The 56094-nt window shown below is 67.8% G+C and carries 53 protein-coding genes (1 of these 53 only partly in view); 12 read left to right on the top strand and 41 right to left on the bottom strand.

Annotated elements, in window-relative coordinates; translation table 11 throughout:
• From KPL59_RS11195 to KPL59_RS11170, 6 genes are all read right to left on the bottom strand, one after another.
• A protein-coding gene (locus KPL59_RS11195) for a helitron helicase-like domain-containing protein (protein ID WP_226360545.1) crosses the window boundary here: on the bottom strand, positions 1-932 show its 5' portion. The gene continues 682 nt to the left of window position 1, outside the view; only the first 932 of its 1614 coding nucleotides appear in the window; its start codon is at positions 930-932; its stop codon lies beyond the left edge, outside the window.
• 101 nt (positions 933-1033) lie between these two features.
• Entirely contained in the window at positions 1034-2623 is a 1590-nt protein-coding gene (locus tag KPL59_RS11190; RefSeq protein WP_226360296.1) for an FtsK/SpoIIIE domain-containing protein, read from the bottom strand.
• A 190-nt stretch (positions 2624-2813) separates the two neighbouring features.
• Positions 2814-3167 (bottom strand): WhiB family transcriptional regulator, encoded by a 354-nt coding sequence (locus tag KPL59_RS11185; RefSeq protein WP_226360741.1) that lies wholly within the window; start codon positions 3165-3167, stop codon positions 2814-2816.
• A gap of 140 nt (positions 3168-3307) precedes the next feature.
• On the bottom strand, positions 3308-3730 hold the full coding sequence (locus KPL59_RS11180) for a plasmid replication, integration and excision activator (RefSeq protein ID WP_226360740.1): 423 nt from the start codon (positions 3728-3730) through the stop codon (positions 3308-3310).
• 100 nt (positions 3731-3830) lie between these two features.
• On the bottom strand, positions 3831-5039 hold the full coding sequence (locus KPL59_RS11175; RefSeq protein ID WP_226360739.1) for a helix-turn-helix domain-containing protein: 1209 nt from the start codon (positions 5037-5039) through the stop codon (positions 3831-3833).
• Positions 5036-5344, bottom strand: a complete 309-nt coding sequence (locus KPL59_RS11170; protein ID WP_226360749.1) for a putative quinol monooxygenase — start codon at positions 5342-5344, stop codon at positions 5036-5038. Before KPL59_RS11170 ends, KPL59_RS11175 begins: the two co-directional genes overlap by 4 nt.
• A 941-nt stretch (positions 5345-6285) precedes the next feature.
• Here KPL59_RS11170 and KPL59_RS11165 point away from each other — a divergent pair.
• Entirely contained in the window at positions 6286-6696 is a 411-nt protein-coding gene (locus KPL59_RS11165; RefSeq protein WP_226360293.1) for a hypothetical protein, read from the top strand.
• 66 nt (positions 6697-6762) lie between these two features.
• On the opposite strand, the gene KPL59_RS11160 is transcribed toward KPL59_RS11165, so the two are convergent.
• From KPL59_RS11160 to KPL59_RS11135, 6 genes are all read right to left on the bottom strand, one after another.
• A complete protein-coding gene (locus tag KPL59_RS11160; RefSeq protein WP_226360294.1) occupies positions 6763-7923 on the bottom strand; it encodes a site-specific integrase in 1161 nt (386 codons plus the stop codon).
• Positions 7920-8135, bottom strand: coding sequence for a helix-turn-helix domain-containing protein (locus KPL59_RS11155; protein WP_226360295.1), 216 nt, complete (start codon positions 8133-8135; stop codon positions 7920-7922). The genes KPL59_RS11160 and KPL59_RS11155 overlap by 4 nt, the downstream gene beginning before the upstream one ends.
• 14 nt (positions 8136-8149) lie before the next feature.
• Positions 8150-9763 (bottom strand): helitron helicase-like domain-containing protein, encoded by a 1614-nt coding sequence (locus KPL59_RS11150; protein ID WP_226360545.1) that lies wholly within the window; start codon positions 9761-9763, stop codon positions 8150-8152.
• Positions 9764-9864: 101 nt separating this feature from the next.
• Positions 9865-11454 (bottom strand): FtsK/SpoIIIE domain-containing protein, encoded by a 1590-nt coding sequence (locus KPL59_RS11145; protein ID WP_226360748.1) that lies wholly within the window; start codon positions 11452-11454, stop codon positions 9865-9867.
• 188 nt (positions 11455-11642) lie between these two features.
• Positions 11643-11993 carry a WhiB family transcriptional regulator gene (locus KPL59_RS11140; protein WP_226360745.1) on the bottom strand — a complete coding sequence of 117 codons (351 nt, stop codon included), beginning with the start codon at positions 11991-11993 and terminating at the stop codon, positions 11643-11645.
• A gap of 140 nt (positions 11994-12133) precedes the next feature.
• Positions 12134-12556 (bottom strand): plasmid replication, integration and excision activator, encoded by a 423-nt coding sequence (locus KPL59_RS11135; RefSeq protein WP_226360747.1) that lies wholly within the window; start codon positions 12554-12556, stop codon positions 12134-12136.
• 231 nt (positions 12557-12787) lie between these two features.
• Between KPL59_RS11135 and KPL59_RS11130 the strand changes: the two genes are divergently transcribed.
• The 3 genes from KPL59_RS11130 to KPL59_RS11120 all read left to right on the top strand — a co-directional run bounded on the left by KPL59_RS11130 (position 12788) and on the right by KPL59_RS11120 (position 17346).
• On the top strand, positions 12788-13630 hold the full coding sequence (locus KPL59_RS11130; RefSeq protein ID WP_226360744.1) for an AAA family ATPase: 843 nt from the start codon (positions 12788-12790) through the stop codon (positions 13628-13630).
• Between the two features lie 1222 nt (positions 13631-14852).
• Complete coding sequence (locus KPL59_RS11125) at positions 14853-15536, top strand: ATP-binding protein (RefSeq protein ID WP_308187866.1); 684 nt, start codon at positions 14853-14855, stop codon at positions 15534-15536.
• 1399 nt (positions 15537-16935) lie between these two features.
• Positions 16936-17346 (top strand): hypothetical protein, encoded by a 411-nt coding sequence (locus KPL59_RS11120; RefSeq protein WP_226360293.1) that lies wholly within the window; start codon positions 16936-16938, stop codon positions 17344-17346.
• Between the two features lie 66 nt (positions 17347-17412).
• Here the strand turns inward: KPL59_RS11120 and KPL59_RS11115 are convergent, their stop codons facing one another.
• From KPL59_RS11115 to KPL59_RS11090, 6 genes are all read right to left on the bottom strand, one after another.
• Positions 17413-18573: a site-specific integrase gene (locus tag KPL59_RS11115; protein WP_226360294.1), complete on the bottom strand. Its 1161-nt coding sequence runs from the start codon at positions 18571-18573 to the stop codon at positions 17413-17415.
• On the bottom strand, positions 18570-18785 hold the full coding sequence (locus KPL59_RS11110) for a helix-turn-helix domain-containing protein (protein WP_226360295.1): 216 nt from the start codon (positions 18783-18785) through the stop codon (positions 18570-18572). Before KPL59_RS11110 ends, KPL59_RS11115 begins: the two co-directional genes overlap by 4 nt.
• A 14-nt stretch (positions 18786-18799) precedes the next feature.
• Complete coding sequence (locus KPL59_RS11105; protein ID WP_226360545.1) at positions 18800-20413, bottom strand: helitron helicase-like domain-containing protein; 1614 nt, start codon at positions 20411-20413, stop codon at positions 18800-18802.
• A gap of 101 nt (positions 20414-20514) precedes the next feature.
• Positions 20515-22104, bottom strand: coding sequence for an FtsK/SpoIIIE domain-containing protein (locus KPL59_RS11100; protein WP_226360746.1), 1590 nt, complete (start codon positions 22102-22104; stop codon positions 20515-20517).
• 190 nt (positions 22105-22294) lie between these two features.
• Positions 22295-22645 (bottom strand): WhiB family transcriptional regulator, encoded by a 351-nt coding sequence (locus KPL59_RS11095; protein WP_226360745.1) that lies wholly within the window; start codon positions 22643-22645, stop codon positions 22295-22297.
• Positions 22646-22785: 140 nt separating this feature from the next.
• On the bottom strand, positions 22786-23208 hold the full coding sequence (locus KPL59_RS11090) for a plasmid replication, integration and excision activator (protein WP_226360753.1): 423 nt from the start codon (positions 23206-23208) through the stop codon (positions 22786-22788).
• A gap of 231 nt (positions 23209-23439) precedes the next feature.
• Here KPL59_RS11090 and KPL59_RS11085 point away from each other — a divergent pair, with 231 nt between their 5' ends.
• Together KPL59_RS11085 and KPL59_RS11080 are read left to right on the top strand one after the other, a co-directional pair.
• A complete protein-coding gene (locus KPL59_RS11085) occupies positions 23440-24282 on the top strand; it encodes an AAA family ATPase (protein WP_226360744.1) in 843 nt (280 codons plus the stop codon).
• 1399 nt (positions 24283-25681) lie between these two features.
• Positions 25682-26092, top strand: a complete 411-nt coding sequence (locus tag KPL59_RS11080) for a hypothetical protein (protein ID WP_226360293.1) — start codon at positions 25682-25684, stop codon at positions 26090-26092.
• Positions 26093-26158: 66 nt separating this feature from the next.
• Here the strand turns inward: KPL59_RS11080 and KPL59_RS11075 are convergent, their stop codons facing one another.
• The 6 genes from KPL59_RS11075 to KPL59_RS11050 all read right to left on the bottom strand — a co-directional run bounded on the left by KPL59_RS11075 (position 26159) and on the right by KPL59_RS11050 (position 33355).
• Positions 26159-28717, bottom strand: a complete 2559-nt coding sequence (locus KPL59_RS11075) for a tyrosine-type recombinase/integrase (protein ID WP_226360743.1) — start codon at positions 28715-28717, stop codon at positions 26159-26161.
• Positions 28714-28929, bottom strand: coding sequence for a helix-turn-helix domain-containing protein (locus KPL59_RS11070; RefSeq protein ID WP_226360295.1), 216 nt, complete (start codon positions 28927-28929; stop codon positions 28714-28716). The genes KPL59_RS11075 and KPL59_RS11070 overlap by 4 nt, the downstream gene beginning before the upstream one ends.
• Positions 28930-28943: 14 nt before the next feature.
• A complete protein-coding gene (locus tag KPL59_RS11065) occupies positions 28944-30557 on the bottom strand; it encodes a helitron helicase-like domain-containing protein (RefSeq protein WP_226360545.1) in 1614 nt (537 codons plus the stop codon).
• Positions 30558-30658: 101 nt separating this feature from the next.
• Positions 30659-32248: an FtsK/SpoIIIE domain-containing protein gene (locus KPL59_RS11060; protein ID WP_226360296.1), complete on the bottom strand. Its 1590-nt coding sequence runs from the start codon at positions 32246-32248 to the stop codon at positions 30659-30661.
• A 190-nt stretch (positions 32249-32438) separates the two neighbouring features.
• The gene (locus KPL59_RS11055) at positions 32439-32792 is read right to left on the bottom strand and encodes a WhiB family transcriptional regulator (protein ID WP_226360297.1); all 354 of its coding nucleotides are present in this window, start codon (positions 32790-32792) and stop codon (positions 32439-32441) included.
• Positions 32793-32932: 140 nt separating this feature from the next.
• Positions 32933-33355: a plasmid replication, integration and excision activator gene (locus KPL59_RS11050; RefSeq protein WP_226360298.1), complete on the bottom strand. Its 423-nt coding sequence runs from the start codon at positions 33353-33355 to the stop codon at positions 32933-32935.
• A 169-nt stretch (positions 33356-33524) separates the two neighbouring features.
• On the opposite strand from KPL59_RS11050, the gene KPL59_RS11045 reads away from it, so the two are divergent.
• The 3 genes from KPL59_RS11045 to KPL59_RS11035 all read left to right on the top strand — a co-directional run bounded on the left by KPL59_RS11045 (position 33525) and on the right by KPL59_RS11035 (position 35687).
• The gene (locus KPL59_RS11045; RefSeq protein WP_226360299.1) at positions 33525-34130 is read left to right on the top strand and encodes a helix-turn-helix transcriptional regulator; all 606 of its coding nucleotides are present in this window, start codon (positions 33525-33527) and stop codon (positions 34128-34130) included.
• Positions 34127-34474, top strand: coding sequence for a divalent-cation tolerance protein CutA (gene cutA / locus KPL59_RS37540; protein ID WP_226360300.1), 348 nt, complete (start codon positions 34127-34129; stop codon positions 34472-34474). The genes KPL59_RS11045 and cutA (KPL59_RS37540) overlap by 4 nt, the downstream gene beginning before the upstream one ends.
• 802 nt (positions 34475-35276) lie before the next feature.
• Complete coding sequence (locus KPL59_RS11035) at positions 35277-35687, top strand: hypothetical protein (protein ID WP_226360293.1); 411 nt, start codon at positions 35277-35279, stop codon at positions 35685-35687.
• A gap of 66 nt (positions 35688-35753) precedes the next feature.
• On the opposite strand, the gene KPL59_RS11030 is transcribed toward KPL59_RS11035, so the two are convergent.
• The 10 genes from KPL59_RS11030 to KPL59_RS10985 form a co-directional block, all read right to left on the bottom strand.
• Positions 35754-36914, bottom strand: a complete 1161-nt coding sequence (locus KPL59_RS11030; protein WP_226360294.1) for a site-specific integrase — start codon at positions 36912-36914, stop codon at positions 35754-35756.
• Positions 36911-37126: a helix-turn-helix domain-containing protein gene (locus KPL59_RS11025; RefSeq protein WP_226360295.1), complete on the bottom strand. Its 216-nt coding sequence runs from the start codon at positions 37124-37126 to the stop codon at positions 36911-36913. The genes KPL59_RS11030 and KPL59_RS11025 overlap by 4 nt, the downstream gene beginning before the upstream one ends.
• A 14-nt stretch (positions 37127-37140) precedes the next feature.
• The gene (locus KPL59_RS11020) at positions 37141-38754 is read right to left on the bottom strand and encodes a helitron helicase-like domain-containing protein (protein ID WP_226360545.1); all 1614 of its coding nucleotides are present in this window, start codon (positions 38752-38754) and stop codon (positions 37141-37143) included.
• 101 nt (positions 38755-38855) lie between these two features.
• Positions 38856-40445, bottom strand: a complete 1590-nt coding sequence (locus KPL59_RS11015) for an FtsK/SpoIIIE domain-containing protein (protein WP_226360296.1) — start codon at positions 40443-40445, stop codon at positions 38856-38858.
• A gap of 190 nt (positions 40446-40635) precedes the next feature.
• Positions 40636-41832 carry a site-specific integrase gene (locus KPL59_RS11010; protein ID WP_226360742.1) on the bottom strand — a complete coding sequence of 399 codons (1197 nt, stop codon included), beginning with the start codon at positions 41830-41832 and terminating at the stop codon, positions 40636-40638.
• A complete protein-coding gene (locus KPL59_RS11005; protein ID WP_226360295.1) occupies positions 41829-42044 on the bottom strand; it encodes a helix-turn-helix domain-containing protein in 216 nt (71 codons plus the stop codon). The genes KPL59_RS11010 and KPL59_RS11005 overlap by 4 nt, the downstream gene beginning before the upstream one ends.
• Positions 42045-42058: 14 nt before the next feature.
• Complete coding sequence (locus KPL59_RS11000; RefSeq protein WP_226360545.1) at positions 42059-43672, bottom strand: helitron helicase-like domain-containing protein; 1614 nt, start codon at positions 43670-43672, stop codon at positions 42059-42061.
• Positions 43673-43773: 101 nt separating this feature from the next.
• Positions 43774-45363 (bottom strand): FtsK/SpoIIIE domain-containing protein, encoded by a 1590-nt coding sequence (locus tag KPL59_RS10995; RefSeq protein WP_226360296.1) that lies wholly within the window; start codon positions 45361-45363, stop codon positions 43774-43776.
• A 190-nt stretch (positions 45364-45553) separates the two neighbouring features.
• Entirely contained in the window at positions 45554-45907 is a 354-nt protein-coding gene (locus tag KPL59_RS10990) for a WhiB family transcriptional regulator (RefSeq protein WP_226360297.1), read from the bottom strand.
• 140 nt (positions 45908-46047) lie between these two features.
• Complete coding sequence (locus KPL59_RS10985) at positions 46048-46470, bottom strand: plasmid replication, integration and excision activator (protein WP_226360298.1); 423 nt, start codon at positions 46468-46470, stop codon at positions 46048-46050.
• A gap of 169 nt (positions 46471-46639) precedes the next feature.
• On the opposite strand from KPL59_RS10985, the gene KPL59_RS10980 reads away from it, so the two are divergent.
• The 3 genes from KPL59_RS10980 (at position 46640) to KPL59_RS10970 (ending at position 48802) form a co-directional block, all read left to right on the top strand.
• A complete protein-coding gene (locus KPL59_RS10980) occupies positions 46640-47245 on the top strand; it encodes a helix-turn-helix transcriptional regulator (protein ID WP_226360299.1) in 606 nt (201 codons plus the stop codon).
• Positions 47242-47589 (top strand): divalent-cation tolerance protein CutA, encoded by a 348-nt coding sequence (cutA, locus tag KPL59_RS37535; RefSeq protein WP_226360300.1) that lies wholly within the window; start codon positions 47242-47244, stop codon positions 47587-47589. Before KPL59_RS10980 ends, cutA (KPL59_RS37535) begins: the two co-directional genes overlap by 4 nt.
• Before the next feature lie 802 nt (positions 47590-48391).
• Entirely contained in the window at positions 48392-48802 is a 411-nt protein-coding gene (locus tag KPL59_RS10970) for a hypothetical protein (RefSeq protein ID WP_226360293.1), read from the top strand.
• A 66-nt stretch (positions 48803-48868) separates the two neighbouring features.
• On the opposite strand, the gene KPL59_RS10965 is transcribed toward KPL59_RS10970, so the two are convergent.
• The 7 genes from KPL59_RS10965 to KPL59_RS10935 form a co-directional block, all read right to left on the bottom strand.
• Positions 48869-50029: a site-specific integrase gene (locus KPL59_RS10965; protein WP_226360294.1), complete on the bottom strand. Its 1161-nt coding sequence runs from the start codon at positions 50027-50029 to the stop codon at positions 48869-48871.
• Entirely contained in the window at positions 50026-50241 is a 216-nt protein-coding gene (locus tag KPL59_RS10960; RefSeq protein WP_226360295.1) for a helix-turn-helix domain-containing protein, read from the bottom strand. Before KPL59_RS10960 ends, KPL59_RS10965 begins: the two co-directional genes overlap by 4 nt.
• Before the next feature lie 14 nt (positions 50242-50255).
• Positions 50256-51869, bottom strand: coding sequence for a helitron helicase-like domain-containing protein (locus tag KPL59_RS10955; protein ID WP_226360545.1), 1614 nt, complete (start codon positions 51867-51869; stop codon positions 50256-50258).
• Between the two features lie 101 nt (positions 51870-51970).
• Complete coding sequence (locus KPL59_RS10950; RefSeq protein WP_226360296.1) at positions 51971-53560, bottom strand: FtsK/SpoIIIE domain-containing protein; 1590 nt, start codon at positions 53558-53560, stop codon at positions 51971-51973.
• A gap of 190 nt (positions 53561-53750) precedes the next feature.
• Positions 53751-54104: a WhiB family transcriptional regulator gene (locus KPL59_RS10945; protein WP_226360741.1), complete on the bottom strand. Its 354-nt coding sequence runs from the start codon at positions 54102-54104 to the stop codon at positions 53751-53753.
• A 140-nt stretch (positions 54105-54244) separates the two neighbouring features.
• Positions 54245-54667: a plasmid replication, integration and excision activator gene (locus KPL59_RS10940; protein WP_226360740.1), complete on the bottom strand. Its 423-nt coding sequence runs from the start codon at positions 54665-54667 to the stop codon at positions 54245-54247.
• Between the two features lie 100 nt (positions 54668-54767).
• Positions 54768-55976 (bottom strand): helix-turn-helix domain-containing protein, encoded by a 1209-nt coding sequence (locus KPL59_RS10935; protein WP_226360739.1) that lies wholly within the window; start codon positions 55974-55976, stop codon positions 54768-54770.
• Positions 55977-56094: the final 118 nt, after the last annotated feature.

The raw sequence follows: 56094 nt of genomic DNA, 5'->3' as shown, positions 1-56094 counted from the left end.
GTGGGGAGCGGTGTGTGGGTGTCGGGGTCGACGAAGGCTTTCTGCCGGTGGTCCCAGCGGGGGAGCTTGTCCCCGGTGTAGACGATGTCGTCGTGGGCGGGCCACCAGACCTGGTGGTAGGTGGCGGCGGTGATCGCGCGCAACTCTGCGCGGGGGATGGTGCCGCGGATGGCGGCGTGGAAGTGCGGGGCACCGCGTTTCTGCGGTTCGACGGTCCCGAAGTACTGCACGTCCCAGCCGACACAGCGCCGCGTGTTCTGCCAGAACCTGTCCAGCAGCTTCGGGAAGTGGATCGCATCGCGGGCGGCGCGGCGGTAGTCGTAGGTATCGGGGTCGATCGCGGCGCCGTTGCCGTCGACGCGGCCGTAGGTGTCCAGGGTCAGGGTGAGGAAGGTCGAGGGCCGATATTTCCCGCCGAACACCCGTCCGATCGTGCGGTCCTCCACAGGCCGCCGGGGCAGGTTCGGGGCGTCCTGACGACGCCGGGTAGTCCGGCGGATGGCCTTCGGGCGGGGGTCGAGCGGGGCGAGGGGTCCGCGGACTCCGAGGGCGCGGAGTTCGGTGTCGATGTCCTCGACGATCTCGCGTATCTCATCACACTCGGCGTTGTCTCCGGCGGCGAGACAGTCAGTGTAGGCGGCGTGGAAGTCCGCGCGGGCGGCCATCAACTCTTTCTGCGCGGTCGTCGGGTCGGCAGGTGTGACGGCGGGTTCGTTCTCCAGGTGCCAGCCTTCGCGGCACTGGGTCATCCGCAGCCGTCGGGCCTTGTCTGAGCAGGGGCGGCACTGGTCTTCCCGTGTCGAACCGCACGGCACCGGCACGACATCGATCCGTCCGGTGGATTGGTCGATGCGGCGCATCGCCAGGGGGCGGACACACACGCCGTGGTCCTCGGCGAGCTGGACCGCGACCTCGTGCGACAGGGCCAGCATCGCCTTCTGCGCCCGGGTGAGCGTGTCCTGATCGACCGGCTCCCGCCCCGGCGCGCTGTCGGTCACGGTGTCGGCGCTGTCGGTGTGGGTGTCGGCGTTGGTCATGCTGCGTCTCCGATCTCGCGGTGGTGGACGGTCGGGTCGGGGAGGGTCAGGACCGGCGCCACTCCGGCGGTCGGGGAAGTGCGGGTGACGAAGGCTTCTAGGTCTTTGACCGCACCGTCAGACACCCACCCGGCCCGGATACGCAGGGGTTCACGGATGCCGTCGCCGAACAGATAGCCCACGCCGGGTTCGTCTTCACCGATCCGGTTGGCCCACGCACCACGGTCGTAGGCGTGATCGCCGAGGACCATCGACACATGGGACTTCGAGGCGACGCGTAGGCAGATGCGGCGGGGGAACAGCTCCCGCACCGGGACGGTGTCCTTGGTCGGTTCCTGCACATAGCCGCGCACGGTGTAGCCCAACGCGCGGCCCTGGGTGGTGAGCAGGGCGACGCGGTCGGTGATCGCCTCGCGGGTCTTGCGGTCCCCGCCGTAACGCAGCAGCGCACCGATCTCGTCGAACTCCACGATCTCCAACGGGGTGTCCCGGGTGACGGGGACCAGGCGGGTCGCCCCGGCGTACTCGCGTTTACGGGCCTCCATGCTCTCGACAAGATCATCGAGGAGGGCGAGGGCGTCTTTGCTGGTGACGGCGTAGCGGTGGAACACTCCCCGCCCGTAGGCCAGCTCCATACCTTTCGGGTCGATCCCGTTGACCCGGACCAGGCCGTCACCGATCGCGGGGGCGATCGCACACAACGGCGCCCACATCAACGACCCCTTCCCCGCCCCAGTCGCCCCCGCGACCAGGGTGTGACCACCGATCAACGACTGATGCCAGTCCGTGCCGTACTCGGTGTGCCCGGACCAGACCTTCTCCAGGTCGATCGCCGACCCGTCCAGGTCGGACAGGGTGTCCAGGCCCGGCGCCCGCACCACCCCGGACAGCAGGTTGCGGCGCTGGAAATCGATCGACACCACATTCGGGGACAACTCCCGCACCTGACAACGCCGCACCCTGCGCGCGACAGCGAGGGCGCGGGTGGCGGTGTCGAACTCTTCCGGGGTCTGCCCGGGAACGAGGCGGACCCGGACCTCGTCCCACGACGGCCCCGAGCGCACCCCCAGAATCCGAGGGAGCTGATCAGCCACCGGCCGCGACCTCGACAAGACCGGGGTGCGGCGCAATGGATTCACCACCGCGATCGGTGCTCCGCCCCGGTCCGGCACCGTCAGGTTGCAGGAGCGCAGCCAGCGCGGCATCCGAGGCGCATACAGCAGCCAGCGCAGCCACCACCCCCGCAGACGACGCCCGGCATAACGATCGAACGACACCACCGATGTCCACCGCCACACCCCCAGCGCGACAGCGACCGCAGCGATGGTGACCACCAGCGAGGGCCACCCGAGCAGCGAGCACCACACCACAGCGACCGCAGCGGTGATCGTGGTGCGCCAATGCCGAACCACCCACACCGTCACGATCACGACGACCTTGCAGGCCAACCAGACGGTGACGAACACGACCGCGACCGTCGCCACGCCCTCGGCGATCCGGCCGAGGAACTGCCCCACCCAATGCAGACCAGCGAGCACCACCACCGTCGCCAGACCGGCAACAACGAGAGAACCTGTCGTGCTCATCGACGCTCTCCGTCCTGTTCCGGGGAACGACGCGGAGCGCACACGGCAAGGAGGGGAACCAACGCGAGCTGGTCATGATGGTCGCTACACCGACGCCCGTCCCCCTGAGATACCGCGCTCAGCGGGGTCAGGCACACCTCGCACCGCACCGTGTCCTCCCCGGTAACGACATCGGTGGTCGTGTCGGTGTTCATGCCGCCGCGCTCCCCGGTGTGGGAACGGCAGCAGGGGCGGTGCTCCGGCGGGCGGCGACCCGAGCGGTGCGGTGCAGCCGCCGTCGATCCTGTGGGGTGGTGGCGCCGAGGACGCCGTAGCGGCGGGCCGGGTCTTCGACCAGCAGCGCCTCGACCAGGCACATGCTGCGGACCCGGCAACCACGACACACCTCCAACGCAGGCTCGGCGGCGTGCGGAGCGGTGTCGGTGGGGAAGAACGACTCGGTGTCCATCCCGCGACACGCCGCCGCTGCCCGCCAGCGATGACGTTCAGCACCGTGAAGCGCCCGGGGCAGGGCAGGAGGGGGTGAAGAAAGTCCGGTGTTCATCTAGGATCGGTGTCCTTCCACGCTGGTTCCGGGTTGATCAACTGCCTGCCACGGCAGCAACACACGGCAAGGAAGACTCGGTGGGGGAGCCCGCCACTAACGGGCTCTCCCACACATATCGCCTGGTCCGACAGTGCTTGTCAGGCGGCGTCCTGGTTCTTGGCCGTATGTCCACGCTGGGGGCCGGGGGCGCGCATCCCCGCCGCGCGAAAGCTGTAAGCCACACGCGGACGCCCGCCGGTCTCCTGCACGTACGGGGTCACCGTGAGCCCGTCGAACTCCACCGGACGAAACGGCAACCCCGCTGTGGCCTCCGGCGGCACCGGCTGATGCGCCGCAGCGATCTTCACCACCACCGTCTTCTCGCTCCGCCGTGCTTCCGGATCGGCATCCAGCACCGACACCGACCACACCGGCAACCCCGACTCCCGATCGACCTGCTGCACCGGACGCCCCGGCGCCGACTTCTCAAAATCCCGCACCGCCTCCACCTCCGACACCACGAACGCCCCCAGCGGGAACACATCACCCATCGCCACCACAAACCTGTTACTACGCGCCATGTCAGCTCCTCCGTGAGCGACAGGCATCTCCCGCCGCTATCCCGACAGTACTCGCACTGGTTGTGCTAGTCAATACTTTTAGTGCGGGTCTTGGCGGAGGTCAGTTGGAGGTGACCTGTCCGGCCAGCTCCTTCACGCGAGGGTCGTCGCCATGCGACCGCAGGAGGTCCGCAATGAGGGTGCGCGCTCGGCTGTGTGACCTAGCCTGTTGCGGCGAGACGGTGAAGCTGCGGCGGAGTGCATTGATCACGGCGTCGGTGCGGCGCAGCTGTGCGCTTGCGCTGGCGACATCGATCAAGAATCGGCCCTGCCGCTCGGCGGACAGACGGCCGTCGTCGATCTGTTCTGCTACGCGTAGGGCTCGGCCAGCGTCGCCAAGCTCAACTGCGACAGCAACCTCGTGCAGACTCACATTGGTCGGCCCAAATTCGGTGTTGTAGTCATTGCGGCCATCGTGAACGTGCTCAGCGGCCTCTCGCGCATCATTTAGGTAACGGTAGGCTGCATCTCCGTCTCCGCTGCGCGCTGAAGCTGTAGCAAGTTGAAGATGAAGTGCGCCAAGCAGTGCGTAGGTTGCGGGGTCTGAATCCCCCTGGGGGTAGGTTTGAGACAGAGCGTTGGCGGCATCGCCTGCGACTCGACGGGCCATGTCGAAGCGTCGGCTCGCTTGAAAGACAATCGCAAGACGAAATGCGCATTCGGCCAGTAAGTGCGCGTTCTTTAAGGTGTGAGCGGACGCCGTGGCGCGATCGATTGCCACCCAGGCTGCATCAAATTCCCCTAGCTTGGCTAGCATTGCAGATGCAGCGAGGTACATCCGAGCGCGCGATTGCCGGACTGCGGGGGGAGTCTCGTTGCCAGCCTGATCGCTGGCGGTTTCGACTTCTGTGATCAAATCACGCAAGAGAATTGCAAGCTCTTCATACTGAGCAGAGTGGGCCAGCTTCCATGCGTGACTGGTTCGCTCTTCAATGCCGGGGATATCTACCGGCTGGGGCGATTTCGGTAGCGCCTGGAGCGCGTGGTTCGACGCCAGGGTTAGTGCTAACTCAGTAGCGGCAGCAGGCTTCCCTGTCTGTGCGAGTGGCCAGGATTTTTCTGGTGTCAGCTCGCCGACCTCAGTGTCAAGGGCGTCGGCTACGCGTTCAAGCACTGACATGCGGTCGATTCGCCGAACTCCGCGCTCCACCTGACTTACCCAGGTTTCAGAGCGTCCGACCTTTTGTGCAAACTCCGCCTGCGAGTATCCAAGCTTCTTGCGCAGGAATGCTATTTTCCGACCGAAGTCTGTTGACGAATCGCTTCTCATCGGAGTGTCGGCTTGCCGTTCGTTGAGGCGATGAACTCGACTCGCAGGTTTGTGATGTACTGCTCGCGTTCTGCCAGGAAGTGCTTCACGTGCGCAGTGGATTCGTGGGCCTCGAAGGAGTCGCGGTCGATGTAAAGTTCGTAGAAAATTCGAGCCAGTGGCTCGGCGGATACAGTATTTACGAGGTAGAGCAGGGTGCCTGGCTCTGAGGATTTGATCTGCTCACACGTAGCTGAAGTTAAAGCGTCGAACCTCCGGGCCGCCTCTGCGTCCGCGAGGTCGAAGCGTGCAACTAAGCCGAACATCCTGCCTCCCGAGTGAGGGACTAGCCGTCAGGCACTGTGCACTTATCATACGGCCTGTCACTAAAAGTGCGGTACGGGCGTCGGTTCCCGAACGAAGTACCGCTGGTGCTCACGGAGGCGGTGGGCGAGGTCTGCTCAGGTCGTGTGTGTTGCCGAATTGTGCTTTAGGGGATCAAGGCGCCGCCTCCGGCGGCGCGGGGTCGGCCACGCCGCCCCCGCCGCTCGCTCACTACACCTCCGGCCCGTTCGCGGCGGCGGGCTCGGCTACCCGACCCCAAGCCACCAGGCAGCCGCCTGAACCCCAGAGACGCCGACGGCACGCCTGCACGATGGCCGCCGCTGCCCTTGCTCCGCGTCACGCCAGGCGTCGATGCGGACCGTCGTCAGTCCTGTAGGCCGGGCGTGCCGCCCGGGATGCCTCCGGCGGCCGGGCTCCGCCCGGACCCGACACCGCTCGGAGATCAGGGGGAGTGCGGCGGGGCTGGCGATCTCCTCACGGCGCGCCGAGACGGCAACCAGACCGAGGGGTGGGGTGCAAGGCTGAACCCCGTGCCTTGCACCCCACCCCTCGGTCTGGCAGGGGTGAACCCGCGCCGCGAGGAGATCACCAGCAGGCCGGGCGCGTGGGAAAAAAGACAACCCCACGGGGCCGGTCGTGCAACGAGCGTGCGAGTACTGGCGGGGAACCACGGTCACTCACGGCCACTCACGGTCAGTCGACCGGCTCAGATCGCGCAGGTGGGCAGGGCATTGACCGCAGTCTTCCAAACTGGCTACGCGGGTTCGATTCCCGTCGCCCGCTCACACCACGCGACCGGCCGAAACACCACCCCTTATCGATCTTGAACAGGGGGTGGTGCGGGACGTGCGACCGGTGTGCGAGAAGAGGGCGAGTGGCCGCCCCCGGACGCTTGAACATGAGACGGCAGGGAGGCGTGCGCATGCTCAACATCGTCTGGGCTGTGTGCACTGCGGCGGGCCTCGTGGTCATCCTCACCGTGTGGAACGGTGGATTCGACTGGCTCTTCGTGGTGACCGGGGTGCTGGTCGTCCTGTGTGCCCATGCTCTTGATCGGGCCGTGCGGCGGAGCCGGGGTGAACCGGGGTCGGGGCTGTACGGGCGGGGTCGTCGCGTGGTCACTCATGCCGCCGCGCCGTCGACGGTCTGGATCGTCCTCCAGGAGGAAGCTGACGACTGTCGAATCCTTGGAGTATTCCACGATAGTGCGACTGCCGATGAATTCATGATGCGAAAGGGGCGCGACTTTCCCGAGTCGACGTTCTCCTGCGGCGAGTATGAAATTGGGTGGACCGAAGACCGGGGGGCGCAGCGTTATCGCTCGCCCGATTGAGGTGGTCTCGGAGGGGTGGGGAATACGTGCCCGATGAGGGAAGCCGCCGGTGAACTCTCTGACGACTCAGCCGTCGTCGTCGGCCTCGATGTCCTGATCGGTGTGGGGTCGGCGTTCGCGGTCGACCAGTGCGGCGATCTGGGTGGCGATGCGGCGGTCGCGTTCGGTGGTGGCGTGTTGGTAGATCAGTGCGGCGCGCATGGTGCCGTGGCCCATGCGGTGCATGAGTTCGCGGGTGCTGGCCCCAGCAGTAGCAGCGAGATGGTTACCGGTGTGACGTAGGTCATGGAAATGGAAACCGGTGGGGAGCCCGGTCTTGACCACGGTGGTGGGCCAGTCGGTTGCGCGGCCGAAGTTCCCGCGTCGGAGCATGCCGCCGCGTTGTCCGCAGAAGATCAGTCCGTCCGGTGGCGGGCCGGAGTAGGCGGCGGTGTGGGTGGTGAGGACCTCGACGAGGAACGGGGGCAGGGAGAGGGTGCGGATACCGGCGGCGGATTTGGGTGGCCCGGGTCGGAGGCCGCCTCGGCTGAGTTGGGCCAGGCGTCGTCGGACGTGGAGGGTGGCGGTGTTCAGGTCGAGGTCGCAGTGGCGTAGCCCGGCGAGTTCTCCCCAGCGCAGTCCGGTGAACGCGGCGGACAGGATCAGGGCGTGGAAGCGGGGTGGCATCGCGGCGGCGAGGTCGAAGACCTGGCCGATGGTGGCGGTGGGGCGTTCGGGGGTGCGGTGTTCACCGGCGCCTTTGATGCGGCAGGGGTTGCGGGTGATCCGGCCGTCGTCGACGGCGGTGGTGCAGATGGCGCGGACGAGGCGGTAGGCCTTCGCGGTGCGGTCTTCGGAGCGTCCGGCAGCGAGCAGGGTGGTGCGCCAGGTGCGGATGACTGCGGTGGTCAGCTCGGCGAGGTCGATCGGGCCGAGGAACGGGTCGATGTGGTGGCGCCAGATGCTGCGGTACTCCTCGCGGGTGCGGGCGCTGACGCGGTGTTCGGTGATCCACTGCTCCCCGAAGTCATGGAAGGGTAGCTGGCCCAGGGCGGGGTCGAACCAGTCACCGCGCAGGATGTCGCTTTCGACGAGGGTGAGCCATTGGGCGGCGTCGCCTTTGCGGTCGAAGGTTCCCGGGGCGGTGCGGCGTTGCCCGCTGTTGGTGGGGTAGCTGGCCTGATACCGCCCGGAGGGCAGGCGGCGGATGGAGCCGAACCGGCGCCGACTCGTCTTGTTCGCCGTCATCGCGTTCCTCGCCGGGGGTGTGGGTGTGGTCGGTGGGGGAACGGTTCGACCCGGCCTTGGGCGAGCCAGGCGTCGAGGTCGGTCACGGCGAAGCGCACATGCCGTCCGATGCGGTAGAACGCGATCCGTCGGGCTGCGACCAGGCGCCGCACGAAACGCGGGGAGGTGTTCAGGTAGCGGGCGGTCTCGGCCACGGTCAGGTACTGCGTCATCGACGGCGTCCCTGCTACGCGGCCTGATCACGGGTAGCCGAACACCCGATTGCCGAACGGTCGTCCGGTGGTGGGCCGGTGGTGGTGAGGAGGGCGGCGTCGTAGTCGGCGCGCCATCGTTGGCGTTGATGGATCGCGTGCAGAAGCAGGACGGGGCGGGGTGGGACGTCGCTGTCGCCGGGTTGCACGGGTTCCCAGTTGAAGGGTCCGTCATCGATCGCGTAGGCGGGTGTCACTCCGGCGTGGTCGAGGAGTTGCCGAACGAACGCGCTCCGGTCCGCGCGGTGATCACCGAGGCTCTTGTTGGACCATTTGCGGGAGACCAGGACGCGGCGTCCGGCGATGCCGAGGTGTTCGGGCTTGTGCGCTGTGCCGGTGCAGTGCCCGGGGGTCATCTCCGGGCGGGCACCCTTGGGTGCGACGGCGTAGAGCAGCCAGATCGGGCAGCGCGGCGAACACGGGGTGATGGCGAGTTCGGCGGTGAGGCGTCGGGCGTGGTCGCGCTGGCGGGTGGTGGCGGTGTCGTCGAGTCCGGCGGCGTGGCCGACGGATTTGGTGAGGTATTTGGTGAGGTAGCCGATGTGGCGTCCGGCTTCTTCGGTGCCGCCGAGGATGCCTTTCACATGCACTTGGGGGCCGAAGACCACGGTGTGGGCCGGCGTGGTGAGGACCTCGGGGTCGGTGGCCTCGTCCCAGGTGGGGAGCGGTGTGTGGGTGTCGGGGTCGACGAAGGCTTTCTGCCGGTGGTCCCAGCGGGGGAGCTTGTCCCCGGTGTAGACGATGTCGTCGTGGGCGGGCCACCAGACCTGGTGGTAGGTGGCGGCGGTGATCGCGCGCAACTCTGCGCGGGGGATGGTGCCGCGGATGGCGGCGTGGAAGTGCGGGGCACCGCGTTTCTGCGGTTCGACGGTCCCGAAGTACTGCACGTCCCAGCCGACACAGCGCCGCGTGTTCTGCCAGAACCTGTCCAGCAGCTTCGGGAAGTGGATCGCATCGCGGGCGGCGCGGCGGTAGTCGTAGGTATCGGGGTCGATCGCGGCGCCGTTGCCGTCGACGCGGCCGTAGGTGTCCAGGGTCAGGGTGAGGAAGGTCGAGGGCCGATATTTCCCGCCGAACACCCGTCCGATCGTGCGGTCCTCCACAGGCCGCCGGGGCAGGTTCGGGGCGTCCTGACGACGCCGGGTAGTCCGGCGGATGGCCTTCGGGCGGGGGTCGAGCGGGGCGAGGGGTCCGCGGACTCCGAGGGCGCGGAGTTCGGTGTCGATGTCCTCGACGATCTCGCGTATCTCATCACACTCGGCGTTGTCTCCGGCGGCGAGACAGTCAGTGTAGGCGGCGTGGAAGTCCGCGCGGGCGGCCATCAACTCTTTCTGCGCGGTCGTCGGGTCGGCAGGTGTGACGGCGGGTTCGTTCTCCAGGTGCCAGCCTTCGCGGCACTGGGTCATCCGCAGCCGTCGGGCCTTGTCTGAGCAGGGGCGGCACTGGTCTTCCCGTGTCGAACCGCACGGCACCGGCACGACATCGATCCGTCCGGTGGATTGGTCGATGCGGCGCATCGCCAGGGGGCGGACACACACGCCGTGGTCCTCGGCGAGCTGGACCGCGACCTCGTGCGACAGGGCCAGCATCGCCTTCTGCGCCCGGGTGAGCGTGTCCTGATCGACCGGCTCCCGCCCCGGCGCGCTGTCGGTCACGGTGTCGGCGCTGTCGGTGTGGGTGTCGGCGTTGGTCATGCTGCGTCTCCGATCTCGCGGTGGTGGACGGTCGGGTCGGGGAGGGTCAGGACCGGCGCCACTCCGGCGGTCGGGGAAGTGCGGGTGACGAAGGCTTCTAGGTCTTTGACCGCACCGTCAGACACCCACCCGGCCCGGATACGCAGGGGTTCACGGATGCCGTCGCCGAACAGATAGCCCACGCCGGGTTCGTCTTCACCGATCCGGTTGGCCCACGCACCACGGTCGTAGGCGTGATCGCCGAGGACCATCGACACATGGGACTTCGAGGCGACGCGTAGGCAGATGCGGCGGGGGAACAGCTCCCGCACCGGGACGGTGTCCTTGGTCGGTTCCTGCACATAGCCGCGCACGGTGTAGCCCAACGCGCGGCCCTGGGTGGTGAGCAGGGCGACGCGGTCGGTGATCGCCTCGCGGGTCTTGCGGTCCCCGCCGTAACGCAGCAGCGCACCGATCTCGTCGAACTCCACGATCTCCAACGGGGTGTCCCGGGTGACGGGGACCAGGCGGGTCGCCCCGGCGTACTCGCGTTTACGGGCCTCCATGCTCTCGACAAGATCATCGAGGAGGGCGAGGGCGTCTTTGCTGGTGACGGCGTAGCGGTGGAACACTCCCCGCCCGTAGGCCAGCTCCATACCTTTCGGGTCGATCCCGTTGACCCGGACCAGGCCGTCACCGATCGCGGGGGCGATCGCACACAACGGCGCCCACATCAACGACCCCTTCCCCGCCCCAGTCGCCCCCGCGACCAGGGTGTGACCACCGATCAACGACTGATGCCAGTCCGTGCCGTACTCGGTGTGCCCGGACCAGACCTTCTCCAGGTCGATCGCCGACCCGTCCAGGTCGGACAGGGTGTCCAGGCCCGGCGCCCGCACCACCCCGGACAGCAGGTTGCGGCGCTGGAAATCGATCGACACCACATTCGGGGACAACTCCCGCACCTGACAACGCCGCACCCTGCGCGCGACAGCGAGGGCGCGGGTGGCGGTGTCGAACTCTTCCGGGGTCTGCCCGGGAACGAGGCGGACCCGGACCTCGTCCCACGACGGCCCCGAGCGCACCCCCAGAATCCGAGGGAGCTGATCAGCCACCGGCCGCGACCTCGACAAGACCGGGGTGCGGCGCAATGGATTCACCACCGCGATCGGTGCTCCGCCCCGGTCCGGCACCGTCAGGTTGCAGGAGCGCAGCCAGCGCGGCATCCGAGGCGCATACAGCAGCCAGCGCAGCCACCACCCCCGCAGACGACGCCCGGCATAACGATCGAACGACACCACCGATGTCCACCGCCACACCCCCAGCGCGACAGCGACCGCAGCGATGGTGACCACCAGCGAGGGCCACCCGAGCAGCGAGCACCACACCACAGCGACCGCAGCGGTGATCGTGGTGCGCCAATGCCGAACCACCCACACCGTCACGACCACCGCGACCTTGCAGGCCAACCACACGGTGACGAACACGACCGCGACCGTCGCCACGCCCTCGGCGATCCGGCCGAGGAACTGCCCCACCCAGTGCAGACCAGCGAGCACCACCACCGTCGCGAGACCGGCAAGGACCAGAGAACCCATCGTCGTCATCGCAGGCTCCCGCCCTGTTCCGGGGAACGACGCGGAGCGCACACGACCGGGATCGGGACCAACGCGAGCTGCCCGCGATGGTCACCACACCGCCGCACGCGCCCCCCGGAGACATCGCTCAGCGGGGTCAGGCACACCTCGCACCGCACCGCGCCCTCCCCGGTAACGACATCGGTGGTCGTGTCGGTTCATGCCGCCGCGCTCCCCGGTGCGACAGCAGCAGGGGCCGCGGTCCGGCGGGCGGCGACCCGAGCGGTGCGGTGCAGCCGCCGTCGATCCTGTGGGGTGGTGGCGCCGAGGACGCCGTAGCGGCGGGCCGGGTCTTCGACCAGCAGCGCCTCGACCAGACACATACTGCGGACCCGGCAACCACGACACACCTCCAACGCAGGCTCGGCGGCGTGCGGAGCGGTGTCGGTGGGGAAGAACGACTCGGTGTCCATCCCGCGACACGCCGCCCCGGCCCGCCAGCGATGACGTTCAGCACCGTGAAGCGCCCGGGGCAGGGCAGGAGGGGGTGAAGAAAGTCCGGTGTTCATCTAGGATCGGTGTCCTTCCACGCTGGTTCCGGGTTGATCAACTGCCTGCCACGGCAGCAACACACGGCAAGGAAGACTCGGTGGGGGAGCCCGCCACTAACGGGCTCTCCCACACATATCGCCTGGTCCGACAGTGCTTGTCAGGCGGCGTCCTGGTTCTTGGCCGTATGTCCACGCTGGGGGCCGGGGGCGCGCATCCCCGCCGCGCGAAAGCTGTAAGCCACACGCGGACGCCCGCCGGTCTCCTGCACGTACGGGGTCACCGTGAGCCCGTCGAACTCCACCGGACGAAACGGCAACCCCGCTGTGGCCTCCGGCGGCACCGGCTGATGCGCCGCAGCGATCTTCACCACCACCGTCTTCTCGCTCCGCCGTGCTTCCGGATCGGCATCCAGCACCGACACCGACCACACCGGCAACCCCGACTCCCGATCGACCTGCTGCACCGGACGCCCCGGCGCCGACTTCTCAAAATCCCGCACCGCCTCCACCTCCGACACCACGAACGCCCCCAGCGGGAACACATCACCCATCGCCACCGCGAACTTGTTACTGCGTGCCATGTCAGCTCCTCTGTCGTTCGCTCTCTGCGTCCAGCTGCAAGCTCTACGTGAGGCTAGCAGTTGATAGCTCAGCATGTCAACTGAATGGCTACGACTCCTTGAGGGGCCTCTGACCAGCGGCGACTTGCAGCGCGTTGGTAGGATTTCTGTGCCCCGCGCGAGCTGGGGTGCAAGTGGAGCGCCGAACGGCTAGCCAGGACGACCGAGTGGAACGACCAGGAAATCGAGATCATGGAGCCATCACGACGGGCACTGTCGCGGGGCGAGGCGCTGCATGCGCAGATTGCCCGCCACATCGCCAACGACATCTCAGCGGGACGCCTGGTCAACGGGGCGACTCTCCCCTCGACCAAGGCGCTCGCATCCGAATGGGGGGTTAGCCCCTTTACGATCTCTGAGGCGATGAAGCTCCTTGCTGGGGAAGGTCTGGTTGTAAACGAGGCGAGGTCTAGGCGGACTGTTCGTGCCCCGAGGCAGGGGCGGTCTGATCTTCTGCGCGACCGCCGCCCGCAGGTGATCTTGATAGGTGGCTACCCGGGTAGTGGAAAATCTGAATTGGCGCGCACGCTTGCCCGTGAGGTCGGCTGGACTGTGATTGACAAAGACACTGTGACTCGCCCGCTGGTGGAACAACTGCTGGAGGTCCTTGGACGGTCTCCCCATGACCGCGAATCTGAGGTTTACCTCAATCAGGTACGTCCTCGCGAATACGAGGCGGTCGCTGCTGTCGTGACTGAAAATCTTCAGTGTGGTAACAGTGTCATCGCTGATGCCCCTTTCTTGAGGGAGTTCACCGACCCGGCATGGCTGTGTCGTACGATTGACGCCCATGCCGCATTCAATGCCGACACCACTGTCGTTTGGGTTGCTTGTGACGCACAGACGATGCATAGCTATCTCCGTCGGCGCGGAGCGGCCCGGGACGCGACGAAGCTTGCAGATTGGACGGCTCATCTGGAGGGCCTCGATCTTAATTTCCGACCTCCGATCGCCCACGTTGTCGTGGAGAACTCCGCATCAAGTGAGCCGCTTCAGTCGCAGGCTCGCCGGATCATCGACAAGGTCGCAGCGTGACTCGCGGGGTTCTGCTCTATGGGCCGCCTGCAGCAGGTAAGGACACTGTCACGGCAGCGCTGACTGGCTATGATACGCACTTCCATTTGTTTCGTCGCATAAAGTGTGGTCCCGGTAGAACTGATGGCTATCGGATGGTCGATCGGCTGACGCGCGATAGACTGGCTCGTTCCGGTTGCGTCATCTGGCGAATGGCCGGTACGGTGCCACGTATATTGTCGATAGAGTCGGGCTTAGGAAGTCTCGCTAGCGGTTGGCCGGTTTTGCTCTAGGTCAGCCGGAAGCCGTTGACGCCGTTGTTGCTGCGACTCCAGAGACTCATTGGCTCGTTTTTGCTCTCTGGTGCCCCCGTGATGTGGCAAGCATTAGATTGCGGCAGCGAGGAGCGCCGACCTCCAGGCGCGGCTCGCTGCTTGGGACGCCACGCCACTCTTGCCTCCACCGACTACGACGTTGGATACCTCGACGGTCACGCCCGTCGCCGCTGCCCGCCACATCGCCGCTTCCTTCAGCCGCCATGATGCGTCCGGCGGCTGACCTCGTTGCTGGCGTCGTTCCGTACGGGCTCGCTTGCGTCACGTCGTCTGTCTAGGTCGTGTGTGTTGCCGAATTGTGCTTTAGGGGATCAAGGCGCCGCCTCCGGCGGCGCGGGGTCGGCCACGCCGCCCCCGCCGCTCGCTCACTACACCTCCGGCCCGTTCGCGGCGGCGGGCTCGGCTACCCGACCCCAAGCCACCAGGCAGCCGCCTGAACCCCAGAGACGCCGACGGCACGCCTGCACGATGGCCGCCGCTGCCCTTGCTCCGCGTCACGCCAGGCGTCGATGCGGACCGTCGTCAGTCCTGTAGGCCGGGCGTGCCGCCCGGGATGCCTCCGGCGGCCGGGCTCCGCCCGGACCCGACACCGCTCGGAGATCAGGGGGAGTGCGGCGGGGCTGGCGATCTCCTCACGGCGCGCCGAGACGGCAACCAGACCGAGGGGTGGGGTGCAAGGCTGAACCCCGTGCCTTGCACCCCACCCCTCGGTCTGGCAGGGGTGAACCCGCGCCGCGAGGAGATCACCAGCAGGCCGGGCGCGTGGGAAAAAAGACAACCCCACGGGGCCGGTCGTGCAACGAGCGTGCGAGTACTGGCGGGGAACCACGGTCACTCACGGCCACTCACGGTCAGTCGACCGGCTCAGATCGCGCAGGTGGGCAGGGCATTGACCGCAGTCTTCCAAACTGGCTACGCGGGTTCGATTCCCGTCGCCCGCTCACACCACGCGACTGGTTGTAAACGAGGCCACCCCTGTTCGTGCCCCGAGGCAGGGGCGGTCTGATCTTCTGCGCGACCGCCGCCCGCAGGTGATCTTGATAGGTGGCTACCCGGGTAGTGGAAAATCTGAATTGGCGCGCACGCTTGCCCGTGAGGTCGGCTGGACTGTGATTGACAAAGACACTGTGACTCGCCCGCTGGTGGAACAACTGCTGGAGGTCCTTGGACGGTCTCCCCATGACCGCGAATCTGAGGTTTACCTCAATCAGGTACGTCCTCGCGAATACGAGGCGGTCGCTGCTGTCGTGACTGAAAATCTTCAGTGTGGTAACAGTGTCATCGCTGATGCCCCTTTCTTGAGGGAGTTCACCGACCCGGCATGGCTGTGTCGTACGATTGACGCCCATGCCGCATTCAATGCCGACACCACTGTCGTTTGGGTTGCTTGTGACGCACAGACGATGCATAGCTATCTCCGTCGGCGCGGAGCGGCCCGGGACGCGACGAAGCTTGCAGATTGGACGGCTCATCTGGAGGGCCTCGATCTTAATTTCCGACCTCCGATCGCCCACGTTGTCGTGGAGAACTCCGCATCAAGTGAGCCGCTTCAGTCGCAGGCTCGCCGGATCATCGACAAGGTCGCAGCGTGACTCGCGGGGTTCTGCTCTATGGGCCGCCTGCAGCAGGTAAGGACACTGTCACGGCAGCGCTGACTGGCTATGATACGCACTTCCATTTGTTTCGTCGCATAAAGTGTGGTCCCGGTAGAACTGATGGCTATCGGATGGTCGATCGGCTGACGCGCGATAGACTGGCTCGTTCCGGTTGCGTCATCTGGCAGAATGGCCGGTACGGTGCCACGTATATTGTCGATAGAGTCGGGCTTAGGAAAAGTCTCGCTAGCGGTTGGCCGGTTTTGCATCTAGGTCAGCCGGAAGCCGTTGACGCCGTTGTTGCTGCGACTCCAGAGACTCATTGGCTCGTTTTTGCTCTCTGGTGCCCCCGTGATGTGGCAAGCATTAGATTGCGGCAGCGAGGAAGCGCCGACCTCCAGGCGCGGCTCGCTGCTTGGGACGCCACGCCACTCTTGCCTCCACCGACTACGACGTTGGATACCTCGACGGTCACGCCCGTCGCCGCTGCCCGCCACATCGCCGCTTCCTTCAGCCGCCATGATGCGTCCGGCGGCTGACCTCGTTGCTGGCGTCGTTCCGTACGGGCTCGCTTGCGTCACGTCGTCTGTCTAGGTCGTGTGTGTTGCCGAATTGTGCTTTAGGGGATCAAGGCGCCGCCTCCGGCGGCGCGGGGTCGGCCACGCCGCCCCCGCCGCTCGCTCACTACACCTCCGGCCCGTTCGCGGCGGCGGGCTCGGCTACCCGACCCCAAGCCACCAGGCAGCCGCCTGAACCCCAGAGACGCCGACGGCACGCCTGCACGATGGCCGCCGCTGCCCTTGCTCCGCGTCACGCCAGGCGTCGATGCGGACCGTCGTCAGTCCTGTAGGCCGGGCGTGCCGCCCGGGATGCCTCCGGCGGCCGGGCTCCGCCCGGACCCGACACCGCTCGGAGATCAGGGGGAGTGCGGCGGGGCTGGCGATCTCCTCACGGCGCGCCGAGACGGCAACCAGACCGAGGGGTGGGGTGCAAGGCTGAACCCCGTGCCTTGCACCCCACCCCTCGGTCTGGCAGGGGTGAACCCGCGCCGCGAGGAGATCACCAGCAGGCCGGGCGCGTGGGAAAAAAGACAACCCCACGGGGCCGGTCGTGCAACGAGCGTGCGAGTACTGGCGGGGAACCACGGTCACTCACGGCCACTCACGGTCAGTCGACCGGCTCAGATCGCGCAGGTGGGCAGGGCATTGACCGCAGTCTTCCAAACTGGCTACGCGGGTTCGATTCCCGTCGCCCGCTCACACCACGCGACCGGCCGAAACACCACCCCTTATCGATCTTGAACAGGGGGTGGTGCGGGACGTGCGACCGGTGTGCGAGAAGAGGGCGAGTGGCCGCCCCCGGACGCTTGAACATGAGACGGCAGGGAGGCGTGCGCATGCTCAACATCGTCTGGGCTGTGTGCACTGCGGCGGGCCTCGTGGTCATCCTCACCGTGTGGAACGGTGGATTCGACTGGCTCTTCGTGGTGACCGGGGTGCTGGTCGTCCTGTGTGCCCATGCTCTTGATCGGGCCGTGCGGCGGAGCCGGGGTGAACCGGGGTCGGGGCTGTACGGGCGGGGTCGTCGCGTGGTCACTCATGCCGCCGCGCCGTCGACGGTCTGGATCGTCCTCCAGGAGGAAGCTGACGACTGTCGAATCCTTGGAGTATTCCACGATAGTGCGACTGCCGATGAATTCATGATGCGAAAGGGGCGCGACTTTCCCGAGTCGACGTTCTCCTGCGGCGAGTATGAAATTGGGTGGACCGAAGACCGGGGGGCGCAGCGTTATCGCTCGCCCGATTGAGGTGGTCTCGGAGGGGTGGGGAATACGTGCCCGATGAGGGAAGCCGCCGGTGAACTCTCTGACGACTCAGCCGTCGTCGTCGGCCTCGATGTCCTGATCGGTGTGGGGTCGGCGTTCGCGGTCGACCAGTGCGGCGATCTGGGTGGCGATGCGGCGGTCGCGTTCGGTGGTGGCGTGTTGGTAGATCAGTGCGGCGCGCATGGTGCCGTGGCCCATGCGGTGCATGAGTTCGCGGGTGCTGGCCCCAGCAGTAGCAGCGAGATGGTTACCGGTGTGACGTAGGTCATGGAAATGGAAACCGGTGGGGAGCCCGGTCTTGACCACGGTGGTGGGCCAGTCGGTTGCGCGGCCGAAGTTCCCGCGTCGGAGCATGCCGCCGCGTTGTCCGCAGAAGATCAGTCCGTCCGGTGGCGGGCCGGAGTAGGCGGCGGTGTGGGTGGTGAGGACCTCGACGAGGAACGGGGGCAGGGAGAGGGTGCGGATACCGGCGGCGGATTTGGGTGGCCCGGGTCGGAGGCCGCCTCGGCTGAGTTGGGCCAGGCGTCGTCGGACGTGGAGGGTGGCGGTGTTCAGGTCGAGGTCGCAGTGGCGTAGCCCGGCGAGTTCTCCCCAGCGCAGTCCGGTGAACGCGGCGGACAGGATCAGGGCGTGGAAGCGGGGTGGCATCGCGGCGGCGAGGTCGAAGACCTGGCCGATGGTGGCGGTGGGGCGTTCGGGGGTGCGGTGTTCACCGGCGCCTTTGATGCGGCAGGGGTTGCGGGTGATCCGGCCGTCGTCGACGGCGGTGGTGCAGATGGCGCGGACGAGGCGGTAGGCCTTCGCGGTGCGGTCTTCGGAGCGTCCGGCAGCGAGCAGGGTGGTGCGCCAGGTGCGGATGACTGCGGTGGTCAGCTCGGCGAGGTCGATCGGGCCGAGGAACGGGTCGATGTGGTGGCGCCAGATGCTGCGGTACTCCTCGCGGGTGCGGGCGCTGACGCGGTGTTCGGTGATCCACTGCTCCCCGAAGTCATGGAAGGGTAGCTGGCCCAGGGCGGGGTCGAACCAGTCACCGCGCAGGATGTCGCTTTCGACGAGGGTGAGCCATTGGGCGGCGTCGCCTTTGCGGTCGAAGGTTCCCGGGGCGGTGCGGCGTTGCCCGCTGTTGGTGGGGTAGCTGGCCTGATACCGCCCGGAGGGCAGGCGGCGGATGGAGCCGAACCGGCGCCGACTCGTCTTGTTCGCCGTCATCGCGTTCCTCGCCGGGGGTGTGGGTGTGGTCGGTGGGGGAACGGTTCGACCCGGCCTTGGGCGAGCCAGGCGTCGAGGTCGGTCACGGCGAAGCGCACATGCCGTCCGATGCGGTAGAACGCGATCCGTCGGGCTGCGACCAGGCGCCGCACGAAACGCGGGGAGGTGTTCAGGTAGCGGGCGGTCTCGGCCACGGTCAGGTACTGCGTCATCGACGGCGTCCCTGCTACGCGGCCTGATCACGGGTAGCCGAACACCCGATTGCCGAACGGTCGTCCGGTGGTGGGCCGGTGGTGGTGAGGAGGGCGGCGTCGTAGTCGGCGCGCCATCGTTGGCGTTGATGGATCGCGTGCAGAAGCAGGACGGGGCGGGGTGGGACGTCGCTGTCGCCGGGTTGCACGGGTTCCCAGTTGAAGGGTCCGTCATCGATCGCGTAGGCGGGTGTCACTCCGGCGTGGTCGAGGAGTTGCCGAACGAACGCGCTCCGGTCCGCGCGGTGATCACCGAGGCTCTTGTTGGACCATTTGCGGGAGACCAGGACGCGGCGTCCGGCGATGCCGAGGTGTTCGGGCTTGTGCGCTGTGCCGGTGCAGTGCCCGGGGGTCATCTCCGGGCGGGCACCCTTGGGTGCGACGGCGTAGAGCAGCCAGATCGGGCAGCGCGGCGAACACGGGGTGATGGCGAGTTCGGCGGTGAGGCGTCGGGCGTGGTCGCGCTGGCGGGTGGTGGCGGTGTCGTCGAGTCCGGCGGCGTGGCCGACGGATTTGGTGAGGTATTTGGTGAGGTAGCCGATGTGGCGTCCGGCTTCTTCGGTGCCGCCGAGGATGCCTTTCACATGCACTTGGGGGCCGAAGACCACGGTGTGGGCCGGCGTGGTGAGGACCTCGGGGTCGGTGGCCTCGTCCCAGGTGGGGAGCGGTGTGTGGGTGTCGGGGTCGACGAAGGCTTTCTGCCGGTGGTCCCAGCGGGGGAGCTTGTCCCCGGTGTAGACGATGTCGTCGTGGGCGGGCCACCAGACCTGGTGGTAGGTGGCGGCGGTGATCGCGCGCAACTCTGCGCGGGGGATGGTGCCGCGGATGGCGGCGTGGAAGTGCGGGGCACCGCGTTTCTGCGGTTCGACGGTCCCGAAGTACTGCACGTCCCAGCCGACACAGCGCCGCGTGTTCTGCCAGAACCTGTCCAGCAGCTTCGGGAAGTGGATCGCATCGCGGGCGGCGCGGCGGTAGTCGTAGGTATCGGGGTCGATCGCGGCGCCGTTGCCGTCGACGCGGCCGTAGGTGTCCAGGGTCAGGGTGAGGAAGGTCGAGGGCCGATATTTCCCGCCGAACACCCGTCCGATCGTGCGGTCCTCCACAGGCCGCCGGGGCAGGTTCGGGGCGTCCTGACGACGCCGGGTAGTCCGGCGGATGGCCTTCGGGCGGGGGTCGAGCGGGGCGAGGGGTCCGCGGACTCCGAGGGCGCGGAGTTCGGTGTCGATGTCCTCGACGATCTCGCGTATCTCATCACACTCGGCGTTGTCTCCGGCGGCGAGACAGTCAGTGTAGGCGGCGTGGAAGTCCGCGCGGGCGGCCATCAACTCTTTCTGCGCGGTCGTCGGGTCGGCAGGTGTGACGGCGGGTTCGTTCTCCAGGTGCCAGCCTTCGCGGCACTGGGTCATCCGCAGCCGTCGGGCCTTGTCTGAGCAGGGGCGGCACTGGTCTTCCCGTGTCGAACCGCACGGCACCGGCACGACATCGATCCGTCCGGTGGATTGGTCGATGCGGCGCATCGCCAGGGGGCGGACACACACGCCGTGGTCCTCGGCGAGCTGGACCGCGACCTCGTGCGACAGGGCCAGCATCGCCTTCTGCGCCCGGGTGAGCGTGTCCTGATCGACCGGCTCCCGCCCCGGCGCGCTGTCGGTCACGGTGTCGGCGCTGTCGGTGTGGGTGTCGGCGTTGGTCATGCTGCGTCTCCGATCTCGCGGTGGTGGACGGTCGGGTCGGGGAGGGTCAGGACCGGCGCCACTCCGGCGGTCGGGGAAGTGCGGGTGACGAAGGCTTCTAGGTCTTTGACCGCACCGTCAGACACCCACCCGGCCCGGATACGCAGGGGTTCACGGATGCCGTCGCCGAACAGATAGCCCACGCCGGGTTCGTCTTCACCGATCCGGTTGGCCCACGCACCACGGTCGTAGGCGTGATCGCCGAGGACCATCGACACATGGGACTTCGAGGCGACGCGTAGGCAGATGCGGCGGGGGAACAGCTCCCGCACCGGGACGGTGTCCTTGGTCGGTTCCTGCACATAGCCGCGCACGGTGTAGCCCAACGCGCGGCCCTGGGTGGTGAGCAGGGCGACGCGGTCGGTGATCGCCTCGCGGGTCTTGCGGTCCCCGCCGTAACGCAGCAGCGCACCGATCTCGTCGAACTCCACGATCTCCAACGGGGTGTCCCGGGTGACGGGGACCAGGCGGGTCGCCCCGGCGTACTCGCGTTTACGGGCCTCCATGCTCTCGACAAGATCATCGAGGAGGGCGAGGGCGTCTTTGCTGGTGACGGCGTAGCGGTGGAACACTCCCCGCCCGTAGGCCAGCTCCATACCTTTCGGGTCGATCCCGTTGACCCGGACCAGGCCGTCACCGATCGCGGGGGCGATCGCACACAACGGCGCCCACATCAACGACCCCTTCCCCGCCCCAGTCGCCCCCGCGACCAGGGTGTGACCACCGATCAACGACTGATGCCAGTCCGTGCCGTACTCGGTGTGCCCGGACCAGACCTTCTCCAGGTCGATCGCCGACCCGTCCAGGTCGGACAGGGTGTCCAGGCCCGGCGCCCGCACCACCCCGGACAGCAGGTTGCGGCGCTGGAAATCGATCGACACCACATTCGGGGACAACTCCCGCACCTGACAACGCCGCACCCTGCGCGCGACAGCGAGGGCGCGGGTGGCGGTGTCGAACTCTTCCGGGGTCTGCCCGGGAACGAGGCGGACCCGGACCTCGTCCCACGACGGCCCCGAGCGCACCCCCAGAATCCGAGGGAGCTGATCAGCCACCGGCCGCGACCTCGACAAGACCGGGGTGCGGCGCAATGGATTCACCACCGCGATCGGTGCTCCGCCCCGGTCCGGCACCGTCAGGTTGCAGGAGCGCAGCCAGCGCGGCATCCGAGGCGCATACAGCAGCCAGCGCAGCCACCACCCCCGCAGACGACGCCCGGCATAACGATCGAACGACACCACCGATGTCCACCGCCACACCCCCAGCGCGACAGCGACCGCAGCGATGGTGACCACCAGCGAGGGCCACCCGAGCAGCGAGCACCACACCACAGCGACCGCAGCGGTGATCGTGGTGCGCCAATGCCGAACCACCCACACCGTCACGACCACCGCGGCCTTGCAGGCCAGCCACACGGTGACGAACACGACCGCGATCGTTGCCACGCCCTCGGCGATCCGGCCGAGGAACTGCCCCACCCAGTGCAGACCAGCCAGCACTATCAGCGTCACGAGACCGGCCAGGACCAGAGAACCCATCGTCGTCATCGCAGGCCCCCGCCCTGCTCGGGGGAACGCCGCGGAGCGCACACGACCGGCATCGGGACCAACGCCAGCTGCCCGCGATGATCACCACACCGCCGCACGCCCCCCTCGGAGACATCGCTCAGTGGGGTCAGGCACACCTCGCACCACACCGCGCCCTCACCGGTGACGACATCCGTGGTCGCCTCGGGACTCATGCCGCAGCACTCCCCGGCGCGACAGCAGCAGGGGCCGCGGTCCGGCGGGCTGCGACACGAGCGGTGCGATGCAGCCGCCGTCGATCCTGTGGGGTGGTGGCGCCGAGGACGCCGTAGCGGCGGGCCGGGTCTTCGACCAGCAGCGCCTCGACCAGACACATACTGCGGACCCGGCAACCACGACACACCTCCAACGCAGGCTCGGCGGCGTGCGGAGCGGTGTCGGTGGGGAAGAACGACTCGGTGTCCATCCCGCGACACGCCGCCCCGGCCCGCCAGCGATGACGTTCAGCACCGTGAAGCGCCCGGGGCAGGGCAGGAGGGGGTGAAGAAAGTCCGGTGTTCATCTAGGATCGGTGTCCTTCCACGCTGGTTCCGGGTTGATCAACTGCCTGCCACGGCAGCAACACACGGCAAGGAAGACTCGGTGGGGGAGCCCGCCACTAACGGGCTCTCCCACACATATCGCCTGGTCCGACAGTGCTTGTCAGGCGGCGTCCTGGTTCTTGGCCGTATGTCCACGCTGGGGGCCGGGGGCGCGCATCCCCGCCGCGCGAAAGCTGTAAGCCACACGCGGACGCCCGCCGGTCTCCTGCACGTACGGGGTCACCGTGAGCCCGTCGAACTCCACCGGACGAAACGGCAACCCCGCTGTGGCCTCCGGCGGCACCGGCTGATGCGCCGCAGCGATCTTCACCACCACCGTCTTCTCGCTCCGCCGTGCTTCCGGATCGGCATCCAGCACCGACACCGACCACACCGGCAACCCCGACTCCCGATCGACCTGCTGCACCGGACGCCCCGGCGCCGACTTCTCAAAATCCCGCACCGCCTCCACCTCCGACACGATGAACGCCCCCACCGGGAACACATCACCCATCGCCACCGCGAACTTGTTACTGCGTGCCATGTCAGCTCCTCTGTCGTTCGCTCTCTGCGTCCAGCTGCAAGCTCTACGTGAGGCTAGCAGTTGATAGCTCAGCATGTCAACTGAATGGCTACGACTCCTTGAGGGGCCTCTGACCAGCGGCGACTTGCAGCGCGTTGGTAGGATTTCTGTGCCCCGCGCGAGCTGGGGTGCAAGTGGAGCGCCGAACGGCTAGCCAGGACGACCGAGTGGAACGACCAGGAAATCGAGATCATGGAGCCATCACGACGGGCACTGTCGCGGGGCGAGGCGCTGCATGCGCAGATTGCCCGCCACATCGCCAACGACATCTCAGCGGGACGCCTGGTCAACGGGGCGACTCTCCCCTCGACCAAGGCGCTCGCATCCGAATGGGGGGTTAGCCCCTTTACGATCTCTGAGGCGATGAAGCTCCTTGCTGGGGAAGGTCTGGTTGTAAACGAGGCGAGGTCTAGGCGGACTGTTCGTGCCCCGAGGCAGGGGCGGTCTGATCTTCTGCGCGACCGCCGCCCGCAGGTGATCTTGATAGGTGGCTACCCGGGTAGTGGAAAATCTGAATTGGCGCGCACGCTTGCCCGTGAGGTCGGCTGGACTGTGATTGACAAAGACACTGTGACTCGCCCGCTGGTGGAACAACTGCTGGAGGTCCTTGGACGGTCTCCCCATGACCGCGAATCTGAGGTTTACCTCAATCAGGTACGTCCTCGCGAATACGAGGCGGTCGCTGCTGTCGTGACTGAAAATCTTCAGTGTGGTAACAGTGTCATCGCTGATGCCCCTTTCTTGAGGGAGTTCACCGACCCGGCATGGCTGTGTCGTACGATTGACGCCCATGCCGCATTCAATGCCGACACCACTGTCGTTTGGGTTGCTTGTGACGCACAGACGATGCATAGCTATCTCCGTCGGCGCGGAGCGGCCCGGGACGCGACGAAGCTTGCAGATTGGACGGCTCATCTGGAGGGCCTCGATCTTAATTTCCGACCTCCGATCGCCCACGTTGTCGTGGAGAACTCCGCATCAAGTGAGCCGCTTCAGTCGCAGGCTCGCCGGATCATCGACAAGGTCGCAGCGTGACTCGCGGGGTTCTGCTCTATGGGCCGCCTGCAGCAGGTAAGGACACTGTCACGGCAGCGCTGACTGGCTATGATACGCACTTCCATTTGTTTCGTCGCATAAAGTGTGGTCCCGGTAGAACTGATGGCTATCGGATGGTCGATCGGCTGACGCGCGATAGACTGGCTCGTTCCGGTTGCGTCATCTGGCAGAATGGCCGGTACGGTGCCACGTATATTGTCGATAGAGTCGGGCTTAGGAAAAGTCTCGCTAGCGGTTGGCCGGTTTTGCATCTAGGTCAGCCGGAAGCCGTTGACGCCGTTGTTGCTGCGACTCCAGAGACTCATTGGCTCGTTTTTGCTCTCTGGTGCCCCCGTGATGTGGCAAGCATTAGATTGCGGCAGCGAGGAAGCGCCGACCTCCAGGCGCGGCTCGCTGCTTGGGACGCCACGCCACTCTTGCCTCCACCGACTACGACGTTGGATACCTCGACGGTCACGCCCGTCGCCGCTGCCCGCCACATCGCCGCTTCCTTCAGCCGCCATGATGCGTCCGGCGGCTGACCTCGTTGCTGGCGTCGTTCCGTACGGGCTCGCTTGCGTCACGTCGTCTGTCTAGGTCGTGTGTGTTGCCGAATTGTGCTTTAGGGGATCAAGGCGCCGCCTCCGGCGGCGCGGGGTCGGCCACGCCGCCCCCGCCGCTCGCTCACTACACCTCCGGCCCGTTCGCGGCGGCGGGCTCGGCTACCCGACCCCAAGCCACCAGGCAGCCGCCTGAACCCCAGAGACGCCGACGGCACGCCTGCACGATGGCCGCCGCTGCCCTTGCTCCGCGTCACGCCAGGCGTCGATGCGGACCGTCGTCAGTCCTGTAGGCCGGGCGTGCCGCCCGGGATGCCTCCGGCGGCCGGGCTCCGCCCGGACCCGACACCGCTCGGAGATCAGGGGGAGTGCGGCGGGGCTGGCGATCTCCTCACGGCGCGCCGAGACGGCAACCAGACCGAGGGGTGGGGTGCAAGGCTGAACCCCGTGCCTTGCACCCCACCCCTCGGTCTGGCAGGGGTGAACCCGCGCCGCGAGGAGATCACCAGCAGGCCGGGCGCGTGGGAAAAAAGACAACCCCACGGGGCCGGTCGTGCAACGAGCGTGCGAGTACTGGCGGGGAACCACGGTCACTCACGGCCACTCACGGTCAGTCGACCGGCTCAGATCGCGCAGGTGGGCAGGGCATTGACCGCAGTCTTCCAAACTGGCTACGCGGGTTCGATTCCCGTCGCCCGCTCACACCACGCGACCGGCCGAAACACCACCCCTTATCGATCTTGAACAGGGGGTGGTGCGGGACGTGCGACCGGTGTGCGAGAAGAGGGCGAGTGGCCGCCCCCGGACGCTTGAACATGAGACGGCAGGGAGGCGTGCGCATGCTCAACATCGTCTGGGCTGTGTGCACTGCGGCGGGCCTCGTGGTCATCCTCACCGTGTGGAACGGTGGATTCGACTGGCTCTTCGTGGTGACCGGGGTGCTGGTCGTCCTGTGTGCCCATGCTCTTGATCGGGCCGTGCGGCGGAGCCGGGGTGAACCGGGGTCGGGGCTGTACGGGCGGGGTCGTCGCGTGGTCACTCATGCCGCCGCGCCGTCGACGGTCTGGATCGTCCTCCAGGAGGAAGCTGACGACTGTCGAATCCTTGGAGTATTCCACGATAGTGCGACTGCCGATGAATTCATGATGCGAAAGGGGCGCGACTTTCCCGAGTCGACGTTCTCCTGCGGCGAGTATGAAATTGGGTGGACCGAAGACCGGGGGGCGCAGCGTTATCGCTCGCCCGATTGAGGTGGTCTCGGAGGGGTGGGGAATACGTGCCCGATGAGGGAAGCCGCCGGTGAACTCTCTGACGACTCAGCCGTCGTCGTCGGCCTCGATGTCCTGATCGGTGTGGGGTCGGCGTTCGCGGTCGACCAGTGCGGCGATCTGGGTGGCGATGCGGCGGTCGCGTTCGGTGGTGGCGTGTTGGTAGATCAGTGCGGCGCGCATGGTGCCGTGGCCCATGCGGTGCATGAGTTCGCGGGTGCTGGCCCCAGCAGTAGCAGCGAGATGGTTACCGGTGTGACGTAGGTCATGGAAATGGAAACCGGTGGGGAGCCCGGTCTTGACCACGGTGGTGGGCCAGTCGGTTGCGCGGCCGAAGTTCCCGCGTCGGAGCATGCCGCCGCGTTGTCCGCAGAAGATCAGTCCGTCCGGTGGCGGGCCGGAGTAGGCGGCGGTGTGGGTGGTGAGGACCTCGACGAGGAACGGGGGCAGGGAGAGGGTGCGGATACCGGCGGCGGATTTGGGTGGCCCGGGTCGGAGGCCGCCTCGGCTGAGTTGGGCCAGGCGTCGTCGGACGTGGAGGGTGGCGGTGTTCAGGTCGAGGTCGCAGTGGCGTAGCCCGGCGAGTTCTCCCCAGCGCAGTCCGGTGAACGCGGCGGACAGGATCAGGGCGTGGAAGCGGGGTGGCATCGCGGCGGCGAGGTCGAAGACCTGGCCGATGGTGGCGGTGGGGCGTTCGGGGGTGCGGTGTTCACCGGCGCCTTTGATGCGGCAGGGGTTGCGGGTGATCCGGCCGTCGTCGACGGCGGTGGTGCAGATGGCGCGGACGAGGCGGTAGGCCTTCGCGGTGCGGTCTTCGGAGCGTCCGGCAGCGAGCAGGGTGGTGCGCCAGGTGCGGATGACTGCGGTGGTCAGCTCGGCGAGGTCGATCGGGCCGAGGAACGGGTCGATGTGGTGGCGCCAGATGCTGCGGTACTCCTCGCGGGTGCGGGCGCTGACGCGGTGTTCGGTGATCCACTGCTCCCCGAAGTCATGGAAGGGTAGCTGGCCCAGGGCGGGGTCGAACCAGTCACCGCGCAGGATGTCGCTTTCGACGAGGGTGAGCCATTGGGCGGCGTCGCCTTTGCGGTCGAAGGTTCCCGGGGCGGTGCGGCGTTGCCCGCTGTTGGTGGGGTAGCTGGCCTGATACCGCCCGGAGGGCAGGCGGCGGATGCCGCCGCGCCGCCGACTCGTCTTGTTCGCCTCATCGCGTTCCTCGACTGTCGAATCCTTGGAGTGTGGTCGGTGTGCGACTGCCGATGAATTCTTGGGCGAGCCAGGCGTCGAGGTCGGTCCCGAGTCGACGTTCGTCCTGCGGCGAGTATGCGATTGGGTCGGACCGCGACCGGGGGGCGCAGCGTTATCGCTCGCCCGGGAGGTGTTCAGGAGGGGGGGGTCTCGGCCACGGTCAGGTACTGCGTCATCGACGGCGTCCCTGCTACGCGGCCGATCACGTAGTCGAACCCCGATTGCCGAACGGTGTCCGGGGTGGGCCGGTGGCGGTGACCAGGGCGGCGTCGTAGTGGCGCGCCATCGTTGGCGTTGGTGGTCGCGTGCAGAAGCAGGACGGGGCGCATGGGACGTCGCCCATCGCGGTTGCACGGGTTCCCAGGTGCTGGTCCCCATCGATCGCGTAGGCGGGTGGTCACTCCGGCGTGTCGAGGAGTTGCCGAAATGGAAACCGGTGGGGAGCCCGGTCTTGACCACGGTGGTGGGCCAGTCGGTTGCGCGGCCGAAGTTCCGGCGTCGGAGCATGCCGCCGCGTTGTCCGCAGAAGATCAGTCCGTCCGGTGGCGGGCCGGAGTAGGCGGCGGTGTGGGTGGTGAGGACCTCGACGAGGAACGGGGGCAGGGAGAGGGTGCGGATACCGGCGGCGGATTTGGGTGGCCCGGGTCGGAGGCCGCCTCGGCTGAGTTGGGCCAGGCGTCGTCGGACGTGGAGGGTGGCGGTGTTCAGGTCGAGGTCGCAGTGGCGTAGCCCGGCGAGTTCTCCCCAGCGCAGTCCGGTGAACGCGGCGGACAGGATCAGGGCGTGGAAGCGGGGTGGCATCGCGGCGGCGAGGTCGAAGACCTGGCCGATGGTGGCGGTGGGGCGTTCGGGGGTGCGGTGTTCACCGGCGCCTTTGATGCGGCAGGGGTTGCGGGTGATCCGGCCGTCGTCGACGGCGGTGGTGCAGATGGCGCGGACGAGGCGGTAGGCCTTCGCGGTGCGGTCTTCGGAGCGTCCGGCAGCGAGCAGGGTGGTGCGCCAGGTGCGGATGACTGCGGTGGTCAGCTCGGCGAGGTCGATCGGGCCGAGGAACGGGTCGATGTGGTGGCGCCAGATGCTGCGGTACTCCTCGCGGGTGCGGGCGCTGACGCGGTGTTCGGTGATCCACTGCTCCCCGAAGTCATGGAAGGGTAGCTGGCCCAGGGCGGGGTCGAACCAGTCACCGCGCAGGATGTCGCTTTCGACGAGGGTGAGCCATTGGGCGGCGTCGCCTTTGCGGTCGAAGGTTCCCGGGGCGGTGCGGCGTTGCCCGCTGTTGGTGGGGTAGCTGGCCTGATACCGCCCGGAGGGCAGGCGGCGGATGGAGCCGAACCGGCGCCGACTCGTCTTGTTCGCCGTCATCGCGTTCCTCGCCGGGGGTGTGGGTGTGGTCGGTGGGGGAACGGTTCGACCCGGCCTTGGGCGAGCCAGGCGTCGAGGTCGGTCACGGCGAAGCGCACATGCCGTCCGATGCGGTAGAACGCGATCCGTCGGGCTGCGACCAGGCGCCGCACGAAACGCGGGGAGGTGTTCAGGTAGCGGGCGGTCTCGGCCACGGTCAGGTACTGCGTCATCGACGGCGTCCCTGCTACGCGGCCTGATCACGGGTAGCCGAACACCCGATTGCCGAACGGTCGTCCGGTGGTGGGCCGGTGGTGGTGAGGAGGGCGGCGTCGTAGTCGGCGCGCCATCGTTGGCGTTGATGGATCGCGTGCAGAAGCAGGACGGGGCGGGGTGGGACGTCGCTGTCGCCGGGTTGCACGGGTTCCCAGTTGAAGGGTCCGTCATCGATCGCGTAGGCGGGTGTCACTCCGGCGTGGTCGAGGAGTTGCCGAACGAACGCGCTCCGGTCCGCGCGGTGATCACCGAGGCTCTTGTTGGACCATTTGCGGGAGACCAGGACGCGGCGTCCGGCGATGCCGAGGTGTTCGGGCTTGTGCGCTGTGCCGGTGCAGTGCCCGGGGGTCATCTCCGGGCGGGCACCCTTGGGTGCGACGGCGTAGAGCAGCCAGATCGGGCAGCGCGGCGAACACGGGGTGATGGCGAGTTCGGCGGTGAGGCGTCGGGCGTGGTCGCGCTGGCGGGTGGTGGCGGTGTCGTCGAGTCCGGCGGCGTGGCCGACGGATTTGGTGAGGTATTTGGTGAGGTAGCCGATGTGGCGTCCGGCTTCTTCGGTGCCGCCGAGGATGCCTTTCACATGCACTTGGGGGCCGAAGACCACGGTGTGGGCCGGCGTGGTGAGGACCTCGGGGTCGGTGGCCTCGTCCCAGGTGGGGAGCGGTGTGTGGGTGTCGGGGTCGACGAAGGCTTTCTGCCGGTGGTCCCAGCGGGGGAGCTTGTCCCCGGTGTAGACGATGTCGTCGTGGGCGGGCCACCAGACCTGGTGGTAGGTGGCGGCGGTGATCGCGCGCAACTCTGCGCGGGGGATGGTGCCGCGGATGGCGGCGTGGAAGTGCGGGGCACCGCGTTTCTGCGGTTCGACGGTCCCGAAGTACTGCACGTCCCAGCCGACACAGCGCCGCGTGTTCTGCCAGAACCTGTCCAGCAGCTTCGGGAAGTGGATCGCATCGCGGGCGGCGCGGCGGTAGTCGTAGGTATCGGGGTCGATCGCGGCGCCGTTGCCGTCGACGCGGCCGTAGGTGTCCAGGGTCAGGGTGAGGAAGGTCGAGGGCCGATATTTCCCGCCGAACACCCGTCCGATCGTGCGGTCCTCCACAGGCCGCCGGGGCAGGTTCGGGGCGTCCTGACGACGCCGGGTAGTCCGGCGGATGGCCTTCGGGCGGGGGTCGAGCGGGGCGAGGGGTCCGCGGACTCCGAGGGCGCGGAGTTCGGTGTCGATGTCCTCGACGATCTCGCGTATCTCATCACACTCGGCGTTGTCTCCGGCGGCGAGACAGTCAGTGTAGGCGGCGTGGAAGTCCGCGCGGGCGGCCATCAACTCTTTCTGCGCGGTCGTCGGGTCGGCAGGTGTGACGGCGGGTTCGTTCTCCAGGTGCCAGCCTTCGCGGCACTGGGTCATCCGCAGCCGTCGGGCCTTGTCTGAGCAGGGGCGGCACTGGTCTTCCCGTGTCGAACCGCACGGCACCGGCACGACATCGATCCGTCCGGTGGATTGGTCGATGCGGCGCATCGCCAGGGGGCGGACACACACGCCGTGGTCCTCGGCGAGCTGGACCGCGACCTCGTGCGACAGGGCCAGCATCGCCTTCTGCGCCCGGGTGAGCGTGTCCTGATCGACCGGCTCCCGCCCCGGCGCGCTGTCGGTCACGGTGTCGGCGCTGTCGGTGTGGGTGTCGGCGTTGGTCATGCTGCGTCTCCGATCTCGCGGTGGTGGACGGTCGGGTCGGGGAGGGTCAGGACCGGCGCCACTCCGGCGGTCGGGGAAGTGCGGGTGACGAAGGCTTCTAGGTCTTTGACCGCACCGTCAGACACCCACCCGGCCCGGATACGCAGGGGTTCACGGATGCCGTCGCCGAACAGATAGCCCACGCCGGGTTCGTCTTCACCGATCCGGTTGGCCCACGCACCACGGTCGTAGGCGTGATCGCCGAGGACCATCGACACATGGGACTTCGAGGCGACGCGTAGGCAGATGCGGCGGGGGAACAGCTCCCGCACCGGGACGGTGTCCTTGGTCGGTTCCTGCACATAGCCGCGCACGGTGTAGCCCAACGCGCGGCCCTGGGTGGTGAGCAGGGCGACGCGGTCGGTGATCGCCTCGCGGGTCTTGCGGTCCCCGCCGTAACGCAGCAGCGCGCCGATCTCGTCGAACTCCACGATCTCCAACGGGGTGTCCCGGGTGACGGGGACCAGGCGGGTCGCCCCGGCGTACTCGCGTTTACGGGCCTCCATGCTCTCGACAAGATCATCGAGGAGGGCGAGGGCGTCTTTGCTGGTGACGGCGTAGCGGTGGAACACTCCCCGCCCGTAGGCCAGCTCCATACCTTTCGGGTCGATCCCGTTGACCCGGACCAGGCCGTCACCGATCGCGGGGGCGATCGCACACAACGGCGCCCACATCAACGACCCCTTCCCCGCCCCAGTCGCCCCCGCGACCAGGGTGTGACCACCGATCAACGACTGATGCCAGTCCGTGCCGTACTCGGTGTGCCCGGACCAGACCTTCTCCAGGTCGATCGCCGACCCGTCCAGGTCGGACAGGGTGTCCAGGCCCGGCGCCCGCACCACCCCGGACAGCAGGTTGCGGCGCTGGAAATCGATCGACACCACATTCGGGGACAACTCCCGCACCTGACAACGCCGCACCCTGCGCGCGACAGCGAGGGCGCGGGTGGCGGTGTCGAACTCTTCCGGGGTCTGCCCGGGAACGAGGCGGACCCGGACCTCGTCCCACGACGGCCCCGAGCGCACCCCCAGAATCCGAGGGAGCTGATCAGCCACCGGCCGCGACCTCGACAAGACCGGGGTGCGGCGCAATGGATTCACCACCGCGATCGGTGCTCCGCCCCGGTCCGGCACCGTCAGGTTGCAGGAGCGCAGCCAGCGCGGCATCCGAGGCGCATACAGCAGCCAGCGCAGCCACCACCCCCGCAGACGACGCCCGGCATAACGATCGAACGACACCACCGATGTCCACCGCCACACCCCCAGCGCGACAGCGACCGCAGCGATGGTGACCACCAGCGAGGGCCACCCGAGCAGCGAGCACCACACCACAGCGACCGCAGCGGTGATCGTGGTGCGCCAATGCCGAACCACCCACACCGTCACGATCACGACGACCTTGCAGGCCAACCAGACGGTGACGAACACGACCGCGACCGTCGCCACGCCCTCGGCGATCCGGCCGAGGAACTGCCCCACCCAATGCAGACCAGCGAGCACCACCACCGTCGCCAGACCGGCAACAACGAGAGAACCTGTCGTGCTCATCGACGCTCTCCGTCCTGTTCCGGGGAACGACGCGGAGCGCACACGGCAAGGAGGGGAACCAACGCGAGCTGGTCATGATGGTCGCTACACCGACGCCCGTCCCCCTGAGATACCGCGCTCAGCGGGGTCAGGCACACCTCGCACCGCACCGTGTCCTCCCCGGTAACGACATCGGTGGTCGTGTCGGTGTTCATGCCGCCGCGCTCCCCGGTGTGGGAACGGCAGCAGGGGCGGTGCTCCGGCGGGCGGCGACCCGAGCGGTGCGGTGCAGCCGCCGTCGATCCTGTGGGGTGGTGGCGCCGAGGACGCCGTAGCGGCGGGCCGGGTCTTCGACCAGCAGCGCCTCGACCAGACACATACTGCGGACCCGGCAACCACGACACACCTCCAACGCAGGCTCGGCGGCGTGCGGAGCGGTGTCGGTGGGGAAGAACGACTCGGTGTCCATCCCGCGACACGCCGCCCCGGCCCGCCAGCGATGACGTTCAGCACCGTGAAGCGCCCGGGGCAGGGCAGGAGGGGGTGAAGAAAGTCCGGTGTTCATCTAGGATCGGTGTCCTTCCACGCTGGTTCCGGGTTGATCAACTGCCTGCCACGGCAGCAACACACGGCAAGGAAGACTCGGTGGGGGAGCCCGCCACTAACGGGCTCTCCCACACATATCGCCTGGTCCGACAGTGCTTGTCAGGCGGCGTCCTGGTTCTTGGCCGTATGTCCACGCTGGGGGCCGGGGGCGCGCATCCCCGCCGCGCGAAAGCTGTAAGCCACACGCGGACGCCCGCCGGTCTCCTGCACGTACGGGGTCACCGTGAGCCCGTCGAACTCCACCGGACGAAACGGCAACCCCGCTGTGGCCTCCGGCGGCACCGGCTGATGCGCCGCAGCGATCTTCACCACCACCGTCTTCTCCGAACGACGCGCCTCCGGATCAGCATCCAGCACCGACACCGACCACACCGGCAACCCCGACTCCCGATCGACCTGCTGCACCGGCCGACCCGGCCCGGACTTCTCAAAATCCCGCACCGCCTCCACCTCCGACACCACGAACGCCCCCAGCGGGAACACATCACCCATCGCCACCACAAACCTGTTACTGCGTGCCATCTGGCGCCTCCTTTGGGGGTCGTCGGCGAGGCGGTTGCGCCTGCCGCAGTCAGTCCGGACCTGCCAGGGGACGACCGCGCCCTCCTGGAGGACTAACTAGACCTATGATGAGGCGAACTAGTCCGGCTGTCAAGGGCTAGGAGGTCCTGCGACGATAAGGAGCGTGGAGATGGGCGATGTGATCCGTCGGCGACGAGCAGACCTCGGCATGTCGCAGGCTGATTTAGCGCGGGTGGCTGGGGTCGACACCCGCCAAATCCGGCGCTACGAAGCAGGGGAGCAGCAGCCTCTCGTGTCGGTTGCTCTAACTATTGCTGATGCTCTCGGAGTTTCGGTCAGTGAACTGGCTGGTCGCGCACCCGGCCGCGTCTCGTTGACTGGGGACAGGTGGGCTTCCTGGCAAACCACCCGCGATGGAGTCGAGAAGATCGCCACCCAGCCCGTCCACATGCGCCAGGAAGGTCACCTGATCCACATCGCCGCGATCCAGCGGGGGCTCAGCCAGGCTGAGGGCGGATACCTGTGGTCCGGCGAGCTGCGTCTTTGGGACAACCAGATTATGACTGGCTGGTACGCCGCAGCAGATGGCGCTGTTCGCTCGAAGGGCACGATGTTCCTTGTCATGCACCCACACGGCATCGAATTCACTGGTCGGTGGGTGGGGCTTGGCTACGACGATCAGGTCATGACGGGGTGGGCCACGATGGGTTCCACTCGCGAGGACTCCGCGCGCACCATGAGTGAGCTCATCGCCGTACGTGGCGGCACAGCATGACGGCGACTGGTTCCGTAGAGCTCTGCGAAGTCGTGCTCACTGCACCTGATCCCGATTGGCTTCGCTGGTTCACCCGCACTCTTGTCATCGATCGGCTTGCATCAAATGTCCACAACTTCGAGCCCGTTCACTCGACGTACCGGTGGGGCGATGAGGTCCATGACTGCACCGAGGGGCGCGCTGCCTTGCATACTCGTCGCAGCCTCGTTCCGGCCATTGTCGAACGCGTCATGGGGGCGCACCCCTACGACCTCCCTAGCGTGAGCGCTCGGCCGATCCACGACGGCAGTCCGACCTACTTGGCTTGGATCCGCGAGCAGACCGAGCCGCCAGCGTCTGGCTAGGTCGTGTGTGTTGCCGAATTGTGCTTTAGGGGATCAAGGCGCCGCCTCCGGCGGCGCGGGGTCGGCCACGCCGCCCCCGCCGCTCGCTCACTACACCTCCGGCCCGTTCGCGGCGGCGGGCTCGGCTACCCGACCCCAAGCCACCAGGCAGCCGCCTGAACCCCAGAGACGCCGACGGCACGCCTGCACGATGGCCGCCGCTGCCCTTGCTCCGCGTCACGCCAGGCGTCGATGCGGACCGTCGTCAGTCCTGTAGGCCGGGCGTGCCGCCCGGGATGCCTCCGGCGGCCGGGCTCCGCCCGGACCCGACACCGCTCGGAGATCAGGGGGAGTGCGGCGGGGCTGGCGATCTCCTCACGGCGCGCCGAGACGGCAACCAGACCGAGGGGTGGGGTGCAAGGCTGAACCCCGTGCCTTGCACCCCACCCCTCGGTCTGGCAGGGGTGAACCCGCGCCGCGAGGAGATCACCAGCAGGCCGGGCGCGTGGGAAAAAAGACAACCCCACGGGGCCGGTCGTGCAACGAGCGTGCGAGTACTGGCGGGGAACCACGGTCACTCACGGCCACTCACGGTCAGTCGACCGGCTCAGATCGCGCAGGTGGGCAGGGCATTGACCGCAGTCTTCCAAACTGGCTACGCGGGTTCGATTCCCGTCGCCCGCTCACACCACGCGACCGGCCGAAACACCACCCCTTATCGATCTTGAACAGGGGGTGGTGCGGGACGTGCGACCGGTGTGCGAGAAGAGGGCGAGTGGCCGCCCCCGGACGCTTGAACATGAGACGGCAGGGAGGCGTGCGCATGCTCAACATCGTCTGGGCTGTGTGCACTGCGGCGGGCCTCGTGGTCATCCTCACCGTGTGGAACGGTGGATTCGACTGGCTCTTCGTGGTGACCGGGGTGCTGGTCGTCCTGTGTGCCCATGCTCTTGATCGGGCCGTGCGGCGGAGCCGGGGTGAACCGGGGTCGGGGCTGTACGGGCGGGGTCGTCGCGTGGTCACTCATGCCGCCGCGCCGTCGACGGTCTGGATCGTCCTCCAGGAGGAAGCTGACGACTGTCGAATCCTTGGAGTATTCCACGATAGTGCGACTGCCGATGAATTCATGATGCGAAAGGGGCGCGACTTTCCCGAGTCGACGTTCTCCTGCGGCGAGTATGAAATTGGGTGGACCGAAGACCGGGGGGCGCAGCGTTATCGCTCGCCCGATTGAGGTGGTCTCGGAGGGGTGGGGAATACGTGCCCGATGAGGGAAGCCGCCGGTGAACTCTCTGACGACTCAGCCGTCGTCGTCGGCCTCGATGTCCTGATCGGTGTGGGGTCGGCGTTCGCGGTCGACCAGTGCGGCGATCTGGGTGGCGATGCGGCGGTCGCGTTCGGTGGTGGCGTGTTGGTAGATCAGTGCGGCGCGCATGGTGCCGTGGCCCATGCGGTGCATGAGTTCGCGGGTGCTGGCCCCAGCAGTAGCAGCGAGATGGTTACCGGTGTGACGTAGGTCATGGAAATGGAAACCGGTGGGGAGCCCGGTCTTGACCACGGTGGTGGGCCAGTCGGTTGCGCGGCCGAAGTTCCCGCGTCGGAGCATGCCGCCGCGTTGTCCGCAGAAGATCAGTCCGTCCGGTGGCGGGCCGGAGTAGGCGGCGGTGTGGGTGGTGAGGACCTCGACGAGGAACGGGGGCAGGGAGAGGGTGCGGATACCGGCGGCGGATTTGGGTGGCCCGGGTCGGAGGCCGCCTCGGCTGAGTTGGGCCAGGCGTCGTCGGACGTGGAGGGTGGCGGTGTTCAGGTCGAGGTCGCAGTGGCGTAGCCCGGCGAGTTCTCCCCAGCGCAGTCCGGTGAACGCGGCGGACAGGATCAGGGCGTGGAAGCGGGGTGGCATCGCGGCGGCGAGGTCGAAGACCTGGCCGATGGTGGCGGTGGGGCGTTCGGGGGTGCGGTGTTCACCGGCGCCTTTGATGCGGCAGGGGTTGCGGGTGATCCGGCCGTCGTCGACGGCGGTGGTGCAGATGGCGCGGACGAGGCGGTAGGCCTTCGCGGTGCGGTCTTCGGAGCGTCCGGCAGCGAGCAGGGTGGTGCGCCAGGTGCGGATGACTGCGGTGGTCAGCTCGGCGAGGTCGATCGGGCCGAGGAACGGGTCGATGTGGTGGCGCCAGATGCTGCGGTACTCCTCGCGGGTGCGGGCGCTGACGCGGTGTTCGGTGATCCACTGCTCCCCGAAGTCATGGAAGGGTAGCTGGCCCAGGGCGGGGTCGAACCAGTCACCGCGCAGGATGTCGCTTTCGACGAGGGTGAGCCATTGGGCGGCGTCGCCTTTGCGGTCGAAGGTTCCCGGGGCGGTGCGGCGTTGCCCGCTGTTGGTGGGGTAGCTGGCCTGATACCGCCCGGAGGGCAGGCGGCGGATGGAGCCGAACCGGCGCCGACTCGTCTTGTTCGCCGTCATCGCGTTCCTCGCCGGGGGTGTGGGTGTGGTCGGTGGGGGAACGGTTCGACCCGGCCTTGGGCGAGCCAGGCGTCGAGGTCGGTCACGGCGAAGCGCACATGCCGTCCGATGCGGTAGAACGCGATCCGTCGGGCTGCGACCAGGCGCCGCACGAAACGCGGGGAGGTGTTCAGGTAGCGGGCGGTCTCGGCCACGGTCAGGTACTGCGTCATCGACGGCGTCCCTGCTACGCGGCCTGATCACGGGTAGCCGAACACCCGATTGCCGAACGGTCGTCCGGTGGTGGGCCGGTGGTGGTGAGGAGGGCGGCGTCGTAGTCGGCGCGCCATCGTTGGCGTTGATGGATCGCGTGCAGAAGCAGGACGGGGCGGGGTGGGACGTCGCTGTCGCCGGGTTGCACGGGTTCCCAGTTGAAGGGTCCGTCATCGATCGCGTAGGCGGGTGTCACTCCGGCGTGGTCGAGGAGTTGCCGAACGAACGCGCTCCGGTCCGCGCGGTGATCACCGAGGCTCTTGTTGGACCATTTGCGGGAGACCAGGACGCGGCGTCCGGCGATGCCGAGGTGTTCGGGCTTGTGCGCTGTGCCGGTGCAGTGCCCGGGGGTCATCTCCGGGCGGGCACCCTTGGGTGCGACGGCGTAGAGCAGCCAGATCGGGCAGCGCGGCGAACACGGGGTGATGGCGAGTTCGGCGGTGAGGCGTCGGGCGTGGTCGCGCTGGCGGGTGGTGGCGGTGTCGTCGAGTCCGGCGGCGTGGCCGACGGATTTGGTGAGGTATTTGGTGAGGTAGCCGATGTGGCGTCCGGCTTCTTCGGTGCCGCCGAGGATGCCTTTCACATGCACTTGGGGGCCGAAGACCACGGTGTGGGCCGGCGTGGTGAGGACCTCGGGGTCGGTGGCCTCGTCCCAGGTGGGGAGCGGTGTGTGGGTGTCGGGGTCGACGAAGGCTTTCTGCCGGTGGTCCCAGCGGGGGAGCTTGTCCCCGGTGTAGACGATGTCGTCGTGGGCGGGCCACCAGACCTGGTGGTAGGTGGCGGCGGTGATCGCGCGCAACTCTGCGCGGGGGATGGTGCCGCGGATGGCGGCGTGGAAGTGCGGGGCACCGCGTTTCTGCGGTTCGACGGTCCCGAAGTACTGCACGTCCCAGCCGACACAGCGCCGCGTGTTCTGCCAGAACCTGTCCAGCAGCTTCGGGAAGTGGATCGCATCGCGGGCGGCGCGGCGGTAGTCGTAGGTATCGGGGTCGATCGCGGCGCCGTTGCCGTCGACGCGGCCGTAGGTGTCCAGGGTCAGGGTGAGGAAGGTCGAGGGCCGATATTTCCCGCCGAACACCCGTCCGATCGTGCGGTCCTCCACAGGCCGCCGGGGCAGGTTCGGGGCGTCCTGACGACGCCGGGTAGTCCGGCGGATGGCCTTCGGGCGGGGGTCGAGCGGGGCGAGGGGTCCGCGGACTCCGAGGGCGCGGAGTTCGGTGTCGATGTCCTCGACGATCTCGCGTATCTCATCACACTCGGCGTTGTCTCCGGCGGCGAGACAGTCAGTGTAGGCGGCGTGGAAGTCCGCGCGGGCGGCCATCAACTCTTTCTGCGCGGTCGTCGGGTCGGCAGGTGTGACGGCGGGTTCGTTCTCCAGGTGCCAGCCTTCGCGGCACTGGGTCATCCGCAGCCGTCGGGCCTTGTCTGAGCAGGGGCGGCACTGGTCTTCCCGTGTCGAACCGCACGGCACCGGCACGACATCGATCCGTCCGGTGGATTGGTCGATGCGGCGCATCGCCAGGGGGCGGACACACACGCCGTGGTCCTCGGCGAGCTGGACCGCGACCTCGTGCGACAGGGCCAGCATCGCCTTCTGCGCCCGGGTGAGCGTGTCCTGATCGACCGGCTCCCGCCCCGGCGCGCTGTCGGTCACGGTGTCGGCGCTGTCGGTGTGGGTGTCGGCGTTGGTCATGCTGCGTCTCCGATCTCGCGGTGGTGGACGGTCGGGTCGGGGAGGGTCAGGACCGGCGCCACTCCGGCGGTCGGGGAAGTGCGGGTGACGAAGGCTTCTAGGTCTTTGACCGCACCGTCAGACACCCACCCGGCCCGGATACGCAGGGGTTCACGGATGCCGTCGCCGAACAGATAGCCCACGCCGGGTTCGTCTTCACCGATCCGGTTGGCCCACGCACCACGGTCGTAGGCGTGATCGCCGAGGACCATCGACACATGGGACTTCGAGGCGACGCGTAGGCAGATGCGGCGGGGGAACAGCTCCCGCACCGGGACGGTGTCCTTGGTCGGTTCCTGCACATAGCCGCGCACGGTGTAGCCCAACGCGCGGCCCTGGGTGGTGAGCAGGGCGACGCGGTCGGTGATCGCCTCGCGGGTCTTGCGGTCCCCGCCGTAACGCAGCAGCGCGCCGATCTCGTCGAACTCCACGATCTCCAACGGGGTGTCCCGGGTGACGGGGACCAGGCGGGTCGCCCCGGCGTACTCGCGTTTACGGGCCTCCATGCTCTCGACAAGATCATCGAGGAGGGCGAGGGCGTCTTTGCTGGTGACGGCGTAGCGGTGGAACACTCCCCGCCCGTAGGCCAGCTCCATACCTTTCGGGTCGATCCCGTTGACCCGGACCAGGCCGTCACCGATCGCGGGGGCGATCGCACACAACGGCGCCCACATCAACGACCCCTTCCCCGCCCCAGTCGCCCCCGCGACCAGGGTGTGACCACCGATCAACGACTGATGCCAGTCCGTGCCGTACTCGGTGTGCCCGGACCAGACCTTCTCCAGGTCGATCGCCGACCCGTCCAGGTCGGACAGGGTGTCCAGGCCCGGCGCCCGCACCACCCCGGACAGCAGGTTGCGGCGCTGGAAATCGATCGACACCACATTCGGGGACAACTCCCGCACCTGACAACGCCGCACCCTGCGCGCGACAGCGAGGGCGCGGGTGGCGGTGTCGAACTCTTCCGGGGTCTGCCCGGGAACGAGGCGGACCCGGACCTCGTCCCACGACGGCCCCGAGCGCACCCCCAGAATCCGAGGGAGCTGATCAGCCACCGGCCGCGACCTCGACAAGACCGGGGTGCGGCGCAATGGATTCACCACCGCGATCGGTGCTCCGCCCCGGTCCGGCACCGTCAGGTTGCAGGAGCGCAGCCAGCGCGGCATCCGAGGCGCATACAGCAGCCAGCGCAGCCACCACCCCCGCAGACGACGCCCGGCATAACGATCGAACGACACCACCGATGTCCACCGCCACACCCCCAGCGCGACAGCGACCGCAGCGATGGTGACCACCAGCGAGGGCCACCCGAGCAGCGAGCACCACACCACAGCGACCGCAGCGGTGATCGTGGTGCGCCAATGCCGAACCACCCACACCGTCACGATCACGACGACCTTGCAGGCCAACCAGACGGTGACGAACACGACCGCGACCGTCGCCACGCCCTCGGCGATCCGGCCGAGGAACTGCCCCACCCAATGCAGACCAGCGAGCACCACCACCGTCGCCAGACCGGCAACAACGAGAGAACCTGTCGTGCTCATCGACGCTCTCCGTCCTGTTCCGGGGAACGACGCGGAGCGCACACGGCAAGGAGGGGAACCAACGCGAGCTGGTCATGATGGTCGCTACACCGACGCCCGTCCCCCTGAGATACCGCGCTCAGCGGGGTCAGGCACACCTCGCACCGCACCGTGTCCTCCCCGGTAACGACATCGGTGGTCGTGTCGGTGTTCATGAGGGCGCTCCCCGGTGAACGGCTCTGGCGTGCTCAGCCGGCGTCGTCGGCCTCGGTGTCCTGATCGGTGTGGGGTCGGCGCCGCGGTCGACCAGTGCGGCGATCTGGGTGGCGATGCGGCGGTCGCGTTCGGTGGTGGCGTGTTGGTAGATCAGTGCGGCGCGCATGGTGCCGTGGCCCATGCGGTGCATGAGTTCGCGGGTGCTGGCCCCAGCAGTAGCAGCGAGATGGTTACCGGTGTGACGTAGGTCATGGAAATGGAAACCGGTGGGGAGCCCGGTCTTGACCACGGTGGTGGGCCAGTCGGTTGCGCGGCCGAAGTTCCCGCGTCGGAGCATGCCGCCGCGTTGTCCGCAGAAGATCAGTCCGTCCGGTGGCGGGCCGGAGTAGGCGGCGGTGTGGGTGGTGAGGACCTCGACGAGGAACGGGGGCAGGGAGAGGGTGCGGATACCGGCGGCGGATTTGGGTGGCCCGGGTCGGAGGCCGCCTCGGCTGAGTTGGGCCAGGCGTCGTCGGACGTGGAGGGTGGCGGTGTTCAGGTCGAGGTCGCAGTGGCGTAGCCCGGCGAGTTCTCCCCAGCGCAGTCCGGTGAACGCGGCGGACAGGATCAGGGCGTGGAAGCGGGGTGGCATCGCGGCGGCGAGGTCGAAGACCTGGCCGATGGTGGCGGTGGGGCGTTCGGGGGTGCGGTGTTCACCGGCGCCTTTGATGCGGCAGGGGTTGCGGGTGATCCGGCCGTCGTCGACGGCGGTGGTGCAGATGGCGCGGACGAGGCGGTAGGCCTTCGCGGTGCGGTCTTCGGAGCGTCCGGCAGCGAGCAGGGTGGTGCGCCAGGTGCGGATGACTGCGGTGGTCAGCTCGGCGAGGTCGATCGGGCCGAGGAACGGGTCGATGTGGTGGCGCCAGATGCTGCGGTACTCCTCGCGGGTGCGGGCGCTGACGCGGTGTTCGGTGATCCACTGCTCCCCGAAGTCATGGAAGGGTAGCTGGCCCAGGGCGGGGTCGAACCAGTCACCGCGCAGGATGTCGCTTTCGACGAGGGTGAGCCATTGGGCGGCGTCGCCTTTGCGGTCGAAGGTTCCCGGGGCGGTGCGGCGTTGCCCGCTGTTGGTGGGGTAGCTGGCCTGATACCGCCCGGAGGGCAGGCGGCGGATGGAGCCGAACCGGCGCCGACTCGTCTTGTTCGCCGTCATCGCGTTCCTCGCCGGGGGTGTGGGTGTGGTCGGTGGGGGAACGGTTCGACCCGGCCTTGGGCGAGCCAGGCGTCGAGGTCGGTCACGGCGAAGCGCACATGCCGTCCGATGCGGTAGAACGCGATCCGTCGGGCTGCGACCAGGCGCCGCACGAAACGCGGGGAGGTGTTCAGGTAGCGGGCGGTCTCGGCCACGGTCAGGTACTGCGTCATCGACGGCGTCCCTGCTACGCGGCCTGATCACGGGTAGCCGAACACCCGATTGCCGAACGGTCGTCCGGTGGTGGGCCGGTGGTGGTGAGGAGGGCGGCGTCGTAGTCGGCGCGCCATCGTTGGCGTTGATGGATCGCGTGCAGAAGCAGGACGGGGCGGGGTGGGACGTCGCTGTCGCCGGGTTGCACGGGTTCCCAGTTGAAGGGTCCGTCATCGATCGCGTAGGCGGGTGTCACTCCGGCGTGGTCGAGGAGTTGCCGAACGAACGCGCTCCGGTCCGCGCGGTGATCACCGAGGCTCTTGTTGGACCATTTGCGGGAGACCAGGACGCGGCGTCCGGCGATGCCGAGGTGTTCGGGCTTGTGCGCTGTGCCGGTGCAGTGCCCGGGGGTCATCTCCGGGCGGGCACCCTTGGGTGCGACGGCGTAGAGCAGCCAGATCGGGCAGCGCGGCGAACACGGGGTGATGGCGAGTTCGGCGGTGAGGCGTCGGGCGTGGTCGCGCTGGCGGGTGGTGGCGGTGTCGTCGAGTCCGGCGGCGTGGCCGACGGATTTGGTGAGGTATTTGGTGAGGTAGCCGATGTGGCGTCCGGCTTCTTCGGTGCCGCCGAGGATGCCTTTCACATGCACTTGGGGGCCGAAGACCACGGTGTGGGCCGGCGTGGTGAGGACCTCGGGGTCGGTGGCCTCGTCCCAGGTGGGGAGCGGTGTGTGGGTGTCGGGGTCGACGAAGGCTTTCTGCCGGTGGTCCCAGCGGGGGAGCTTGTCCCCGGTGTAGACGATGTCGTCGTGGGCGGGCCACCAGACCTGGTGGTAGGTGGCGGCGGTGATCGCGCGCAACTCTGCGCGGGGGATGGTGCCGCGGATGGCGGCGTGGAAGTGCGGGGCACCGCGTTTCTGCGGTTCGACGGTCCCGAAGTACTGCACGTCCCAGCCGACACAGCGCCGCGTGTTCTGCCAGAACCTGTCCAGCAGCTTCGGGAAGTGGATCGCATCGCGGGCGGCGCGGCGGTAGTCGTAGGTATCGGGGTCGATCGCGGCGCCGTTGCCGTCGACGCGGCCGTAGGTGTCCAGGGTCAGGGTGAGGAAGGTCGAGGGCCGATATTTCCCGCCGAACACCCGTCCGATCGTGCGGTCCTCCACAGGCCGCCGGGGCAGGTTCGGGGCGTCCTGACGACGCCGGGTAGTCCGGCGGATGGCCTTCGGGCGGGGGTCGAGCGGGGCGAGGGGTCCGCGGACTCCGAGGGCGCGGAGTTCGGTGTCGATGTCCTCGACGATCTCGCGTATCTCATCACACTCGGCGTTGTCTCCGGCGGCGAGACAGTCAGTGTAGGCGGCGTGGAAGTCCGCGCGGGCGGCCATCAACTCTTTCTGCGCGGTCGTCGGGTCGGCAGGTGTGACGGCGGGTTCGTTCTCCAGGTGCCAGCCTTCGCGGCACTGGGTCATCCGCAGCCGTCGGGCCTTGTCTGAGCAGGGGCGGCACTGGTCTTCCCGTGTCGAACCGCACGGCACCGGCACGACATCGATCCGTCCGGTGGATTGGTCGATGCGGCGCATCGCCAGGGGGCGGACACACACGCCGTGGTCCTCGGCGAGCTGGACCGCGACCTCGTGCGACAGGGCCAGCATCGCCTTCTGCGCCCGGGTGAGCGTGTCCTGATCGACCGGCTCCCGCCCCGGCGCGCTGTCGGTCACGGTGTCGGCGCTGTCGGTGTGGGTGTCGGCGTTGGTCATGCTGCGTCTCCGATCTCGCGGTGGTGGACGGTCGGGTCGGGGAGGGTCAGGACCGGCGCCACTCCGGCGGTCGGGGAAGTGCGGGTGACGAAGGCTTCTAGGTCTTTGACCGCACCGTCAGACACCCACCCGGCCCGGATACGCAGGGGTTCACGGATGCCGTCGCCGAACAGATAGCCCACGCCGGGTTCGTCTTCACCGATCCGGTTGGCCCACGCACCACGGTCGTAGGCGTGATCGCCGAGGACCATCGACACATGGGACTTCGAGGCGACGCGTAGGCAGATGCGGCGGGGGAACAGCTCCCGCACCGGGACGGTGTCCTTGGTCGGTTCCTGCACATAGCCGCGCACGGTGTAGCCCAACGCGCGGCCCTGGGTGGTGAGCAGGGCGACGCGGTCGGTGATCGCCTCGCGGGTCTTGCGGTCCCCGCCGTAACGCAGCAGCGCGCCGATCTCGTCGAACTCCACGATCTCCAACGGGGTGTCCCGGGTGACGGGGACCAGGCGGGTCGCCCCGGCGTACTCGCGTTTACGGGCCTCCATGCTCTCGACAAGATCATCGAGGAGGGCGAGGGCGTCTTTGCTGGTGACGGCGTAGCGGTGGAACACTCCCCGCCCGTAGGCCAGCTCCATACCTTTCGGGTCGATCCCGTTGACCCGGACCAGGCCGTCACCGATCGCGGGGGCGATCGCACACAACGGCGCCCACATCAACGACCCCTTCCCCGCCCCAGTCGCCCCCGCGACCAGGGTGTGACCACCGATCAACGACTGATGCCAGTCCGTGCCGTACTCGGTGTGCCCGGACCAGACCTTCTCCAGGTCGATCGCCGACCCGTCCAGGTCGGACAGGGTGTCCAGGCCCGGCGCCCGCACCACCCCGGACAGCAGGTTGCGGCGCTGGAAATCGATCGACACCACATTCGGGGACAACTCCCGCACCTGACAACGCCGCACCCTGCGCGCGACAGCGAGGGCGCGGGTGGCGGTGTCGAACTCTTCCGGGGTCTGCCCGGGAACGAGGCGGACCCGGACCTCGTCCCACGACGGCCCCGAGCGCACCCCCAGAATCCGAGGGAGCTGATCAGCCACCGGCCGCGACCTCGACAAGACCGGGGTGCGGCGCAATGGATTCACCACCGCGATCGGTGCTCCGCCCCGGTCCGGCACCGTCAGGTTGCAGGAGCGCAGCCAGCGCGGCATCCGAGGCGCATACAGCAGCCAGCGCAGCCACCACCCCCGCAGACGACGCCCGGCATAACGATCGAACGACACCACCGATGTCCACCGCCACACCCCCAGCGCGACAGCGACCGCAGCGATGGTGACCACCAGCGAGGGCCACCCGAGCAGCGAGCACCACACCACAGCGACCGCAGCGGTGATCGTGGTGCGCCAATGCCGAACCACCCACACCGTCACGATCACGACGACCTTGCAGGCCAACCAGACGGTGACGAACACGACCGCGACCGTCGCCACGCCCTCGGCGATCCGGCCGAGGAACTGCCCCACCCAATGCAGACCAGCGAGCACCACCACCGTCGCCAGACCGGCAACAACGAGAGAACCTGTCGTGCTCATCGACGCTCTCCGTCCTGTTCCGGGGAACGACGCGGAGCGCACACGGCAAGGAGGGGAACCAACGCGAGCTGGTCATGATGGTCGCTACACCGACGCCCGTCCCCCTGAGATACCGCGCTCAGCGGGGTCAGGCACACCTCGCACCGCACCGTGTCCTCCCCGGTAACGACATCGGTGGTCGTGTCGGTGTTCATGCCGCCGCGCTCCCCGGTGTGGGAACGGCAGCAGGGGCGGTGCTCCGGCGGGCGGCGACCCGAGCGGTGCGGTGCAGCCGCCGTCGATCCTGTGGGGTGGTGGCGCCGAGGACGCCGTAGCGGCGGGCCGGGTCTTCGACCAGCAGCGCCTCGACCAGACACATACTGCGGACCCGGCAACCACGACACACCTCCAACGCAGGCTCGGCGGCGTGCGGAGCGGTGTCGGTGGGGAAGAACGACTCGGTGTCCATCCCGCGACACGCCGCCCCGGCCCGCCAGCGATGACGTTCAGCACCGTGAAGCGCCCGGGGCAGGGCAGGAGGGGGTGAAGAAAGTCCGGTGTTCATCTAGGATCGGTGTCCTTCCACGCTGGTTCCGGGTTGATCAACTGCCTGCCACGGCAGCAACACACGGCAAGGAAGACTCGGTGGGGGAGCCCGCCACTAACGGGCTCTCCCACACATATCGCCTGGTCCGACAGTGCTTGTCAGGCGGCGTCCTGGTTCTTGGCCGTATGTCCACGCTGGGGGCCGGGGGCGCGCATCCCCGCCGCGCGAAAGCTGTAAGCCACACGCGGACGCCCGCCGGTCTCCTGCACGTACGGGGTCACCGTGAGCCCGTCGAACTCCACCGGACGAAACGGCAACCCCGCTGTGGCCTCCGGCGGCACCGGCTGATGCGCCGCAGCGATCTTCACCACCACCGTCTTCTCCGAACGACGCGCCTCCGGATCAGCATCCAGCACCGACACCGACCACACCGGCAACCCCGACTCCCGATCGACCTGCTGCACCGGCCGACCCGGCCCGGACTTCTCAAAATCCCGCACCGCCTCCACCTCCGACACCACGAACGCCCCCAGCGGGAACACATCACCCATCGCCACCACAAACCTGTTACTGCGTGCCATCTGGCGCCTCCTTTGGGGGTCGTCGGCGAGGCGGTTGCGCCTGCCGCAGTCAGTCCGGACCTGCCAGGGGACGACCGCGCCCTCCTGGAGGACTAACTAGACCTATGATGAGGCGAACTAGTCCGGCTGTCAAGGGCTAGGAGGTCCTGCGACGATAAGGAGCGTGGAGATGGGCGATGTGATCCGTCGGCGACGAGCAGACCTCGGCATGTCGCAGGCTGATTTAGCGCGGGTGGCTGGGGTCGACACCCGCCAAATCCGGCGCTACGAAGCAGGGGAGCAGCAGCCTCTCGTGTCGGTTGCTCTAACTATTGCTGATGCTCTCGGAGTTTCGGTCAGTGAACTGGCTGGTCGCGCACCCGGCCGCGTCTCGTTGACTGGGGACAGGTGGGCTTCCTGGCAAACCACCCGCGATGGAGTCGAGAAGATCGCCACCCAGCCCGTCCACATGCGCCAGGAAGGTCACCTGATCCACATCGCCGCGATCCAGCGGGGGCTCAGCCAGGCTGAGGGCGGATACCTGTGGTCCGGCGAGCTGCGTCTTTGGGACAACCAGATTATGACTGGCTGGTACGCCGCAGCAGATGGCGCTGTTCGCTCGAAGGGCACGATGTTCCTTGTCATGCACCCACACGGCATCGAATTCACTGGTCGGTGGGTGGGGCTTGGCTACGACGATCAGGTCATGACGGGGTGGGCCACGATGGGTTCCACTCGCGAGGACTCCGCGCGCACCATGAGTGAGCTCATCGCCGTACGTGGCGGCACAGCATGACGGCGACTGGTTCCGTAGAGCTCTGCGAAGTCGTGCTCACTGCACCTGATCCCGATTGGCTTCGCTGGTTCACCCGCACTCTTGTCATCGATCGGCTTGCATCAAATGTCCACAACTTCGAGCCCGTTCACTCGACGTACCGGTGGGGCGATGAGGTCCATGACTGCACCGAGGGGCGCGCTGCCTTGCATACTCGTCGCAGCCTCGTTCCGGCCATTGTCGAACGCGTCATGGGGGCGCACCCCTACGACCTCCCTAGCGTGAGCGCTCGGCCGATCCACGACGGCAGTCCGACCTACTTGGCTTGGATCCGCGAGCAGACCGAGCCGCCAGCGTCTGGCTAGGTCGTGTGTGTTGCCGAATTGTGCTTTAGGGGATCAAGGCGCCGCCTCCGGCGGCGCGGGGTCGGCCACGCCGCCCCCGCCGCTCGCTCACTACACCTCCGGCCCGTTCGCGGCGGCGGGCTCGGCTACCCGACCCCAAGCCACCAGGCAGCCGCCTGAACCCCAGAGACGCCGACGGCACGCCTGCACGATGGCCGCCGCTGCCCTTGCTCCGCGTCACGCCAGGCGTCGATGCGGACCGTCGTCAGTCCTGTAGGCCGGGCGTGCCGCCCGGGATGCCTCCGGCGGCCGGGCTCCGCCCGGACCCGACACCGCTCGGAGATCAGGGGGAGTGCGGCGGGGCTGGCGATCTCCTCACGGCGCGCCGAGACGGCAACCAGACCGAGGGGTGGGGTGCAAGGCTGAACCCCGTGCCTTGCACCCCACCCCTCGGTCTGGCAGGGGTGAACCCGCGCCGCGAGGAGATCACCAGCAGGCCGGGCGCGTGGGAAAAAAGACAACCCCACGGGGCCGGTCGTGCAACGAGCGTGCGAGTACTGGCGGGGAACCACGGTCACTCACGGCCACTCACGGTCAGTCGACCGGCTCAGATCGCGCAGGTGGGCAGGGCATTGACCGCAGTCTTCCAAACTGGCTACGCGGGTTCGATTCCCGTCGCCCGCTCACACCACGCGACCGGCCGAAACACCACCCCTTATCGATCTTGAACAGGGGGTGGTGCGGGACGTGCGACCGGTGTGCGAGAAGAGGGCGAGTGGCCGCCCCCGGACGCTTGAACATGAGACGGCAGGGAGGCGTGCGCATGCTCAACATCGTCTGGGCTGTGTGCACTGCGGCGGGCCTCGTGGTCATCCTCACCGTGTGGAACGGTGGATTCGACTGGCTCTTCGTGGTGACCGGGGTGCTGGTCGTCCTGTGTGCCCATGCTCTTGATCGGGCCGTGCGGCGGAGCCGGGGTGAACCGGGGTCGGGGCTGTACGGGCGGGGTCGTCGCGTGGTCACTCATGCCGCCGCGCCGTCGACGGTCTGGATCGTCCTCCAGGAGGAAGCTGACGACTGTCGAATCCTTGGAGTATTCCACGATAGTGCGACTGCCGATGAATTCATGATGCGAAAGGGGCGCGACTTTCCCGAGTCGACGTTCTCCTGCGGCGAGTATGAAATTGGGTGGACCGAAGACCGGGGGGCGCAGCGTTATCGCTCGCCCGATTGAGGTGGTCTCGGAGGGGTGGGGAATACGTGCCCGATGAGGGAAGCCGCCGGTGAACTCTCTGACGACTCAGCCGTCGTCGTCGGCCTCGATGTCCTGATCGGTGTGGGGTCGGCGTTCGCGGTCGACCAGTGCGGCGATCTGGGTGGCGATGCGGCGGTCGCGTTCGGTGGTGGCGTGTTGGTAGATCAGTGCGGCGCGCATGGTGCCGTGGCCCATGCGGTGCATGAGTTCGCGGGTGCTGGCCCCAGCAGTAGCAGCGAGATGGTTACCGGTGTGACGTAGGTCATGGAAATGGAAACCGGTGGGGAGCCCGGTCTTGACCACGGTGGTGGGCCAGTCGGTTGCGCGGCCGAAGTTCCCGCGTCGGAGCATGCCGCCGCGTTGTCCGCAGAAGATCAGTCCGTCCGGTGGCGGGCCGGAGTAGGCGGCGGTGTGGGTGGTGAGGACCTCGACGAGGAACGGGGGCAGGGAGAGGGTGCGGATACCGGCGGCGGATTTGGGTGGCCCGGGTCGGAGGCCGCCTCGGCTGAGTTGGGCCAGGCGTCGTCGGACGTGGAGGGTGGCGGTGTTCAGGTCGAGGTCGCAGTGGCGTAGCCCGGCGAGTTCTCCCCAGCGCAGTCCGGTGAACGCGGCGGACAGGATCAGGGCGTGGAAGCGGGGTGGCATCGCGGCGGCGAGGTCGAAGACCTGGCCGATGGTGGCGGTGGGGCGTTCGGGGGTGCGGTGTTCACCGGCGCCTTTGATGCGGCAGGGGTTGCGGGTGATCCGGCCGTCGTCGACGGCGGTGGTGCAGATGGCGCGGACGAGGCGGTAGGCCTTCGCGGTGCGGTCTTCGGAGCGTCCGGCAGCGAGCAGGGTGGTGCGCCAGGTGCGGATGACTGCGGTGGTCAGCTCGGCGAGGTCGATCGGGCCGAGGAACGGGTCGATGTGGTGGCGCCAGATGCTGCGGTACTCCTCGCGGGTGCGGGCGCTGACGCGGTGTTCGGTGATCCACTGCTCCCCGAAGTCATGGAAGGGTAGCTGGCCCAGGGCGGGGTCGAACCAGTCACCGCGCAGGATGTCGCTTTCGACGAGGGTGAGCCATTGGGCGGCGTCGCCTTTGCGGTCGAAGGTTCCCGGGGCGGTGCGGCGTTGCCCGCTGTTGGTGGGGTAGCTGGCCTGATACCGCCCGGAGGGCAGGCGGCGGATGGAGCCGAACCGGCGCCGACTCGTCTTGTTCGCCGTCATCGCGTTCCTCGCCGGGGGTGTGGGTGTGGTCGGTGGGGGAACGGTTCGACCCGGCCTTGGGCGAGCCAGGCGTCGAGGTCGGTCACGGCGAAGCGCACATGCCGTCCGATGCGGTAGAACGCGATCCGTCGGGCTGCGACCAGGCGCCGCACGAAACGCGGGGAGGTGTTCAGGTAGCGGGCGGTCTCGGCCACGGTCAGGTACTGCGTCATCGACGGCGTCCCTGCTACGCGGCCTGATCACGGGTAGCCGAACACCCGATTGCCGAACGGTCGTCCGGTGGTGGGCCGGTGGTGGTGAGGAGGGCGGCGTCGTAGTCGGCGCGCCATCGTTGGCGTTGATGGATCGCGTGCAGAAGCAGGACGGGGCGGGGTGGGACGTCGCTGTCGCCGGGTTGCACGGGTTCCCAGTTGAAGGGTCCGTCATCGATCGCGTAGGCGGGTGTCACTCCGGCGTGGTCGAGGAGTTGCCGAACGAACGCGCTCCGGTCCGCGCGGTGATCACCGAGGCTCTTGTTGGACCATTTGCGGGAGACCAGGACGCGGCGTCCGGCGATGCCGAGGTGTTCGGGCTTGTGCGCTGTGCCGGTGCAGTGCCCGGGGGTCATCTCCGGGCGGGCACCCTTGGGTGCGACGGCGTAGAGCAGCCAGATCGGGCAGCGCGGCGAACACGGGGTGATGGCGAGTTCGGCGGTGAGGCGTCGGGCGTGGTCGCGCTGGCGGGTGGTGGCGGTGTCGTCGAGTCCGGCGGCGTGGCCGACGGATTTGGTGAGGTATTTGGTGAGGTAGCCGATGTGGCGTCCGGCTTCTTCGGTGCCGCCGAGGATGCCTTTCACATGCACTTGGGGGCCGAAGACCACGGTGTGGGCCGGCGTGGTGAGGACCTCGGGGTCGGTGGCCTCGTCCCAGGTGGGGAGCGGTGTGTGGGTGTCGGGGTCGACGAAGGCTTTCTGCCGGTGGTCCCAGCGGGGGAGCTTGTCCCCGGTGTAGACGATGTCGTCGTGGGCGGGCCACCAGACCTGGTGGTAGGTGGCGGCGGTGATCGCGCGCAACTCTGCGCGGGGGATGGTGCCGCGGATGGCGGCGTGGAAGTGCGGGGCACCGCGTTTCTGCGGTTCGACGGTCCCGAAGTACTGCACGTCCCAGCCGACACAGCGCCGCGTGTTCTGCCAGAACCTGTCCAGCAGCTTCGGGAAGTGGATCGCATCGCGGGCGGCGCGGCGGTAGTCGTAGGTATCGGGGTCGATCGCGGCGCCGTTGCCGTCGACGCGGCCGTAGGTGTCCAGGGTCAGGGTGAGGAAGGTCGAGGGCCGATATTTCCCGCCGAACACCCGTCCGATCGTGCGGTCCTCCACAGGCCGCCGGGGCAGGTTCGGGGCGTCCTGACGACGCCGGGTAGTCCGGCGGATGGCCTTCGGGCGGGGGTCGAGCGGGGCGAGGGGTCCGCGGACTCCGAGGGCGCGGAGTTCGGTGTCGATGTCCTCGACGATCTCGCGTATCTCATCACACTCGGCGTTGTCTCCGGCGGCGAGACAGTCAGTGTAGGCGGCGTGGAAGTCCGCGCGGGCGGCCATCAACTCTTTCTGCGCGGTCGTCGGGTCGGCAGGTGTGACGGCGGGTTCGTTCTCCAGGTGCCAGCCTTCGCGGCACTGGGTCATCCGCAGCCGTCGGGCCTTGTCTGAGCAGGGGCGGCACTGGTCTTCCCGTGTCGAACCGCACGGCACCGGCACGACATCGATCCGTCCGGTGGATTGGTCGATGCGGCGCATCGCCAGGGGGCGGACACACACGCCGTGGTCCTCGGCGAGCTGGACCGCGACCTCGTGCGACAGGGCCAGCATCGCCTTCTGCGCCCGGGTGAGCGTGTCCTGATCGACCGGCTCCCGCCCCGGCGCGCTGTCGGTCACGGTGTCGGCGCTGTCGGTGTGGGTGTCGGCGTTGGTCATGCTGCGTCTCCGATCTCGCGGTGGTGGACGGTCGGGTCGGGGAGGGTCAGGACCGGCGCCACTCCGGCGGTCGGGGAAGTGCGGGTGACGAAGGCTTCTAGGTCTTTGACCGCACCGTCAGACACCCACCCGGCCCGGATACGCAGGGGTTCACGGATGCCGTCGCCGAACAGATAGCCCACGCCGGGTTCGTCTTCACCGATCCGGTTGGCCCACGCACCACGGTCGTAGGCGTGATCGCCGAGGACCATCGACACATGGGACTTCGAGGCGACGCGTAGGCAGATGCGGCGGGGGAACAGCTCCCGCACCGGGACGGTGTCCTTGGTCGGTTCCTGCACATAGCCGCGCACGGTGTAGCCCAACGCGCGGCCCTGGGTGGTGAGCAGGGCGACGCGGTCGGTGATCGCCTCGCGGGTCTTGCGGTCCCCGCCGTAACGCAGCAGCGCGCCGATCTCGTCGAACTCCACGATCTCCAACGGGGTGTCCCGGGTGACGGGGACCAGGCGGGTCGCCCCGGCGTACTCGCGTTTACGGGCCTCCATGCTCTCGACAAGATCATCGAGGAGGGCGAGGGCGTCTTTGCTGGTGACGGCGTAGCGGTGGAACACTCCCCGCCCGTAGGCCAGCTCCATACCTTTCGGGTCGATCCCGTTGACCCGGACCAGGCCGTCACCGATCGCGGGGGCGATCGCACACAACGGCGCCCACATCAACGACCCCTTCCCCGCCCCAGTCGCCCCCGCGACCAGGGTGTGACCACCGATCAACGACTGATGCCAGTCCGTGCCGTACTCGGTGTGCCCGGACCAGACCTTCTCCAGGTCGATCGCCGACCCGTCCAGGTCGGACAGGGTGTCCAGGCCCGGCGCCCGCACCACCCCGGACAGCAGGTTGCGGCGCTGGAAATCGATCGACACCACATTCGGGGACAACTCCCGCACCTGACAACGCCGCACCCTGCGCGCGACAGCGAGGGCGCGGGTGGCGGTGTCGAACTCTTCCGGGGTCTGCCCGGGAACGAGGCGGACCCGGACCTCGTCCCACGACGGCCCCGAGCGCACCCCCAGAATCCGAGGGAGCTGATCAGCCACCGGCCGCGACCTCGACAAGACCGGGGTGCGGCGCAATGGATTCACCACCGCGATCGGTGCTCCGCCCCGGTCCGGCACCGTCAGGTTGCAGGAGCGCAGCCAGCGCGGCATCCGAGGCGCATACAGCAGCCAGCGCAGCCACCACCCCCGCAGACGACGCCCGGCATAACGATCGAACGACACCACCGATGTCCACCGCCACACCCCCAGCGCGACAGCGACCGCAGCGATGGTGACCACCAGCGAGGGCCACCCGAGCAGCGAGCACCACACCACAGCGACCGCAGCGGTGATCGTGGTGCGCCAATGCCGAACCACCCACACCGTCACGATCACGACGACCTTGCAGGCCAACCAGACGGTGACGAACACGACCGCGACCGTCGCCACGCCCTCGGCGATCCGGCCGAGGAACTGCCCCACCCAATGCAGACCAGCGAGCACCACCACCGTCGCCAGACCGGCAACAACGAGAGAACCTGTCGTGCTCATCGACGCTCTCCGTCCTGTTCCGGGGAACGACGCGGAGCGCACACGGCAAGGAGGGGAACCAACGCGAGCTGGTCATGATGGTCGCTACACCGACGCCCGTCCCCCTGAGATACCGCGCTCAGCGGGGTCAGGCACACCTCGCACCGCACCGTGTCCTCCCCGGTAACGACATCGGTGGTCGTGTCGGTGTTCATGCCGCCGCGCTCCCCGGTGTGGGAACGGCAGCAGGGGCGGTGCTCCGGCGGGCGGCGACCCGAGCGGTGCGGTGCAGCCGCCGTCGATCCTGTGGGGTGGTGGCGCCGAGGACGCCGTAGCGGCGGGCCGGGTCTTCGACCAGCAGCGCCTCGACCAGGCACATACTGCGGACCCGGCAACCACGACACACCTCCAACGCAGGCTCGGCGGCGTGCGGAGCGGTGTCGGTGGGGAAGAACGACTCGGTGTCCATCCCGCGACACGCCGCCGCTGCCCGCCAGCGATGACGTTCAGCACCGTGAAGCGCCCGGGGCAGGGCAGGAGGGGGTGAAGAAAGTCCGGTGTTCATCTAGGATCGGTGTCCTTCCACGCTGGTTCCGGGTTGATCAACTGCCTGCCACGGCAGCAACACACGGCAAGGAAGACTCGGTGGGGGAGCCCGCCACTAACGGGCTCTCCCACACATATCGCCTGGTCCGACAGTGCTTGTCAGGCGGCGTCCTGGTTCTTGGCCGTATGTCCACGCTGGGGGCCGGGGGCGCGCATCCCCGCCGCGCGAAAGCTGTAAGCCACACGCGGACGCCCGCCGGTCTCCTGCACGTACGGGGTCACCGTGAGCCCGTCGAACTCCACCGGACGAAACGGCAACCCCGCTGTGGCCTCCGGCGGCACCGGCTGATGCGCCGCAGCGATCTTCACCACCACCGTCTTCTCGCTCCGCCGTGCTTCCGGATCGGCATCCAGCACCGACACCGACCACACCGGCAACCCCGACTCCCGATCGACCTGCTGCACCGGACGCCCCGGCGCCGACTTCTCAAAATCCCGCACCGCCTCCACCTCCGACACCACGAACGCCCCCAGCGGGAACACATCACCCATCGCCACCACAAACCTGTTACTACGCGCCATGTCAGCTCCTCCGTGAGCGACAGGCATCTCCCGCCGCTATCCCGACAGTACTCGCACTGGTTGTGCTAGTCAATACTTTTAGTGCGGGTCTTGGCGGAGGTCAGTTGGAGGTGACCTGTCCGGCCAGCTCCTTCACGCGAGGGTCGTCGCCATGCGACCGCAGGAGGTCCGCAATGAGGGTGCGCGCTCGGCTGTGTGACCTAGCCTGTTGCGGCGAGACGGTGAAGCTGCGGCGGAGTGCATTGATCACGGCGTCGGTGCGGCGCAGCTGTGCGCTTGCGCTGGCGACATCGATCAAGAATCGGCCCTGCCGCTCGGCGGACAGACGGCCGTCGTCGATCTGTTCTGCTACGCGTAGGGCTCGGCCAGCGTCGCCAAGCTCAACTGCGACAGCAACCTCGTGCAGACTCACATTGGTCGGCCCAAATTCGGTGTTGTAGTCATTGCGGCCATCGTGAACGTGCTCAGCGGCCTCTCGCGCATCATTTAGGTAACGGTAGGCTGCATCTCCGTCTCCGCTGCGCGCTGAAGCTGTAGCAAGTTGAAGATGAAGTGCGCCAAGCAGTGCGTAGGTTGCGGGGTCTGAATCCCCCTGGGGGTAGGTTTGAGACAGAGCGTTGGCGGCATCGCCTGCGACTCGACGGGCCATGTCGAAGCGTCGGCTCGCTTGAAAGACAATCGCAAGACGAAATGCGCATTCGGCCAGTAAGTGCGCGTTCTTTAAGGTGTGAGCGGACGCCGTGGCGCGATCGATTGCCACCCAGGCTGCATCAAATTCCCCTAGCTTGGCTAGCATTGCAGATGCAGCGAGGTACATCCGAGCGCGCGATTGCCGGACTGCGGGGGGAGTCTCGTTGCCAGCCTGATCGCTGGCGGTTTCGACTTCTGTGATCAAATCACGCAAGAGAATTGCAAGCTCTTCATACTGAGCAGAGTGGGCCAGCTTCCATGCGTGACTGGTTCGCTCTTCAATGCCGGGGATATCTACCGGCTGGGGCGATTTCGGTAGCGCCTGGAGCGCGTGGTTCGACGCCAGGGTTAGTGCTAACTCAGTAGCGGCAGCAGGCTTCCCTGTCTGTGCGAGTGGCCAGGATTTTTCTGGTGTCAGCTCGCCGACCTCAGTGTCAAGGGCGTCGGCTACGCGTTCAAGCACTGACATGCGGTCGATTCGCCGAACTCCGCGCTCCACCTGACTTACCCAGGTTTCAGAGCGTCCGACCTTTTGTGCAAACTCCGCCTGCGAGTATCCAAGCTTCTTGCGCAGGAATGCTATTTTCCGACCGAAGTCTGTTGACGAATCGCTTCTCATCGGAGTGTCGGCTTGCCGTTCGTTGAGGCGATGAACTCGACTCGCAGGTTTGTGATGTACTGCTCGCGTTCTGCCAGGAAGTGCTTCACGTGCGCAGTGGATTCGTGGGCCTCGAAGG

This window comes from Pseudonocardia sp. ICBG1142 (genome assembly GCF_020496255.1).
Lineage (GTDB): Bacteria > Actinomycetota > Actinomycetes > Mycobacteriales > Pseudonocardiaceae > Pseudonocardia.
Note: the sequence above shows the minus strand (reverse complement) of the source record. Positions and strands in the feature narration are given on the sequence as shown.

Coding starts and splice junctions, on each gene's coding strand:
- KPL59_RS11190 (WP_226360296.1), bottom strand. CDS start 2,623: ATGAGCACGACAGGTTCTCTCGTTGTTGCCGGTCTGGCGACGGTGGTG.
- KPL59_RS11185 (WP_226360741.1), bottom strand. CDS start 3,167: ATGAACACCGGACTTTCTTCACCCCCTCCTGCCCTGCCCCGGGCGCTT.
- KPL59_RS11180 (WP_226360740.1), bottom strand. CDS start 3,730: ATGGCGCGTAGTAACAGGTTTGTGGTGGCGATGGGTGATGTGTTCCCG.
- KPL59_RS11175 (WP_226360739.1), bottom strand. CDS start 5,039: ATGAGAAGCGATTCGTCAACAGACTTCGGTCGGAAAATAGCATTCCTG.
- KPL59_RS11170 (WP_226360749.1), bottom strand. CDS start 5,344: ATGTTCGGCTTAGTTGCACGCTTCGACCTCGCGGACGCAGAGGCGGCC.
- KPL59_RS11165 (WP_226360293.1), top strand. CDS start 6,286: ATGCTCAACATCGTCTGGGCTGTGTGCACTGCGGCGGGCCTCGTGGTC.
- KPL59_RS11160 (WP_226360294.1), bottom strand. CDS start 7,923: ATGACGGCGAACAAGACGAGTCGGCGCCGGTTCGGCTCCATCCGCCGC.
- KPL59_RS11155 (WP_226360295.1), bottom strand. CDS start 8,135: ATGACGCAGTACCTGACCGTGGCCGAGACCGCCCGCTACCTGAACACC.
- KPL59_RS11150 (WP_226360545.1), bottom strand. CDS start 9,763: ATGCTGGCCCTGTCGCACGAGGTCGCGGTCCAGCTCGCCGAGGACCAC.
- KPL59_RS11145 (WP_226360748.1), bottom strand. CDS start 11,454: ATGACGACGATGGGTTCTCTGGTCCTTGCCGGTCTCGCGACGGTGGTG.
- KPL59_RS11140 (WP_226360745.1), bottom strand. CDS start 11,993: ATGAACACCGGACTTTCTTCACCCCCTCCTGCCCTGCCCCGGGCGCTT.
- KPL59_RS11135 (WP_226360747.1), bottom strand. CDS start 12,556: ATGGCACGCAGTAACAAGTTCGCGGTGGCGATGGGTGATGTGTTCCCG.
- KPL59_RS11130 (WP_226360744.1), top strand. CDS start 12,788: ATGGAGCCATCACGACGGGCACTGTCGCGGGGCGAGGCGCTGCATGCG.
- KPL59_RS11120 (WP_226360293.1), top strand. CDS start 16,936: ATGCTCAACATCGTCTGGGCTGTGTGCACTGCGGCGGGCCTCGTGGTC.
- KPL59_RS11115 (WP_226360294.1), bottom strand. CDS start 18,573: ATGACGGCGAACAAGACGAGTCGGCGCCGGTTCGGCTCCATCCGCCGC.
- KPL59_RS11110 (WP_226360295.1), bottom strand. CDS start 18,785: ATGACGCAGTACCTGACCGTGGCCGAGACCGCCCGCTACCTGAACACC.
- KPL59_RS11105 (WP_226360545.1), bottom strand. CDS start 20,413: ATGCTGGCCCTGTCGCACGAGGTCGCGGTCCAGCTCGCCGAGGACCAC.
- KPL59_RS11100 (WP_226360746.1), bottom strand. CDS start 22,104: ATGACGACGATGGGTTCTCTGGTCCTGGCCGGTCTCGTGACGCTGATA.
- KPL59_RS11095 (WP_226360745.1), bottom strand. CDS start 22,645: ATGAACACCGGACTTTCTTCACCCCCTCCTGCCCTGCCCCGGGCGCTT.
- KPL59_RS11090 (WP_226360753.1), bottom strand. CDS start 23,208: ATGGCACGCAGTAACAAGTTCGCGGTGGCGATGGGTGATGTGTTCCCG.
- KPL59_RS11085 (WP_226360744.1), top strand. CDS start 23,440: ATGGAGCCATCACGACGGGCACTGTCGCGGGGCGAGGCGCTGCATGCG.
- KPL59_RS11080 (WP_226360293.1), top strand. CDS start 25,682: ATGCTCAACATCGTCTGGGCTGTGTGCACTGCGGCGGGCCTCGTGGTC.
- KPL59_RS11075 (WP_226360743.1), bottom strand. CDS start 28,717: ATGACGGCGAACAAGACGAGTCGGCGCCGGTTCGGCTCCATCCGCCGC.
- KPL59_RS11070 (WP_226360295.1), bottom strand. CDS start 28,929: ATGACGCAGTACCTGACCGTGGCCGAGACCGCCCGCTACCTGAACACC.
- KPL59_RS11065 (WP_226360545.1), bottom strand. CDS start 30,557: ATGCTGGCCCTGTCGCACGAGGTCGCGGTCCAGCTCGCCGAGGACCAC.
- KPL59_RS11060 (WP_226360296.1), bottom strand. CDS start 32,248: ATGAGCACGACAGGTTCTCTCGTTGTTGCCGGTCTGGCGACGGTGGTG.
- KPL59_RS11055 (WP_226360297.1), bottom strand. CDS start 32,792: ATGAACACCGGACTTTCTTCACCCCCTCCTGCCCTGCCCCGGGCGCTT.
- KPL59_RS11050 (WP_226360298.1), bottom strand. CDS start 33,355: ATGGCACGCAGTAACAGGTTTGTGGTGGCGATGGGTGATGTGTTCCCG.
- KPL59_RS11045 (WP_226360299.1), top strand. CDS start 33,525: ATGGGCGATGTGATCCGTCGGCGACGAGCAGACCTCGGCATGTCGCAG.
- cutA (WP_226360300.1), top strand. CDS start 34,127: ATGACGGCGACTGGTTCCGTAGAGCTCTGCGAAGTCGTGCTCACTGCA.
- KPL59_RS11035 (WP_226360293.1), top strand. CDS start 35,277: ATGCTCAACATCGTCTGGGCTGTGTGCACTGCGGCGGGCCTCGTGGTC.
- KPL59_RS11030 (WP_226360294.1), bottom strand. CDS start 36,914: ATGACGGCGAACAAGACGAGTCGGCGCCGGTTCGGCTCCATCCGCCGC.
- KPL59_RS11025 (WP_226360295.1), bottom strand. CDS start 37,126: ATGACGCAGTACCTGACCGTGGCCGAGACCGCCCGCTACCTGAACACC.
- KPL59_RS11020 (WP_226360545.1), bottom strand. CDS start 38,754: ATGCTGGCCCTGTCGCACGAGGTCGCGGTCCAGCTCGCCGAGGACCAC.
- KPL59_RS11015 (WP_226360296.1), bottom strand. CDS start 40,445: ATGAGCACGACAGGTTCTCTCGTTGTTGCCGGTCTGGCGACGGTGGTG.
- KPL59_RS11010 (WP_226360742.1), bottom strand. CDS start 41,832: ATGACGGCGAACAAGACGAGTCGGCGCCGGTTCGGCTCCATCCGCCGC.
- KPL59_RS11005 (WP_226360295.1), bottom strand. CDS start 42,044: ATGACGCAGTACCTGACCGTGGCCGAGACCGCCCGCTACCTGAACACC.
- KPL59_RS11000 (WP_226360545.1), bottom strand. CDS start 43,672: ATGCTGGCCCTGTCGCACGAGGTCGCGGTCCAGCTCGCCGAGGACCAC.
- KPL59_RS10995 (WP_226360296.1), bottom strand. CDS start 45,363: ATGAGCACGACAGGTTCTCTCGTTGTTGCCGGTCTGGCGACGGTGGTG.
- KPL59_RS10990 (WP_226360297.1), bottom strand. CDS start 45,907: ATGAACACCGGACTTTCTTCACCCCCTCCTGCCCTGCCCCGGGCGCTT.
- KPL59_RS10985 (WP_226360298.1), bottom strand. CDS start 46,470: ATGGCACGCAGTAACAGGTTTGTGGTGGCGATGGGTGATGTGTTCCCG.
- KPL59_RS10980 (WP_226360299.1), top strand. CDS start 46,640: ATGGGCGATGTGATCCGTCGGCGACGAGCAGACCTCGGCATGTCGCAG.
- cutA (WP_226360300.1), top strand. CDS start 47,242: ATGACGGCGACTGGTTCCGTAGAGCTCTGCGAAGTCGTGCTCACTGCA.
- KPL59_RS10970 (WP_226360293.1), top strand. CDS start 48,392: ATGCTCAACATCGTCTGGGCTGTGTGCACTGCGGCGGGCCTCGTGGTC.
- KPL59_RS10965 (WP_226360294.1), bottom strand. CDS start 50,029: ATGACGGCGAACAAGACGAGTCGGCGCCGGTTCGGCTCCATCCGCCGC.
- KPL59_RS10960 (WP_226360295.1), bottom strand. CDS start 50,241: ATGACGCAGTACCTGACCGTGGCCGAGACCGCCCGCTACCTGAACACC.
- KPL59_RS10955 (WP_226360545.1), bottom strand. CDS start 51,869: ATGCTGGCCCTGTCGCACGAGGTCGCGGTCCAGCTCGCCGAGGACCAC.
- KPL59_RS10950 (WP_226360296.1), bottom strand. CDS start 53,560: ATGAGCACGACAGGTTCTCTCGTTGTTGCCGGTCTGGCGACGGTGGTG.
- KPL59_RS10945 (WP_226360741.1), bottom strand. CDS start 54,104: ATGAACACCGGACTTTCTTCACCCCCTCCTGCCCTGCCCCGGGCGCTT.
- KPL59_RS10940 (WP_226360740.1), bottom strand. CDS start 54,667: ATGGCGCGTAGTAACAGGTTTGTGGTGGCGATGGGTGATGTGTTCCCG.
- KPL59_RS10935 (WP_226360739.1), bottom strand. CDS start 55,976: ATGAGAAGCGATTCGTCAACAGACTTCGGTCGGAAAATAGCATTCCTG.